A 56,824-nucleotide genomic window follows, 5' to 3' on the forward strand; every position below is an offset into this window, starting at 1 on the left:
GGCTGTGGTCAGTAGCGCCTTGCCTGCGTACACCACTTTGGTGCCGGGCATCTCTTTGCGGTAGCGCCTTGCGCGGTAGCGGAAGTCGGCTTCATCCAGCACATGCGCCGGAGTGCCTACCTCGTCGGCGATCGCTGGCAGGGCCACGCCGCTGACGGTCAGGCGCCCGGCTGCGTCGACGCCGGTGCTGCGCGGCCACAGAGTGGGGTCGATCCGCAGCTTCACGGCGTGACGCAGCGACAGGAGGATGTCGCGAAGTGTCATGGTCCTACGGTGCGCCCGCTGGCTGGCAACGGGCACAGGCGTTTACGAGGTTCTGACAGCTTCCTGCGGCAGCTATCCGACGGTCTGTTGGCCGTCGCGTCCGTCGCTGCCGGATTGGGAGCCGCCCTTGCCGCCGGTGCCGGGGGTGCCCTCGGAACCGGTGTTGCCGCCATTTCCGCCGTTGCCGTTGCGTCCGGCGCTGCCGCCGTCGCCGCCGGTGTCGTCGCCGAAGCCGCCGTCGCCACCGTTGCCGGATTTGCCGCCGCCGTTGCCGCCGAGCCCGCCGGAGCCGGAGTAGCCGATGCCTTGACCACCCTTGCCGCCGTTACCGGTTCCGATGGTGCCTGCGTCGCCGCCGTCTCCTCCGTCGCCGATGCCGTAATCGCCGTCGCCGATGCCGGTTCCGCCGTCGCCGCCGTTGCCGGCGCGGTTGCCGCCCTTGCCGCCGTCACCACCGATGCCGCCGTAGGTGCCTTCACCTCGGCCGCCGTTGCCGCCGTTGCCGAATTGGCCGGCATCTCCGCCGTCGCCGCCGACGGCCACCCCGTCGTCGGGGTCGGTGGCAATGGCGTCGCCGCCGTCACCGCCGTTGCCGAGCCCGAAGGCATCACCGCCCCAGCCGGCGACGACAGTGGAGGCGCCTTCGGCGTTGCCGCCGCGGCCGCCGTTGCCGATCAGGGCTCCGCCGTTGCCGCCGTCTCCGCCGTAGCCACTGTCGGCGGTCTCGGAGCCGCCGAAGCCTCCATTGCCGCCGTTGCCGATGGAGATGGCATGTCCGCCGTCGCCGCCTTGGCCGTTGTCGCCGGTGGCGTTGCCACCATGACCGCCGTTGCCCATCATCTGGCCGCCCAGCCGCCATTGCCGCCGGAGCCGTTGTCGGCGTTGGAGTTTCCACCGCGTCCGCCGTTGCCGATCCAGCCGGCATCACCGCCGTTGCCGGCGTCGGCGAAGGCCTCGTTGGCGTCGCCGCCTGCGCCGCCGTTGCCGAACAGGGTTCCGCCCTTGCCGCCGTTGCCCGCTGCGCTGGTGGCGGTGGCAGCTGCTCCTGCTCCGCCATTGCCAAACAGTCCTGCGGCGCCGCCGGTTCCGCCATTGGCGCCGGCGCCGCCGTTGCCCCAGATCAGGCCGCCCCGGCCACCGTTGCACGCCGAGCCGGTGCAATCGGCTGCAGCGTCGACACCGTTGCCGAAGAGGCCGAGCAGCGGCCCGTTGCCGAACACACTCTCGAAACTCGGAAGGCCGGCGCGTAATGCGGCGGTGCTCGTCGAGCCGCAGCTGGTGTGGGGGAAGTCGTAACAGACCCGGGTGTTGTTGAGGTGCCAGGCGAAGATCCGATGGTCGAAGCCGACCATCGTGACGGTGTTTGAGTTGCCGTCGAGATTCAGTCGAAGGCCGACGGAGTCCACGGCGACGGAGTTGTTGTCACCGCTGATGCGGATGTCGTTGGCGTTTCCGTTGATGGACAGCTGGTTATAGGCGCCGGACACCGTGGCCCTGGCTGCGGTTCCAGTGGCGCGGATGTTGCTGCCGTATCCGTCGACCTCTATGGCGGCTCGGTCGCCGGTGGCCACCGCCTTCGTCATGTCGGATATCGCGACGGCTCGGGCATCGGCGCCCACAGCAATGGAAGAGGAGTCGTTTTGGGTAGATGTGGCGAACGCCGACCCGCTTTGGTATTTCATCTCACCATTGATCGAAATCGCGAGATGCCCACCGGTCGGTGCCGACGGCGTGGCCGCACTGGCCACCAGCGGCGATGCGAGGCCGACGCCTACCGCGGCCGCCAGAATTCCGACCCTACCCACACCCGTACGCGCCATTACTGCCTTCCGATTGTCAGCCAGAGAAGCTGAAAGATTTGCTCAAGCCTGACCTAGGTCGTCACAAGCCCAGGCGAACGGTTGGTTGACCGAATCTGCATACTCAGTGAACCAGCATGTCAAGGGTATTTCTGAAAACCTGGATCAAAATAGCAGGCAAGTCAATTGTGCACATGGGAAATGAATCGGAATGTGCTCTGCAACGTCAGGCCGCTCCACTGACGAGGCCGTCGACTCCGCGCCTAGAATGGGTGCATCATGACCGCACCGGGGCACCCTTCTGTCCAGACCCCGATCGCGGGTCTCGTTGATCTGGCGCTCACCGCGCCCACCTTCGCCGACCTGATCGACCGCGCTGCGCAGCGCCCCGAGGAACTGAAGCTTGTCGGCCCCAGCAGCGCCCAATTGTTCGTCGCCGCTGCTCTGGCGCAGCAAGGCCCGCTGTTGGTGGTCACCGCCACCGGCCGGGAGGCCGACGACTTGACCGCCGAACTGCGCGGCGCATTCGGCGACGCTGTGGCGATGTTCCCGTCCTGGGAGACGCTGCCGCACGAACGCCTGTCACCAGGGGTGGACACCGTCGGCGCGCGGCTGATGCTGCTGCGCCGTCTCGCCCACCCGGACGACGGGCAACTGGGACCGCCGCTGCGGGTGGTGGTGACAACGGCTCGCTCACTGCTGCAGCCGATGACGCCGGGGTTGTCCGACGTCGAGCCTGTGACCCTGGCCGTCGGCGCGGAACTGGACTTCGACCAGACCATCCACCGGCTGGTGGAACTGGCCTACACCCGTGTCGACATGGTGGGCAAGCGCGGCGAGTTCGCAGTGCGGGGCGGCATTCTCGACGTGTTCGCACCGACGGCCGAGCATCCGGTGCGGGTGGAGTTCTGGGGCGACGAGATCACCGAGATGCGGCTGTTCTCCATCGCAGACCAGCGTTCTATCACCGAGATCCCCACCGACCACGTGGTGGCGGTGCCGTGCCGGGAACTGCTGCTCACCGAGGGTGTCAAGGAGCGCGCCGCCATGCTGGCCGGCAGTATGCCCGCCACCGACAACACCGTCGCGGGCAGCGTGGGCGACATGCTCGCCAAGCTCTCCGAAGGAATCCCGGTGGACGGCATGGAGGCGCTGTTGCCGGTGCTGGTTCCCGACGAGCCGGCGCTGCTCACCGACCAGCTGGCCCCGGGAACACCGGTGCTGGTGTGCGATCCGGAGAAGGTGCGTACCCGCGCCGCGGATCTGATCAACACCGGCCGCGAATTCCTCGAGGCGTCATGGTCGGTGGCCGCCATCGGCGGTGACGCGCCCATCGACGTCGAACAGCTCGGCGGCTCGGGGTTCCGGGAGCTGGGCGAGGTGCGTGCGCAGGCCCGCAAGGCCGGCCACCCCTGGTGGACGCTGAGTCAGTTGCCCGACGAATCCGCGATCGAGCTCGAGGTCAGATCAGCCCCGTCGGCGCGCGGCAGCCAGGCCAATGCCGAAGAGATCTTCGCGATGCTGCGGGCGCACTGCGCCACCGGCGGGTTGGCCGCCGTCGTCACTCCCGGCACCGGCACCGCCAACCGAGTGTGTGAACAGCTGGCCGACGCCGACACCCCGGCATCGCTTCTCGAATCCGGTGACCAGCCCAAGCCCGGCGTCGTGGGGGTGCTCAAGGGCCCGCTGCACACCGGTGTCATCCTGCCCGGCGCCAATCTCGTGGTGATCACCGAGACCGACCTGACCGGCAACCGGGTTGCCGCCTCGGAGGGCAAACGCCTTGCCGCCAAACGCCGTAACACCGTCGACCCGCTGGCGCTGACCGCGGGGGACCTGGTGGTGCACGACCAGCACGGCATCGGCAAGTTCGTCGAGATGACCGAGCGGGTGGTCGGCGGCGCCCGCCGCGAATACCTGGTGCTCGAATACGCCAGCGCCAAGCGCGGCGGCGGATCTGACCGGCTCTACGTGCCGATGGATTCACTCGACCAGCTGTCCCGCTACGTCGGTGGCCAGGCTCCGACGCTCAGCAAGCTCGGCGGCAGCGACTGGGCCAACACGAAAACCAAGGCGCGCAAGGCAGTTCGTGAGATCGCCACGGAGCTGGTGGCGCTCTACGCCAAACGCCAAGCGGCGCCGGGATTTGCCTTCCCGCCTGACACCCCGTGGCAGAACGAGATGGAAGACGCCTTCGGATTCACCGAGACGGTGGATCAGATGACGGCCATCACCGAGGTCAAGGCCGATATGGAGCGTCCGGTTCCGATGGACCGCGTGATCTGCGGTGACGTGGGCTACGGCAAGACCGAGATCGCGGTGCGGGCGGCGTTCAAAGCGGTGCAGGCCGGCAAGCAGGTCGCGGTACTGGTACCCACGACGCTGCTGGCCGATCAGCATCTGCAGACGTTCACCAACCGGATGGCCGGATTCCCGGTGACGGTGAAGGGGCTGTCGCGGTTCACTGATCCCGCGGAATCCCGCCAGGTGGTCGACGGAATGGCCGATGGGTCGGTCGATATCGTGATCGGTACCCACCGACTGTTGCAGACCGGGGTGCGCTGGAAAGACCTCGGACTGGTGATCGTCGATGAGGAACAGCGCTTCGGTGTTGAGCACAAGGAGCACATCAAGAGCCTGCGCACCCACGTCGACGTGTTGACCATGAGCGCCACCCCGATTCCGCGCACGCTGGAGATGAGCCTGGCGGGCATCCGCGAGATGTCGACCATTCTGACTCCGCCCGAGGAGCGGTACCCGGTTCTGACTTATGTGGGACCGCACGACGACAAGCAGGTGGGTGCGGCGCTGCGACGGGAACTGCTTCGTGACGGGCAGGCCTTCTACATCCACAACCGGGTCAGCTCCATCGATTCCGCTGCGGCCAAGGTTCGCGCATTGGTGCCCGAGGCCAGAGTTGTTGTGGCCCATGGTCAGATGCCCGAAGAGCAACTGGAGAGGACTGTCGAGGGTTTCTGGAACCGTGAATACGACATCCTGGTGTGCACCACCATTGTCGAGACCGGTCTGGATATCAGCAACGCCAACACCCTCATCGTGGAACGTGCTGACACTTTTGGCCTTTCCCAGCTGCACCAGTTGCGTGGCCGAGTTGGACGCAGTCGCGAACGTGGTTATGCCTACTTCCTGTACTCACCGGACAAGCCGTTGACCGAGACGGCCTATGACCGGTTGGCCACCATCGCCCAGAACAACGAACTCGGTGCGGGTATGGCCGTGGCGATGAAAGACCTCGAGATCCGCGGCGCCGGCAACGTGTTGGGTGCCGAGCAGTCAGGGCATGTCGCAGGTGTGGGTTTCGACCTGTACGTCCGTCTGGTGGGTGAGGCCGTCGAGGCATACCGGGCTGCTGCCGACGGTGAAACAGTCTCCGGCACAGAGGAAGCCAAGGAAGTCCGGATCGATCTGCCGATCGACGCCAACCTGCCGCCGGAGTACATCGGCAGTGACCGCCTGCGGCTGGAGGGTTATCGCCGGCTGGCGGCGGCCACCAGCGACGCCGACGTGGCGGCAGTTGTCGAGGAACTCACCGACCGGTACGGCCCGCTGCCCGACGAGGCGGCGCGGCTGGTGGCGGTGGCGCGGCTGCGGCTGCTGTGCCGCAGCTACGGCATCACCGAGGTGTCGGCCACCGGTGCGGCGGGTCAGCCCTCGACGCTGCGGATTTCGCCGTTGACGCTTCTGGACTCAGGTCAGCTGCGGCTCAAGCGCATGTATCCGGGCGGAACCTACCGCGCCACCACCTCGACCATCCAGGTGCCGATTCCGCGGGCGGGCAGTGGGATTGCCGCACCACGCATCCGTGATCTCGAGCTGGCGCAGATGGTGGCCGATCTGGTGTTGGCATTGGACGGAAAGCCGAAGGGCGAAGTCGATATAACCAAGCTCGAGGGGGTGGCACCGTGACAGTGATACTCGTGGATCCCAGGCGTCCCACGTTGATCCCCGTCGAGGCCATCGAACTACTGGCGGGCGACGTGCAGTACACCGAGGAGATGCCGGTCAAAGTGCTGTGGTCGCTGCGGAATGCGCGACCGGTGTACGCCGGGGACGCTGCCGAGGTGCTGTTGTCGTCGGACTCCCACCACCCGGCGGTGCGAGACCGTATCAGGGCTGGTGAACGGGTGATCACCGCGCCGTCGCCGCAGCCCGGCGAGCGACTGCTCGACGCGGTGGCGGTGATGGACAAGCTGCGCACCAACGGGCCGTGGGAAAGTGAGCAGACCCACGACTCACTGCGCCGCTACCTGCTCGAAGAGACCTACGAGCTGTTCGATGCCGTGCACAGTGGTGACACCGACGAGCTGCGTAACGAGCTCGGAGATGTCTTGCTGCAGGTCCTTTTTCACGCCCGCATCGCTGAGGACGCCGCCGACGGCGCCTTTTCGATCGACGACGTCGCCGACGCTTTGGTGCGCAAACTCCATCACCGGGCCCCGCCGTGCTCGCAGGCGAAAAGGTCACGTTGGAAGAACAGCTGGCGCAGTGGGAGGAGCGCAAGGCATTCGAGAAGAGGTCGGCGAAGTCGGCGTCCGTGGTCGCCGACATGCCCACCGCGCAGCCCGCTCTGTCCCTGGCACAGAAGGTGATCTCGCGTGCACATCAGGCCGGTGTGCCGAGCGAACTCATTCCGTCGGCAATGCTGGCGGTGACGCTGGCGCCTGACGTCGACGCCGAGAATGCCTTGCGCACAGTGGTTCTGGAGTTCTTGGACGACGTACGCTGCGCCGAGAAAGCTGTGGCCGTGGCGCGGGGAGTGTCGTCGGTGGATCCGCAGCTGGGTGTGGTCAGTGAGGACGAGTGGCGCGCCGCCTGGCCCGCTGAAGTGGCCGACGAACTGTCCGAGGACGAACTGGTTGCCGTCGAGTCCGACTCCGAGTAGCAGTCAGATTCACCAGGGTGGTCGATGGATCGCTGACCGTCAAATGCCAAGATGATCGGCATGCGTGACCACACCGGAAAGGACCAGCCGCTGGGCCTGCTGCTGTACCAGGTCACCACCAGCCTGAGACCCCAGGTCATGGCTGAACTCAAGCCGCTGGGCATCGGCATGCCCGAATACGTGTGCATGAGTCAGCTCGCGGGACGGCCGGCCGAGTCCAACGCCGAACTGGCGCGGCGCACCGGTGTGTCGCCCCAGGCGATGAACAACGTGGTGAAGAGTCTCCAGGAACTCGGCGCACTGACGCGTCCCGATTCCGTCTCCACTGGCAGAAGTCTTCCCGTCCGGTTGACGCCGAAGGGACGTCGGTTGTTGGTCCGCGCAGAGGCTGTGGTGCGCAAGGCCAGCGAGCAGATCCTGACCCCGCTCAGCGCCGAAGAGCGGGTGACGCTCGAACGACTCCTGCGCTCACTCGACCTCAATGCCGTGGACGGCGCCCCGTAAGGCCACTACCCGCCCAGCGCCGTTTCGATCAGCCGATGCAGTTCGCCGGCAACGGTTTCCAGCGGCTCGGGGGAACCGTCGGCGCGGGCCAGGATGATCGCCCCCTCGATGGCGGACAGTACGGTGAGCGCCAACGGCCTGCTGCGCGTCGAGGCGACGCCGGCCATCACGAACGCGTCGGCGAGCAGGTCCAGCCACAGGGTGAACCCGTCGTTGGCCGCAGCCCGCAGTTTGGGCGCCGAGCGTGAGTCCATCGCCGCCGCCGCGACCGCGCAACCGCGGTGGAAATCACCGTTGCGCATGATGTCGATCCACAGTCCGACGAACGCGTCCAGTGCCGCGTGTACATCTGTGGCGCCGGCCAGGATCACCCGCACATCGGCAGCCATGGCCTCGGCGGCATAGGCGGTCGCCTCGGCGGCCAACTGCACGCGTCCATCGGGGAAATGGTGGTAGATCGAACCGCGGGGCGCGCCGCTGTGTGTGATGATCTCGGCGAATCCCACTCCGTTGACGCCAGCCGATCGTTGCAGTTCAGCCGCGCTACGAACCATCCGGGCACGCGCGTTCTCGGTCTCCATGATGATAATCATAGTGACGCTTGACGGGAATTGAAGCATAGGCCACTATGACGAATTGCATAATCCATTGACGAAGGAGGGCATCATGCCCATGTATGAATGCATCACCGTTGCGGGAACACTGGATGCGGACCAGCGGACGCGCATCGCCGACGCCATCACCACCGCTCACGTCGAGATCACCGGAGCGCCGTTCGAACTGGTACACGTGGTCTTTCCCGAACTGCCCGCCGGGCACGCCTTCACCGGGGGAGCGCCGTCCACACCGGCGATGATCCGCGGGTCCATCCGGGCAGGACGCAGCGAGGAGATCCGGCACACTCTGATGCACCGCATCTACGACAGCTACACCGAGGTCACCGGCGTGGACCCGATGCGTCTACTGGTCGCGGTGGTGGACTTCCCGCCGAGCTGGGCGATGGAGGGCGGCCACATCCTGCCCGAGACCACGCCGGAGGCTGAAGCGGCGTGGGTGGCGAAAGTCAGCGCCTGATCAGACGAACAGCGTCGAACCCCAGAACGCCGTGGGATCGCCCTCGGGCACCCCCGGCGGGCAGGCGAAGATCGCGGTCCCGGTGTGGGTGATGTACTCGTTCATGGCGTCACGCCGGGCCATCTCCGCTTGCATGGGGATGAACTGGGTGACCGGGTCTCGGACGAAGGCGATGAAGAACAAGCCGGCGTCCATGTGGCCGAAACCGTCGGTGCCGTCGGTGAAGTTGTAACCACGGCGCAGGATCTCGATGCCACCCAGGTTCTGCGGCGACACCAAGCGGACGTGGGCGTCGACGTCGATCAGCGGGGTGTTCTTGTCATCGGTGAGGTCGAGGTTGAGTTCCTCGAACTCCTGGGTCAACCCATTGGGGGCGCCAGTGCCCTTCTGGCGCCCGATCACCCGCTCCTGCTCCAGAAGCGTGTTCCGGTCCCAGTTCTCGATCCGCATCCTGATCCGGCGGGTCACCAGATAGCTGCCACCGGTCAACCATGACGGACCGTCGCCGTCGGCGACCCAGACGAAGTCGTTGATCTTCTGGGTCTCGTCGGCCTTGATGTTGGCAGTTCCGTCTTTGAAGCCGAACAGGTTCCGGGGAGTCTCCTGCTCACGGGTGGTGGACGAGGTGCGTCCGAAGCCCAGTTGTGCGTAGCGCATGGCGACGGTGCCGAACCCGACGCGGGCCAAGTTGCGGATGGCGTGGAACGCCACCTGGGGGTCGTTGGCGCAGGCCTGCACGCAGATGTCGCCGTAGGAACGCGCCGGGTCCAGCGTCTCGTTGGGGAACTTCGGCAGATTCGCCAACTGTTCGGGTTTCTTGTCGGCGATGCCGAAGCGGTCCACCCCGTCCTTCGAGAACAGCGACGGCCCGAATCCGATGGTCAACGTCAGCTGTGAGGCGGGCAGACCCAACGCCTCACCTGTATCCGCCGGCGGTGCATACGGATTGAGCCCGACCGCGCCGTCGGCCACGGTTTCCTCACCGGCCGTCATCCGGGCGGCCATGACCGTCCACTCCTGCAGCATCGATACCAGGTCATCCCGCGAATCGGTGGTGACGTCGAAGACCCCGAACGTCATCCGATCCTGCTGAGCAGTCACCACACCGGCCTGGTGCTCTCCGTAGAAGGGCACTGCCACCTGCAGGTGATCGGTGGACGCCGCATCTGCGGGCGAAACGGTGGACCGCCCAGCCAGGGCGCCGGCGCCGGCAGCGCCCACCACGGCGGCCCCGACGCCGGCCGCTCCGATCAGCCGACGTCGGGAAAAGCCTTTGGACTCAGGGCTACTGGGGGGCTTACTGGGGGGCAATGACACCTTGTACCTGGCTGACTTCCTTGCTGAGCGCGTCGATGGCGCGCGAGAGTTCCTGACGCTGGGGCTCGGTCACTGTTTCGTAGGAGACGAAGCCGTCACCGTCGCGGTACTGCAGCAGCAGGGCCTCGGTCTCCTGGAACCGCTGGTCCACCCGCTTACCCAGATCGGGGTTGCGCTCATCGAGAATGGGGCGCACCGAAGCTACCGCGGTCTGCGAGCCCTGCAGGTTGGCGTTGAAGTCCCACAGGTCGGTGTGGCTGAAGATGTCCTCCTCGCCAGTGATCTTGCTGATCGCGATCTCATCGAGCAATCCCTGTGCGCCACCGGCGATCTGGGTGGAGTCGATGTTGTAGTCGGGCGCCTTCACGCCGTCGGCCAGCTCTTTGACATCGGCCACCAGCTGGTCGGCCAGTGCGTTGGCGTCGGGCTGCAGACCGGTTACCCACAGCTGCTTCTCCAGGGCGTGGAACCCCGTCCACTTCTGGCCTTCCTCGAGGTCAGCCTCCCGCAGGTCGATGCGTGGGTCGAGGTCGTCGGGGAAGGACTCGGCCACGGGCTCGATCCGCTCGTAATACACCCGGGTGGGCCCGAACTGAGCCTTGGCGCCTTCCACATCCCCGGCCTTGATGGCGTTGGTGAACGCCTCGACGGCGGGCACCAGAGCTTCGGTCTGCGACACCACGTAGCGCTTGTAGTTCTCGGACGCTTCCTTGAACTTGCCCTCGGTGTCGACCTGCACCTCTTCGCCGGAGACGGTGTAATCACCTCGGATGCCGTCGCCGATCATGCCCGGCTTGCAGGCCGTCTGGTAGGTGCCGGGCTGGGTCAGCTGCACGATCAGCTTGCGCTGCAGGCCGGGGGAGACGTTTTCCACCTCACCCATCACGCGGTCACCCTCGCCGTAGACGTAGAACTCGGTGACCTTGGAGCCGTTGTTGGTGATGACGAATGTGTTGGCGCCTGTGGCGTTCTCTGTGCTGGACAGCGTGCACGCGGTGTCGGTGGCTTCGACGGTGATCTCCGAGGGCGCCGAGGAGGACGACGCGGTTCCCGATGTCGAGTCGTCAGCGGCGGGCGTTGACTCCTTGGCGGTGCAGCTGGTCAGGGAGATACCCGCCAGTACTGCCGCCGTGACAGCGACAAAAGGAAAACGGTTCACTTGGATGACCTCTCGGATTCTGATGTGGGTTCGCTGTCCGGATCTGGATCAGCAGTGGGGGGTTCGGACGCTGTGGAATCGTTCGAGCGGCGCGCGGGCTTACCGGGTGACGGGCGCAAGAACAACGCCAGCACGATCACCAGGTAGGCCAGCCAGCCCACCAATTGCAGCACCGTCGGCGTCGGCGTCACGTTGAAGACGCCCTGGATCACCTCGCCGTACCAGGCCGACCAATCGAACCAGGAGCTGATGTCGAATGCCCGGCTGGACAACCCGGGCAGCCAGCCCACGGTCTGCAGGGCGCCGATGCCATACGACAGGATGCCCGCGGCGACGACGATCAGGAGCGCGCCGGTGTACTTGAAGAACTTGGCCAGGTTGATCCGGACGGCGCCGGCGTACATGCCGTAGGCGATGGCCGCGGCGATCACCACGCCGATGATCAACCCGGTCAGTGGCCACAGCGTCTCGGCTTCGGCGTAGCCCACCATGAACAGCGCCGTTTCCACCCCTTCGCGGCCGACGGCAAGGAAGGCCAAGGTCGCGACGGCCCATCCGCCGGTCTCCAGGGCGCGCGACATCTCACTGCGCAGCTCGCCGGACAAACTGGCGGCGGCTTTCTTCATCCACAGCACCATGGTGGTGACGATCGCGACCGCGATCAGGGAGGCGACGCCGGCGATGGCTTCGGCCGCCAACCCGGTGATGGTGTTCTCACCGAACTGGATTCCGACGAACACGCCAACGGTCAGCAAGATTGCTGAACCCACACCCAGCCACACCCACTTGAGGGCGTCGCGGCGCTCGCTCTTCACCAGGAAGGCAAGCAGGATGCTGACGACGATGGCGGCTTCCAAACCCTCCCGCAAACCTATGAGTAAGCTGCCAAGTAGCTGTGAAGATATGCTCGGAGCTGCAGCGAGTACCGAGATCGGCATTTCGGCCAGCGCAGTCATTCCACGTTCCTTGCAAGCGTGCAACACACCCCCGACAAGGGGCTTCCTTTGTCAGGTGTGGCTCACCTAAGTGCGAGCCGAAACGGACGTTACACCTTTGCGGGCACCCCAACGCAAGGTCCTTTTACTTCCGGCGCATGGGACCATGGTCACAACCAGAGTGGGTTGAGGGAGTCGTGTGTCGATGCGCTGGCTACAGGCTGCCGCGGCAGTGGGCGCGGCCGCGTTGCTTCTGGCCTCCAGCTGTTCGTGGCAGATCGGCACGCCGATCCCCGAAGGCGTGCCCCCGCCCGCGGGTGATCCGGTGCCCGCCGTCGACACTTATGCCGATGGGCGCGGTGCCGACCAACTGCACGAATGGGCGGCCGAGCGGGCTGAGGCGCTCAACATCCCGGTGACGGCGTTGGAGGCCTACGCCTACGCCGCGCGGGTGGCCGAGGTGGAGAATCCCGACTGTCATCTGTCCTGGACCACGCTGGCCGGCATCGGCATGGTCGAAAGCCACCATGGCACCTACCGTGACGCGCAAATGGCTGCCGACGGGGACATCAGCCCACCCATCCGCGGTGTCCGACTCGATGGCACCGCGGGCAACATGCACATTCCGGACACCGATGGCGGTGAACTCGATGGTGACCCGCACCTGGACCGGGCGATGGGTCCCATGCAGTTCATTCCGGAGACCTGGAAGCTCTACGGCGTCGACGCCAACAACGACGGCGTCATCAGCCCGGACAACATGGACGACGCCGCGCTGTCCGCGGCGGGTTACCTGTGCTGGCGCGGCGGTGACCTGGCCACACCGCGCGGGTGGATGGCCGCGTTGAAGGCGTACAACAACTCGGAGCAGTACGCGAGGACCGTGCGGGACTGGGCCACCGCGTACGCGAGTGGCCGCGCGTTGTAGGCGAGGACCCGTTGCGTGGTCGCGGACCAGGTGGGCCTACGCGAGTGGCCGCGCGTTGTAGGCGAGGACCCGTTGCGTGGTCGCGGACCAGGTGGGCGTACGCGAGTGGCCGCGCGTTGTAGGCGAGGACCCGTTGCGTGGTCGCGGACCAGGTGGGCCTACGCGAGTGGCCGCGCGTTGTAGCCATCTGGGCGATCGCAACCCCCAACCTCTAGGCTGAGTGCGCATCGCTTCGTCAGAACGACACAAGGAGACGTCCCGTGCCCATCATCGAGCAGGTCGGCGCCCGAGAGATCCTCGATTCGCGCGGCAACCCCACTGTCGAGGTCGAGATCGCACTGACCGACGGCACCTTCGCCCGTGCCGCCGTGCCGTCGGGCGCGTCCACCGGTGAGCACGAGGCCGTCGAACTGCGTGACGGCGGGGATCGTTACCTGGGCAAGGGCGTCCAGAAGGCCGTCGAAGGTGTCCTCGACGAGATCGCCCCGGCCGTCATCGGACTCTCTGCCGACGACCAGCGCCTGGTCGACCAGGCACTGCTGGATCTCGACGGCACCCCGGACAAGTCGCGTCTGGGCGCCAACGCCATCCTCGGCGTCTCGCTGGCCGTGGCCAAGGCCGCAGCCGACAGCGCCGGGCTGCCCCTGTTCCGCTACATCGGCGGACCCAACGCCCACGTTCTGCCTGTGCCGATGATGAACATCATCAACGGCGGCGCGCACGCCGACACCGGCGTCGACGTCCAGGAGTTCATGATCGCCCCGATCGGTGCGCCCAGCTTCAAGGAGGCACTGCGCTGGGGTGCTGAGGTGTACCACTCGCTGAAGTCCGTGCTCAAGAAGCAGGGTCTGGCAACGGGACTGGGTGACGAGGGTGGTTTCGCTCCCGATCTGCCCGGCACCAAGGCCGCACTGGACCTGATCGGCACTGCCATCGAGGGAGCCGGCCTCAAGTTGGGCAGCGACGTGGCTCTGGCGCTCGATGTGGCTGCCACCGAGTTCTACACCGACGGAACGGGTTACGCGTTCGAGAAGGAGACCCGCACCGCTGAGCAGATGGCTGCGTTCTATGCCGGTCTGCTCGACGGCTACCCGCTGGTGTCCATCGAAGATCCGCTGTCGGAGGACGACTGGGACGGGTGGGTGGCGCTGACCGCGGCCATCGGTGACCGGGTGCAGCTGGTGGGCGACGACCTGTTCGTCACCAACCCCGAGCGCCTTGAAGACGGCATCGAAAAGGGTGCGGCCAACGCGCTGCTGGTGAAGGTCAACCAGATCGGCACCCTGACCGAGACCCTGGACGCCGTGTCACTGGCCCACAACAGCGGCTACCGCACGATGATGAGCCACCGTTCCGGCGAGACCGAGGACACCACCATCGCCGATCTGGCGGTGGCGGTGGGCAGTGGCCAGATCAAGACCGGTGCCCCGGCCCGCAGCGAGCGTGTTGCCAAGTACAACCAGCTGCTGCGCATCGAGGAGGCCCTCGGTGACGCCGCCCGCTACGCCGGTGACCTGGCTTTCCCGCGACTGTCGCTGGACGGCAAATAACCGGGCTGCCCGTGCGGGCTCGGTAGGCTCTAATCACCATGGCCGAAGCGAAGCGCCCCGACGGGAAACGGAGGTCCCCGACCTCTGGTCCTGGGCGATCCGGCGAGGCCAAGGCAGGTCGGCCCAGGAGGCCGGTCGCCAAGCCGTCCTCGGTGGCTCGGCGGGAACAGCCGCGTCCCGCCGAGGCCGGGGCTGACGAAGGCGCCGAGGATTCGACGGTCGCCGAACCCATCCGTCAGTCCATGATCATCTCGGCTGAGCGGCAGTCCGAGCAGCGGATGGGGTTCACGGCGCGGCGTGCGGCCATTCTGGCTGCGGTGGTGTGTGTGCTGACACTGACCATCGCGGGTCCGGTTCGGACGTATTTCGCGCAGCGCACCGAGATGAACCAGTTGAAGGCGTCGGAGGCGGCGTTGCGTGAGCAGATCGCCGAATTGGAGCAGCAGAAGGTGAAGCTGGCAGATCCGGCCTACATTGCCGCCCAGGCCAGAGAAAGGCTGGGGTTCGTGATGCCCGGCGACATTCCCTACCAGGTGCAGTTGCCACCCGGGGCTGTCGAACCCGAAGCGCCCGAAGCGCTTCCGGGCTCCTCGGCGCCCTCGGGCGCGCCCTGGTACAGCGCGCTGTGGAAGACCATTGCCGATGATCCACACGGCCCGCCCGTCGCGCCCGCCCCGGCCCCGTTGCCGGTGCCGCCGCCTGCACCTCCGGTGCCCGCCGGTGGTTGATGCTGCCGACCTGGCCGCCGTGGCAGCCCAGCTGGGCCGTGAGCCGCGGGGAGTCTTGGAGATCGCTTACCGTTGCCCCAACGGGGAACCGGCTGTGGTGAAGACTGCACCGAAACTTCCTGACGGAACACCGTTTCCGACGTTGTACTACCTGACGCATCCGGTGCTGACGGCGGCCGCCAGCCGGCTGGAGTCCTCCGGTCTGATGAAGGACATGACAGACCGGCTGGCATCGGATGCCGAGCTTGCCGCTGCGTACCGTCGCGCGCACCAGCAGTTCCTGGCCGAGCGGGACGCCATCGAGCCGCTGGGCACCACCTTCTCCGGTGGCGGCATGCCGGACCGGGTGAAGTGCCTGCATGTGGTGATCGCCCATTCGTTGGCAAAAGGCAAGGGCGTCAACCCTTTCGGTGACGAGGCTTTGGCCATCCTGGCCGTCGAGCCCGCCATGGCGGGAATCCTGGACAAGGAGTACTGGCTTTGAGAGTGGCGGCAGTCGATTGCGGCACCAATTCCATTCGGCTGTTGATCACCGACGGGCAGCACGACATCCATCGCGAGATGCGGATCGTCCGGCTGGGTCAAGGTGTGGACGCGACGGGTGAATTCGCCCCGGAAGCTTTGGCGCGCACCAAGGCGGCGTTGGCCGATTACGCCGAGTTGATGCGTATGCACGACGTGTCCAAGGTGCGGATGGTGGCGACGTCGGCTGCCCGTGACGTGAGCAACCGCGACGAGTTCTTCGCGATGACGGCCGAGATCCTGGGCTCTGTGACGCCGGGGGCGCAAGCCGAGGTGATCACCGGTGACGAGGAGGCCCGGCTGTCGTTCAACGGTGCGGTGGCCGAATTGGATTCGGCGGGTTCACCTTTTGTGGTGGTCGATCTTGGCGGTGGGTCCACCGAGGTGGTGCTGGGTGACGGCGATGGTGTGCGGGCGGGGTACTCGACGGACATCGGATGCGTGCGGTTGACCGAACGCTGCCTGCCGTCGGACCCGCCGACGGCCGCCGAAGTGGCTGCGGCGCGGGCCGTGGTGCGGGACAAGCTTGCCGAGGCCTTGCAGGTGGTGCCGGTGGAGCAAGCCCGCACCTGGGTGGGCGTCGCCGGCACGTTCACCACCATCGCGGCCTTGGCGCACAACCTGACCACCTACGATTCCGAGGCCATTCACCTGTCGACGGTGACCTATGACCGCCTGCTGCAGGTGTGCGACGAGCTGATCACGATGACACGCAAGCAGCGAGCTGCCCTGGGTCCCATGCACGAGGGCCGGGTCGACGTGATCGGCGGCGGCGCCATCGTGGTGCAGGAATTGGCCGCGGTGTTGAGTGCGCGCGCCGGAATCGACTCGTTGACGGTCAGCGAGCACGACATCCTCGACGGCATCGCCCAGTCCGTCCTCACCTAGCGCGAGCGTGCGTGTCCCGGCCCGAAATGCCATGAAAAGCCGGGTTCTGCGCACGCTCGCCGGGCTGCTGATCCTCGTCATGGTCCTGGCCGCAGCCGGGTACCCCGTCTACGTCCGCCCGCAGATCGACCAGCCGCGCCCCGCCGACGCCATTCTGGTACTGGGCGGAACCGCGTCGGCGCAGCGGTATCTCACCGGACTCGAGTTGGCTGAACAAGGACTGGCGCCGACGGTCGTGCTGTCGAACCCGTACCGCCCGTCGGATCCGGTGCTCGATGGCCTCTGCACGCAGACGCAGTCACGATTTGCGGTCGAATGTTTTGCCCCCGAGCCGCGGACGACATTGGGGGAGGGCCGGGAGCTGCGCCGGATGGCTGCTGAAAACGGCTGGCGCACTGTCATCGTCGTCACGTCCACGCCACATGTCTCGCGCGCCAGTTACATCATCGGCAAGTGCTTTCACGGTGAGTTGGTGATGGTCGCCACCCCGCCGAGGCTGAGTCTGCCAGGGTGGGCGTGGTTGTACATGTATCACAGCGCCGGCTATGTGAAGTCGTGGCTGCAGGGAGACTGCTGACGGGCTTCGGCCGGTCGTCGGCATCGCCGTCTCACGCCGACAGAACGACCCGGTTCCGTCCTCCGTGTTTGGCCCTGCGCAGGGCGTCGTCGGCGCGTTTGAGGAAATGGTCGGGGTCCGGATGGCCGTCGTAGAGGGCCACGCCGACTGAGATGGTCACGGGGACTTCTGTGTTGCCCACCGAGAACCGCTGCCCTTCGATGGCCTGCCGAACCTGTTCGGCAGCGTCGATGCCTTGGTCTGGCGCTATTTCGACGAACAGAACCAGAAACTCCTCGCCGCCGTACCGGAAGAGGAAGTCGGTGGAACGCAGGGTTTCGGCCACCGTGTCTGCGACCTGGCGTAGCACCGAATCTCCGGCTTGGTGACCGTGGCTGTCGTTGATCTGCTTGAAATGGTCGATGTCGAAGATCATCACGGCGAGGCCGGTCGAGTTCTTCACCGCAAAGTTGATCTCCCGGGCCAGGATCGAGGGAAGAAAACGCCGATTCATGGTTCGTGTCAACGTATCTCGGCCGCTTTCCATGTCTGTCAGACCTTGGAAGAGCCCGCTGAGCGCGGCGCCCATCTGTTCGACCGTTTGGCGCATTGTGCGCAGAGCCTCGTCGCGGACGCCGGGCGCGTCGCTTTCCAAAAGGGGCAGTAGTTGGGTATCGACGCGGACGATCGCCAGGCCCAGGGCCGCCAACTGTGCTGAGTCGCCGAACAGTACGCCGGCACGATGTCGCACCCATACCCCGAAGGAAGTGCCGGACAGCGGTTTCAGAACGCTACCGTTGTCTGACTGCAGGATCCCGAACAGTATCGATTGTGACCATTCCATCAGGCTGGCGCGTTGGCGTTCTCGTTCCAGGTTGAGATCCTGATCCAGCGAGAAAAGTCGGTAGGCCTCTTCCAGGCGGGCGTGATCCTCCACCCCGTGGACATAGGAGCGGGCCATGATGGAGATGGCTCGATCTATGCGCTGATACACCGAACACATTGCGTCATAGCGCGATTCCCATGTCCGGTCGCAGTCGCGAATCAGCGCGGAGATCCGGCTCTGAAGTGTGGAAGCTCCCTCATTGACCAGATGAAGGGGCACATTGATCCGGGCGTGCACCTGTCCGATGAACTCTTGCCGGGCCTCGAACTCGGCTTCATCGGCGTCTGCTGTGGGTGCGCAGACCTCGGACAGCCAGGTGATGAGCGCCGGTTTCAGCTGTTCTTCGACAGCGGTGTTGTCCAGAAAGGTGCGGGCCTCCCGGTCGCCCAACAGCACGTGATAGAAGTGGTCCACCAGGCTGGCTGCGTTCTCATTGATCAGTGATGCGTAGAAGGGATCCAAAGCGGTGGTGTGCGCACTCGAGTGCGGGCTCAAGGCAGACTGATCCGGTAGGTCACAGCGGTCAGAGAACTCCGATGCCGCCGCCCCAGGGCCACATGCCCCACTGCGTCTCACCCAGCTCTCCGGGCGAAGTGGTGAGCTGGGCGTTGCCGGGGCTCTGGCACACCGTCGATGTGCCGGACACGATGTTGCCCGCATTGGTGCAGGAGGGTTGATCTGGTTCGGCCGAGGCGGCCGGAGCGGTCATGATGAGCCCCACTGCACCGGACGCGACGACCAGTGCAGTGACGGGTGAACGCAACTTCATCTCGTTGTCCTTAGTTCTGCTGGGCGGTCGCTCAGCGGGCTGCGGGAGCTAGGGCAAGATCTTAGCAAACCCAGTGCCAGGTCGCCCGGGTTGGCGACGGCAGAGGGTGACGCCCATGGTGCGTGACCTCGCCGTTTTGTTGGCTGTCCCGGCAGGGTCGGCCCTCTCGCTGTCAACCATGGCGGCACTACGTGTTTGCCTGTCGAGGGACGTTCTGCGGCTGAGCCGGGGCCGAATCTGTCGCCAACGCCGACTCTTGCACTGGCGCAGTCCCATTCGATTTGCGGTAGTGGCAGTATCAAAGGCTTCCTGGCTACCGAGATTGCGCGTCAGCTCTCTGTTGGCCGATGCTGCCGAGTTCACAGGCACGTGCGTGCGGTTTGCCGAGAGAATGTTCGCGTGGCGATCCGACACGGTGTTCCAGGCCCCTGGCAGTCCGTGAAGATCGACTACGTGACGGCATGATCGCTATGTCCGTGATCCGATCGGCAAAGTCCCGTACGGTGCAGCCTGTGGAAACTGACGGTCACGTTGTGCGAAACACCTCGGATCGTGTGGCGGGCGTTCCGGCGGCGGAACCGGACATCGAGCGCGTCCGTCTCGGGGAATGGGCGGGTGGTATTGCCGACCAACCGGCGAGCATCCCGTCGGTGCGCCTCGGTCGCCGCTGGGTCAGCACGTTGTGGTTGATTCCGCTGGCCGTCGCGGGCTTGCTCATCGGGGTGGCGGTCGCTCAGCATCTTCGCCAGTTCGACTGGATGCAGGAATTCCTCCAGCGCTACCCCGGCACAGCAGCAGCTCGTGGTCCCATCGAACCGGGCATTCCGGCCTGGCTGCGATGGAGTCACCTGTTCAACATCGTGTTCATGATGTTCATCATCAGGGCCGGTCTGCAGATTCTGGCCGATCATCCCCGGCTGTATCTCAATGCCGGTAGCACGCCGGGCACCGCGTGGTTGAGGTTGCGCGGGCCGGTGCCGGCGGATCGGCTGAATCCCGACAACCCACGGCAGGTGTGGACTGCCAAAGATGACTCGGTCTCGCTACCAGGCTGGCTGGGCATTCCCGGTGTCCGGCACACGATCGGGCTGGCGCGGTGGTGGCACTTCACCTTTGATGCGCTGTGGTTGCTCAACGGGATCGTGTTCTATGTGTTGTTGTTCGCCACCGGACAGTGGAGGCGGATCGTTCCGCAGTCATGGGACGTCATTCCCAACGCGTTATCCACTCTGGTGCAGTATCTTTCGTTGGACTTTCCCGCCAATGACGGGTTCGTGGCCTACAACGGTTTGCAGTTGATCGCCTACTTCTTGACGGTATTCGTCTTCGCCCCTTTGGCTTTCATCACCGGTCTGCTGCAGGCGCCGGCGATCGCGGCTCGATTCGGACTGGGTAAGGGCCCGGCCAACCGGCAGATCGCTCGCTCGGTCCACTTCCTGGTTCTGGCCTGGATGGTGTTCTTCATCCTGGTGCATACGGTGATGGTGTTCTCCACCGGTCTGGTGGGCAATCTGAACCACATCGTCTTCGGCACCAACACCGAATCCTATTGGGCGTTGGTGATCTACCTGCTGGTGATGGCGATCATCGCGATGCTGTGGTACCTGGCCACACCTGTCACGTTGAATCACCCGCGGTTGGTGCAGAAAGTCGGACAGCGTGCGATCGGCTGGATCAAAGGTCTCATGGAGTGGATGCACCCTCGTGCCGACTACACCGAGAAGGACATCTCGCCGTACTTCTGGTCCAACGGCACCCTGCCGGACTCGGATGAGTACCGGCAGCTCCAGGCCGACGGCTGGGCGGACTACCGCTTGCGGGTCGACGGCCTGGTGAACCATCCCACCAGCTTCAGCTATGCGGACCTGATGAACATGGACAAGCACGAGCAGATCACCCAGCATTACTGCATTCAGGGCTGGTCGGGCATCGCCAAGTGGGGCGGGGTCCGGATGGCAGACATCATGCGCGTCGTCGAACCCCAACCGTCAGCGAAATGGGTGGTGTTCCGCTCCCTGGCAGACGGCTCCGAACCCGGTCAGGGCCGCTACTACGACTGCCACAAGATCGAACACATGCAGCACCCCATGGCGATGCTGGCCTACGAGATGAACGGCGCACCGCTCACTGAAAGCCACGGCGCCCCACTGCGATTGCGCAACGAGGTCGAGCTGGGCTTCAAACAGATCAAGTGGATCGAGTCGATCGAGTTCGTCGAGAGCTTCGATTCCATCGGCAAGGGGCAGGGCGGCTACAACGAAGACCACGAGTACTTCGGATACCGCATGCCGATCTGAGCCGGTCCGGGAAGCTGGAGAAGAACGAGTGAAGGGGTGTTGTCGAAGTGGGAGGCGAAGGTGTGGCCGTCACCGATGATGTCGCCACGCCCAAGGACGCCAATTGAGGTCGAGCCAGTTTCTCAGTTGGCCATGTAACGACGGGATCTGCTGAGCCGGTTCACTCGGGTATCAGCACTTCGCCGCCCGCCCCGGTCGGGACGCGCGTACCTGCCAGCGTCAGCGCCATGATCACCATGGTGGCGCCCAGACCGAGGTTCAGCCAGTTGTCGGCGGTGTCGACGGGAAGCACGTTGGCGGGCCCGCTCAAGTCGATCGTCAACCCGTGGACCCAGAAACCGAGGAACAGCAACCCACCGGCCAGCAAGTACGCACGTGAGCGCGCGTACGTCGTCGCCAGCACCAGCCCGGCCACACCCACGGCGACGTGAATCAGGTTGTGCAGGATCGACGTCTGGAAGATCCCGAACAGTTGGGTTGCGGATTCCGGTCCGGCCAGCCGCAGGCCATCGACATGGCTGCTGATCCCGGGGACGAATCCGAGGACGCCGACAATCAGGAGCAGCGCGCCCACCAGAATGGACGCGCACTGCACTGCCAGCAGCCCAACCTGAGGTCGACGTCGAACTCGCGTGCTCATCGCCGTCCTCCTCCGACAATTGACGTTCTCGCAGGCTCACCGATTACCCGGGATCTGCAGAACTAACCGGTTATTGCTGGAAGCGGTATCCCATGCCGGGTTCGGTGAGTAGGTGTTGGGGGTGTGAGGGGTGGGGTTCGAGTTTGCGGCGTAGTTGGGCGAGGTAGACGCGTAGGTAGTGGGTTTCGGTGGCGTAGGCGGGGCCCCAGACTTCTTTGAGGAGTTCTTCGCGGCTGACGAGCTTGCCGCGGTGGCGTACCAGCATTTCGAGGATGCCCCATTCGGTGGGGGTCAGGTGGACTTCGGTGCCGTTGCGGGTGACTTTTTTGGCGGCCAGGTCGACGGTGAAGGAGGAGGTTTCGATGATTGGTTGGTCGGTCTCCGGGGTTGTGGTGGCCCGTCGCACGGCGGCCCGTAACCGGGCCAGGAATTCGTCCATGCCGAAGGGTTTGGTGACGTAGTCGTCGGCTCCGGCGTCGAGTGCTTGTACTTTGTCTGAGGAGTCGGTGCGTGCCGAGAGCACGATCACCGGTGCCGTGAGCCACCCGCGCAGTCCGGCCAGGACGTCGATGCCGGAGATGTCGGGCAGCCCGAGATCGAGGATCACCACGTCAGGTGGGTGCGCGGCGGCGGTGTGTAGGGCTTGGGCTCCGGTGGCGGCGGTGTGGACGTCGTAGCCGCGCACGGACAGGTTGATCCGCAGTGCCCGCAGGATCTGTGGTTCGTCGTCGATCACCAGTACCCGTGTGCGGGTCATTGCGCACCTGCGGCGGCTAGATCGACGATCACGGTCAGCCCGCCGCCGGGGGTGTCGGTCACCGACAAGACACCGCCCATGGCTTCGGTGAATCCACGCGCCACCGATAACCCGAGACCCACGCCGGTGCTGTTGTCGGTGTCGCCGAGGCGTTGAAATGGTGCGAACATCTGCTCCTCGGTGCCGTGGGCCACGCCGGGGCCTTCATCAACGACGTTGATCAAGACCCGGTGGCCCACCTGCCCGGCGTTGATGCGGACCACACCGCCCCTGGAGTAGCGCAGGGCGTTGTCGACGAGGTTGACCAGTACGCGTTCCAGTAGACCGGAATCGGCCAGCACCACGGTGTCAGCGACGTCGACGTTGACCCGTTCCAGTCCGGCGCTGTGGGTGCCGCGGCGGATCCCCAGCAGCGCACGGTGAGTCACTTCCTCGACATAGACCGGGCCGAGGTTCGGTTTCACCACCCCGGCGGCCAGTCGGGAGGAGTCCAGCAGATTGCCCACCAGTGCGCTTAGCCCGTCGATCGATTCCTCCACAGTGGCCAACAGTTCGGCGGTGTCGCCCGGGGAGAAGTCGACCTCCTCGCTGCGCAGGCTGGACACGGCGGCCTTGGCGGCAGCCAGTGGTGTGCGCAGGTCATGGCTGACCGCGGACAGCAGCGAGCGGCGCAACTCATCGGCCTTGGCGATGGCTTCGGCGCGACTGGCTTCCTCGGTCAGTTCGCGTTGGCGCACCAGGCCGGCTGCCTGTGTCGCGACGGCACCCAGCACACGCCGATCCCGGGCCGCCAGCTTACGGCCGGACATCAGCAGCCAGAATTCGTCGTCGCCGACCTCGACGGCGGTGTCAGCGGATTCGACATCCACACAGGGTGTTTCGCCGACACACGCGACGAGAGCAGGCTCACCGACCAGGGTGTCGCGCAACAGCGAGACCGACTGCTGCAGGTAGGTTTCGCGGACCCGCTCCAACAACGCCGTCAGATCCGCTCCGCGCAGCACCGATCCGGCGAACAATGCCAACAACTCAGCTTCGCGGGAGGCTTGGCGGGCTTCCCGGGCCCGGTTGGCGGCACCATCGACCAGCACGGCCACGGCGACCGCCACGGCCAGCAACACCACCACGGTGACGGCGCTGTCGGGCGCGGCGATGGTGAGCGTGTAGCGGGGTTCGACCAGGAAGTAGTTGAGTAGAAAGCCAGACAGCACCGCCGATAGTGCCGCCGGTGCCACCCCACCGAGCAGCGCCACCACCAGCACCCCGACAAAAAACAGTGCGCTCTCCCCGCCCACGCCCAGCAGGGGGTCAAGGAGCAGGACGATGAGCGCGCACAGGGTCGACGGCACCACCAGCGCCGCCAGCCACGACGTCAAGTACCGGGTGCGCGGCGACAGATCATCCAGTGTCCACTCGCGTCGGGCTTCGTCGTGGGTGACCATGTGGACGTCGATGGTGCCGGAGTGCTGCACGGTTCGGGCACCGATGCCCTCGTCGAGGATGCGGGCCCACCGCGAGCGCCGCGACGTGCCGAGCACCAATTGAGTGGCATTGCGCTCCCGGGCGAAATCCAACAATGCTGTCGGCACATCGTCACCGACCACGGTGTGCAGGGTGGCACTCAGGCTGGAGGCCAGTTCGCGGACCCTGCCCATCTGCGGCGCGGACACCCCGCTGAGCCCGTCCCCGCGGACCACGTGCACCACCATCAACTCCGCACTGGACTTCGAGGCGATCCGCGAGGCCCGTCGTACCAGCGTCTCAGACTCCGGGCCGCCGGTGACGGCCACCACCACCCGCTCACGCGCCTCCCAGGTGTCGCTGATCTGATGCTCGGCACGGTATTTCGCCAGAGCAGCGTCCACCTGATCGGCCAGCCACAACAACGCCAGCTCACGCAGCGCAGTCAGATTGCCTGGACGAAAATAGTTGCTCAGCGCCGCGTCGATGCGATCCGGTGCATAGACATTGCCGTGAGACAGCCGGCGCCGCAACGCCTCCGGGGTGATGTCGACCAGCTCGATCTGATCAGCGCTGCGCACCACCGCATCGGGCACGGTTTCCTTCTGCTCGATGCCGGTGATCTGGGCCACCACATCGTTGAGGCTCTCCAAGTGCTGGACATTCACCGTGGACACCACGGTGATCCCCGCAGCCAGCAGTTCCTCGATGTCCTGCCACCGTTTCGGGTTCACACTGCCCGGGGTGTTGGTATGGGCCAACTCATCCACCAGCACCACCTGCGGGGCGCGAGCAACAACGGCAGGCACATCCAATTCAGCGAACCTGCCACCGCGGTAGTCGATATAGCGCGGCGGCACAATCTCGATACCATCAAGCAGATCAGCGGTCCTGCGCCGCCCATGAGTCTCCACCACCGCCGCCACCACATCAGTGCCACGCTCCAGCCGCCGATGCGCTTCACCGAGCATCGCGAACGTCTTACCCACACCAGGAGCCGCACCCAAATAAATGCGCAACTCACCGCGCTTCTTCACGCTCACCTGACCATCATCCACCCGCCGGGCGGTTGCTTTGGGCAACAAGGCCCGACAGGGTGAACTGGGAGTTCGCCCGCCCCATCACCGGCTGGACCTTCGATCTTCGGCAAGCCCTTATTCAGAGGCCAGGGCTGAGGATGTCGGCGATCGCGCTGCGCGGTACGGATACCTGCGTGGCGCCGAATGCCGGCGCGATGTCGCCGCGGCCGAAGAAGAAGATCACGGCGTCGTCGGTGACGGCGAAGTTCTGGAAGTAACCGGGGTCCGTGGCGGTGGCTGAGTCGAGGGTGATCGGTTGGCCGGCGGTACTGCTCAGTTGCTGCTCGACGATGGGAACGATCACCGACAGCGGCGCGGTGCCGGGCCGGAACAAGGTGTCGAAGGTGATCGGCGACCTGGTGGCGTGGTTGTAGCTGAACGCCTGGAACCATGCCGCTGGGTGCGCTGCATGCCGCAGCATCTGGTCGAGTGCGACGACGACGGTCTGGGTGCCGGTCGCAGGAGTTCCTGAGGCGTAGTCGGTGCTGGTGACGGTGATTGTGGAGGGAAGTTCGGAATCGCCAAGGGATTCCATGTCGGTGGCGTCGGCGTTGAAGTTGTCGACAGCTCTGGTCACGTAGTCGATGATTGCTTGTTCCTGCGGGTCGTCGGCTGGGATCGTGACATCGATGCTGCGCGCCGGTCCGGCGGCTCCGTAGAGGCAGTTGCCCTGCTGGTTGTGGGAGTTGCAGAACCCATACGGGTCGTGCAGAGGCGCAGCCGTAGCTGCGCCGGCTCCCCCCAGAATGACGACCGAGCTGAGCATGGTGGCCACACAAGCGGCGCGGACGAGGTGCTTCATCGTGGTGTTTCCTTCCCTTCCGGGGATGGTGGTCGATGACAACAGCCTGCGTCCAACAGCTAAAGGGATTCTTGGCGGATTCTTGGCTCGAGCGGCGCTCTGACACTGGCGGCACGGATCCGCTTCTGGCGCTATTCCGACTTGTGGTCTCCGTTGAGTGCATCGATGACCGCCCGAAGCTTCTCGGCGGCCTCAGCGGACACGGCGCGGAGGCCGGGAGCATCTGAAACCTGCACCATCACTTGCGGATCCATCGCGTCGATGATCACGGTGCCGGCGTTGTCGGGGTCGGCGCGCACAGCGACATTACAGGGCAGTAGCAGGCCGATTTGGCGGTCAGCGGTGACGGCGCGGAACGCCAGCGGAGGGTTGCAGGCGCCGAGAATCAGGTAATCCTCAACGTCCTCGCCCAGCTTGGCTTTCAGCGTTGCTTTCATGTCGATCTCGGTCAATACGCCGAAACCCTGTTCTGACAATGCTTTGCGAGTGCGTTCCACTGCGTCGTCGAATGTGGTGTGCAGTGTCGTCGACAGTGCATAACCCATGATGGTCCTCTTTCGGTTGTCTGAGAAATCAGGCCAAGGCCAGGAACAGCTTTTCCAGTTCCGCCTCGGTCATCGGTTGCTGACCGTCGGCGCTCTCGCCGGTCAGGCATTCACGCAGTCCGGTTGCGACGATCTTGAAACCGGCCTTGTCCAGTGCCCGGGATACAGCGGCCAGCTGTGTCACCACGTCCTTGCAGTCTCGACCTTGTTCGATCATCGAGATCACTCCTGCGAGTTGGCCTTGGGCCCTGCGCAGTCTGTTCAGTACTGCGGCAATGGCATCTTCGTCACCGACCATTGAGTGTGTCTCCTCTCATGTACTGCTATACAGCCATGGTACCCGTGGGGGTATTCCTGAGACGTCACGCCGGAGCGGTTCCTCTGCCCGCGGCGGCGCTGATCCGACGCAAAGGGCAATGGGCGTACCTGGTGCACACGAAGGTCAGTGCGGCAGCGATCGCGGTGAGTATCGCCGCGGCGATTCCGACGGCGGGGTGGATCTCCTGAGCCAGGATGATCGACGACATCGCCAGTACGAACCATCCGAACGTTTTGCGTAGGGCTTCGGGATTGACCAGTGCGGTGAGGCGAGCGCCGGCCAGCGCCCCGACCACGGCGGCGGCGGTCACCGCGAACGCCAGCGTCCAGTTGATGTGGACGCTGGACAGGTATCCGCCCAGCCCGGCGAACGACTTCATCGCGATCACGATCAGGGAGGTGCCCACCGCGACCGGCATGGGTAGTCCGCCGAGAAGCGCAAGAGCGGGCACGACCAGAAAGCCGCCGCCGGCGCCCACCAGCCCGGTGACCAGCCCAACCACCAGGCCCTCCGCCAGGATCTTCGGCACTGGAAGCCGGTGACCCGCAGGTGTGTCGAGGTTCCGGCGCCCGCGGAGCATGGCGACAGCGGTGGCGATCATCATGACCGCGAACCCGATCAGCAGGATGGTGCCGGGTATGAAGCGGGCCAGCAGCCCACCGCCGTAGGCGCCGGCCATGCCCGCTGCTCCGAAGGTCAATCCGGTACGCCACTGCACGCGTCCAGCCCGAGCGTGGGAGATCGCGCCGACGGCGCTGGTGACGCCGACGACCAGCAGTGATGTCGCGATGGCTTGCTTGGCGTCCATGCCGGCCACGTAGGCCAGTAATGGGACGGTCAGGATGGATCCGCCGCCTCCCAACAGTCCGAGTGCGACGCCGACCAGTACGGCAAGAGCGATTGTGAGTGTGACCATGATCTGCTGCTCACCTACCGGCCCGGCCGGCGTGAACCGACGAGCTGTGCCACAACATCTTCAACGTCACAGGCCGCCCCGCGGTTGTACGGCAGCTTGGCCAGCGCCATGCCCATGGCGCAGGTATTGGTCAGTGCCGCGAAGGTCAGCCCGCCGCCGAGCGCCGCGGCCACCCACTTGAGTCCGGGAACCGCGGTACTGGCCACCACGCTGGACAACACAATCGAACCGGCGACCAGACGGACCTGACGCTCGAGGTCCCATCGTTGGAGGCTGCGTTTCACGGCGAAACCGCCGGCCTCCCAGGCGACCATCCCGCCGTCGAGGATGTGCACGTTGGGCAACCCGGCATCACGAAGGGTCTCTTCGGCTTGCGCCGCGCGCTGCCCGGAGCGGCAGACCAGCACCACGTCCTCGTCGAGGTGCTCGATGATCTCCTTGCGGTGTTCCCGGAGTAGGTCCAGTGGCACGTTGTACGAGCCGGCGATGTGAGCGGCCTCGAACTCTCCGGCAGTGCGGACGTCGAGGACGCGGGGTGGCGTGGCTGATTCGAGCAGGTCGTTGAGATTCTGCGAAGCGATGATGACGGGTGCGCCCATGGGAGTCCTTTCGTGGCGGGGTGAAGCCTGCTCTTGATACCTCTGGGGGTATGCGACACCGTCATGGTAGACATACCCCAGGGGGTACATGCAAGCGGGAATCGAATACCCCCTAGGGTACTTGACATACCCATAGGGGTATCTGCAGACTGAGGGTCAGCAGACCGACCCGCCCCGGATGAAAGGACAGAACCACCGTGGAGTTCACTCAGTACTACTTGGACTGCCTGTCGCACGCGTCGTATTTGATTGCTGACGAAAACACAAGGCGCGCAGTTGTTGTTGATCCTCAACGTGACGTGGCCGAGTACCTGGCGGACGCCGCTGAGCGCGGTTACACCATCGAACTCGTGATCGAAACCCACTTCCATGCCGACTTCTTGTCCGGCCACCTCGAACTCGCCAAGGCCACCGGAGCCAAGATCGTGTACTCCTCGGTTGCGGAAACCGAATTCGAGTCGATGGGCGTCGCCGATGGCGAGCGCTACTCGCTGGGTGAGGTGACACTGGAGTTCTTGCATACGCCAGGGCATACGCCGGAGTCGCTGAGCATCGTCGTTTACGAACACCCCGGCGACACGGTTCCCTACGGAGTCCTGACCGGAGACGCATTGTTCATCGGTGACGTGGGCCGGCCGGACCTGCTTGCTTCCATCGGTTTCACCCGTGAGGAACTGGCTGACAAGCTCTACGACTCTTTGCACAACAAGCTCATGACACTGCCCGACGCCACCCGGGTGTACCCGGCGCACGGTGCCGGCTCGGCGTGCGGCAAGAATCTGTCCACCGACCTGTGGTCGAACATCGGGGAGCAGAAGCAGACCAATTACGCGCTCCGCGCTCCGGACAAGGCCACGTTCATGGCCCTGGTCACCGAAGGCCAACCGCCGGCGCCCAGCTACTTCGTCTACGACGCGATCCTCAACCGCAAAGAGCGAAAACTGTTGGACGAGGGCAAGATGCCCACCGCCATGAGCTATGACCAAGTGCGCGAAGCCGTCGCAGCGGGAGCTGTTCTGATCGACGGCCGTGGCCCGGAGGATTTCGCACTGGGACATCTTCGCGGCGCGATCAACATCGGATTGGAAGGGCGCTACGCGGAGTTCGCCGGATCGGTGGTGCCACACGACGTCGACATCGTGTTGTTCACCGAACCAGGACAAGAACTGGAAGGCAAAACCCGCCTGGCCCGCATCGGCTTCGACCGGGTGATCGGCTACCTGGACCGGCCGTTCGAAGCGATGTTCGACCACCAAGAGGATGTCCGGGTGGCATCCCGGCTGACGGCGAAGGCATTCGACCAGCGCGCGGCCGCGCTGCCCGATCTGCAGGTGGTTGACGTTCGTAATCCCGGTGAGGTTGCCGCCGGAACCATTCCCGGCGCAGTGTCCATCCCGGTGGGGCAACTGCCCGGCCGTTACGCCGAGTTGGACCCGGCCAAGCCGACTGTCGTGTACTGCGCCGGTGGCTACCGGTCATCGGTTGCCGCGAGCGTGCTGCGCAAGAACGGATTCGCCGATGTCAGTGACATTCTGGGCGGGTTCGGCGCCTGGGACGACGTCCACCGGGCCATCTGAGCGGTAAGGGCCTTTGTCACGCCAGCGCAGGTACGGCAACGAGTCTATTGAGCGGTGCTCTCGGTCCAGGAGTTGAGGAATTTCAGAGCCTGATGGGTGGGACTGTGTGGGGGCGCGGTCAGGGTCATGAGGCGTTGGTCGTGGTCGGTGTCGCTGAGGAAGGTGTTCCACTCCAGGGTCAGTTTGCCGGCGATGGGGTGGCGCAGGACGGTGGTTCCGCTGCTGGAGTCGACGACTTCGTGGGCGGGCCACCAGGTGCGGAAGACCGTGTCCCGGGTGCGGAGTTCGTCGACCAGTGCGAGTAGGCGTGCGTCGTCGGGGGTGCGGGCGGCGGATCTGCGCAGGCTGGCTACACAATCCCGGGCGACGGTGTCCCAGTCGGCGTAGAGCGCACGGACGTCGGGGTGGGTGAACACCAGGTGCACGTAGTTGCGCTGCTCGGGCGGTATGCGGCTGAAGTCGACGTAGATGGCGGCGGCCAGCGGGTTCCACGCGAGGATGTCGAATCGATGGTCGAAGACGAAGGCGGGAATCTCGGTCATCGCGTCCAGTAGCCGCTGAAGTTGGGGCCGCACCCGGTGCTGTTCTGACGTCTGTCGGCGAGGGACCGGTTTGCCGGCAAGTTCGTAGAGGTAGGCGCGTTGTTCAGCGTCGAGGCGCAACACGTCGCTCAGGGTCTTCAGGACCGCGAGTGAGGGAGCGATGCGACCTTGTTCGAGTCGGGCGTAGTAGTCGTGGCTGATGGCGGCGAGGTGGGCGACCTCTTCGCGCCGCAGCCCGGGAACTCGCCGCCGGGCCCCGAGCAGGGACAGCCCCACCTCGGTGGGGTCCAGTCCGTCGCGCCGAGCCCGCAGGAAGTCCCCGAGGGAACCGCCGGGGTCCGGGCGACTGGTCATCGATCCATTGTTCCAGCAGGTCGACGATCGGAGGGAGGGACTGATTCATCCCAGGTTGCGCTGAACCGGGGACGAAAGTGACCGTTCCGCGCCGCAGGTCGGTGCGGCACCGTGGACGTCATGACCACATCGGATGCGACCCACCAGACCACCACGACCGCCGACCCCAGTGCCGTGGTGCGGCAATTCCTCGAGCGCTGGAGCGGCTCGAAGGCCACCGTGTTGGCGTCCTTCGAGGAGTTCTTCACCCCGGAGACGGTGTGGGAGAACGTCGGAATGGTGACGACCGTGGGCATCGACGAGGCCCGAGGCCTGGCGGAGAGCTTCCCGCCGGGCTTCGAGACGATGACCGTGGACTTCAAGTTCATCGAGTCGCGGGGCCGCTTCGTGTTCACCGAGCGCGTCGATGACTTCTACAGTGCCACCGGTGAATTGATCGTGTCCACGCGCGTTGCGGGCGTCGCCGAGGTCGTCGACGGGCGCATCGTGGAAATGCGCGAATACTTCATCCTCACCGAGGGTCCCGCGGCGCCGAGCCCTGCGGCGACCTGAGACGAGACGGAGGTCGTCAGCGTGAGAGGTTCCGAGCCTCGACCGACGTCGACGGCAATCTATCAAGCAGAACGCCGGTAGCACCGATGGACACTGCCAAAATCGTTCTGGGCGACAGTGAGGCCCTGCGGGGTTGCTTACTCGCTCGGTGGAGCAGGCTCGGCTCAAGAAGCTTGATCGTGCACACTGACGGCTGCGCGGGAGCTGTCCAATGCCGTTCATCCGCACCGTGTTTGGTGACGATTAGCTGATGCGGCGACTCCTACGTTTTGCCTTTTCTGCGGGAATGTCGTGCGGCGGGACTGCAGCCGGTCATGCTCGAGACGGTACGGCCAGCGGTGTGAATCGCCTTCTGGGCGAGGTCGTCGGCAAGGTACGCGATGCTGGCGTCCAATTCGTAGACGGCTTCCTTGCGTGCTTCGGCGATCATCTCTCCCACGTCCTCAGACTGCGGCAGATATCCGTTCTGGCGGCCGAACCGGTCGATCACGACGTCGATGGCGTCGTCGAACTGCGTGACCAACCGTTGAGCATCAAAATCGGCCCATTCCTCGACATACTCTTCGCGCTCCTCTGGAGTCCAGAATTGCGGGAAGGGTAGATGTGTTCGGTAGAGGTCGCGGATCGCGGCATCGAGCTGGCCGGAGAAGCTGATCTCGGGCCAATCGCTGACCGCGGCCGTGGCCAAGTTCTCCAGGTCGTCGTTCAGGCTCATGACAGCTGCTCCCTCCATGCTGTCCTGATACTGCCTGCAGGCACCGACAAGTCGAATCTGCGACAGCAGCGTGCCGTTATGCGGAGAAGTCGCCGCGGTGCTCGTCAGTGAGGAAGGTCGCTGGGCGCTCAGGGCCGGGCACTGCTGAAGGGCCGGGCCGTAGCAGCGAGGGTCGCGAGGCATGGTGGGCGCATCGCGGACTTTGGTCGCGTGCCGCCGTGCGTCGACGAGATTCCGTTGTCTGATGGGCCTCCGACTCTCGCAAGTGGCGGTCGCTACCTCGCAAGTTGACCATCGCTGTGCGTTCATCAAGGTCGGGACGTATGGCGCCGACTTCGATGCCGTTGACGATGATGCAGCGGCGAAATGTGATCAGTGTGAGGTCGGCATCGGTCTGCAGCGCGCGTTTGAGATTTGTTCAGGGACGACTACTGGGGAAGCGGTAGTCGCTCGAAACCAGGAGACAGAGGCACGCGGCGCCGGCGTCTTGGTCGCGCAGACAGTCCTGTGGCATGCGACGGCGCCCATGACGCTCGACCGCGCCGGCACTCGGCAAGGCCATCAGTAACACTGCGCGCTATCCGGGACGTCAGGAGAAGGCTCGACCGGCCTGAATTATGCTCTGAGCTGCATCGCCCCCATAGCCCAATTGGCAGAGGCAGCGGACTTAAAATCCTCTGAACTGGGCGTTTGTTGTGTTGGCTGTTGGTGATAGCTGTTAGCTGGGCCGTTTCTAGCTGCGGATTTCGTGTTGGTGGTGTTGGCCGGCGCCAAGGCTGAATGAAAGCACTGCGGTATCTACTGCGGTATCGCTTGGTCGGTTGCTAGTGGGGACCGTGAGCGACCCATGGCTGGTCGCAGGCTCGTATTGGGCGACATCTTCCTCCCCGACCTGCGGCACCTGGGGTCTTGGCGATGTTGGATTGTTGGCGGCCCCAGGTTCATGCGCGTCAGAGTGTCGATGACGCTTGTTGCTGTTGGTCAGTGGTACACCTACTTCGGACCAGCTGCGGACCGGCGCCCAGGATGGATCCGCCGGTAGATGCAGCCGGGACCAGGGGAGTATTCGAGGAATGACCCAGTACGGGTATCGCGTGTTCGCGGTCGAACTGCATGATGGAGGCAAACGCGAGCCTCAACCTTTCGGTGAGGCGAAGCGGCCCGTTGTCGATGACGACGGCAAGCCCACAGGGGCCGTTCATCAATTCGACTACCGCGACGTGGTGATCTCGGACGTCCTCAAGCACGCGATGACTGTGTTCCCGTTCGGCAAGACCACCGAGGAAGAGGCGGACGAAACAGGCCCAGCTCAGGCCAAAGGGATGGCAGTCCGATTCCTCGGCGCGGTGAACGCAGGCGATACGATACGCATCGCGTTCGAGCACGGGGTCATGAACTCTGACGGCACCCTGATCGTCGATGGCGAGGATGTGTCGATGAAGGACAGGCCGACGCTGCATCCCTACCGGGCTACTCTGCTGGCTGAGACTCGAGGCACCATCGCACTTCTCGCGGTCGAAGTTCGCGGGCGTTCGTGCCCGTCTGACGGAATCATCAGGGGTTTGAAAGAATGCAGCGACGTACCCTGGCGCTTGCAGGTCCTGGGCAACTTGGCTGGCGAGTACGCAATGATGGCGTTTATCCAGGCCGCGACCGTCAAGCGCGTCGTTTTCGACCGCTGGACCTTCGATGATGATGGCCAACGAAACCGCAACGATGTGTCAATGTCGGTCGCACCCGACGGCGTTGATGTCAAATCGCGGGTCGCCGAATGGGCCGAAAACTTCTTCGAAGGGTTCCCCGGCGTTGGTCGTGCCGCGCGTATCGAGGTACCAGATCGCGACGCTGAAGGGAAGAGGCTCTCTAGGAAGCAGATGACGGCGGCCCGCAAGCAGGCGCGTGCTGAGCAGAAGGCAGCGGAGGCGCAAGCCAAGGCCGAACGGCGAAGTACCGCAGCGACGCGGACGCAAGAGGCGACGGACTCTCTGCGCCAGGACATTTTCGTCAATCGCGACGAAAGAGTCGAGGTCGATTTCAACGATGTCGCGGTCGAGCTTGATGATGGAACTCACCAGCGCAAGATCACGCCGACGACCGATTTCAGCCGATTCACTTATGTCGTGGGTAACAGTTACGTTGGTGACGACAAGTTCTACGATCAAGCTGAGGGGACTCTTCGGGAACTGCTCCCATCGATCAGGAACCTGCCGCTAGATCCATAAGAGGCGTCGATGGGAAGGGAGGCCGCGGTGCGTAGTCCAATACCGGACCGTTTCAGTCTATGGCCGGCACTCCGCGACTATCTGCAGCTTGTTCGGAAGTTCAAGACCAACAAGCGCGACTGGTGGGCGTTGACAGTTTTGTTCGGGCTGCCTCTTCTGGTGGTCATCGCAACCATCAGACTAAAGTTTGTTTTTCCGGCGCCTGTCGCCATGCTTCCGGCTGTCGCACTGCTGGCTGGTGTTTTGCTGGCTGCCGCCGGGCAGGTCGTTACTCTTCGCGCACGGATCGCTGATAGCTTGACCCTCTCGTTGGATGACCGAGTACGTGCTCACGTGCGCGAAACGATGAGCGGCGTGGTACTCGCTGCTGCGGCCGCGTTCATCGACGCTCTATTGCTCGGCGCGCTTGCCGCGTCCACCCAGCAAGTTGGATACGAATTGCGCTGGTGGCACGTCGCGCTGTCCGCAGCGACGCTTGGGGTGACGGCGTATCTCTCGCTGATGTTCATAGCCACCGCGAGGCGTCTGTATGCGACGTATCTCGAGGTGTTCGAGAAGGGCGCACCCGTTCGTCCGCCTTCCAAGGCCGAAAAGCAGCCAGTTAGCTCGCCGAACGGAAGCTAGCGGCATCCAACCTCCTGGCTGCAAAGCTGGGAAGGGCGCAGGGCAACGCTGCGGGCGTTGCCAGATGTCAATGCCGGGATCGTAACCGCAGTGGCCGGGAGAGCGTGGACGTCGCTGCGGCATCCGTATGCAGTTCCCTCTACCTCCAAAAATCGGTCGGTGCCGCCAACCTTGAAATCTGATCGTTGATTTTCAAGGTTCAGGGATTAAGCTTGAAATTACAGTTACGGAATTCAAGGTAGGCGAGTCAGGGCGGAAACGGGTGGATGTCGAGGCGCTTCGCGACAGCCCGATCGGACAGTTGGTGCCGATACGGGGCCATGATCCGCGCCTGGGTGAAGAGTACGAATATGTCGCTTACGTGCCGGACCCACTTCCACCGAACCTCGAACTAGAAGCCGAGACCTACGCAGCCGTCATCGACGCCGCTGCCGCGATGGCGCGCGCCGATCAGGCGTCTTCATTGCTGCCGAATCCGGGCCTGCTCGCCCGACCAGCAACTCGACGGGAAGCGGTGAGTACCTCCGCGTTGGAGGGTACTTATGCGTTCTTGGCGGACGTCTTCGAAGCGGACTTTCTCGAAGCCGAGGAGCTCACCAGTTCGGTCAGTGAGGTCAGGAACTACGTCACCGCAGCTGAGCGGGCATACGACTTGGTGGCTGAAGGTCGTCCGATCTCAGTGCGGATGCTCGAGGACCTCCAGCGCGAACTCCTGCGCGGAACTGCCAGCGATGGCTCACACGCCGGCAGCATACGCACCACCCAGGTCTTCATCGGGCTGGGTAATCGACGTGTGATGTCCGCCCGCTTCGTACCGCCACCGGCCGACCACCGGCTGCTCGACGGCCTCCGCCAGTGGCAGGACTGGATTCGGGACACCTCTGCGATACCGACAATCATCCGAGTCGCGGTCTCGCACTATCAGTTCGAGACGCTCCACCCGTTTCACGACGGAAACGGCCGACTGGGGCGTCTCGTGATGGCGCTGCAATTGATGAGTGCCGGGGAACTGCGCTTTCCGGTCCTGAACATCTCGCCGTGGCTGGAGCAACACCGCACGGAGTATCAGGACGGTTTGCTGCGCGTCTCGCAGACGGGTAGATGGGACGACTGGGTGTGCTTCATATCCGCGGCCATCCACGCCGAGGCCCTGGAGGTCATCGAACGAGTGGACAAGCTTCTCGCGCTCCGTGAGGAGTTTCAGACGATTCTGCGAGGTGCCAAAGGGGTTTCGCTCCGAATTGCTGACGACCTGATCGGCTACCCCATGATCACGGCATCGGCTGCGGCTGGCCTGCATGGCGTGTCCTACCAGGCTGCGAACACGGCCATCACCAAGCTCGTGGACAAAGGGATACTCCGGCAGAGGACATCGGGTAGATACGACCGTATCTTTCAGTGTGATCGTGTCCTGGCTGCTCTGGAGTATTGATCGGCCTGTCGAGCTACCGCTGTAGAGGTGCGGCGGTGGCGCGATCGGGTCCAACGCTTCGGTGCTGACTCGGTAGGACGCCCATTTGCCACGTAGATCCCGGTCGACGAGGCCACTGTCGACCAGCAGTTTCATATGATGTGACACCGTTGGGTCGGCTCGGTCCGAGCGACTCGGTGCCATGGCTCTATCCCGCATTCTTGTCGATGTCGCGTTGATTCTCTGGCTGACTGGCAACCACTCCTCGAACACCGCCGTCACTCATGCGGCCGGGGTGGCTCGTCTTCGTCTTTGCCGCCGTAGTCGTGAAATTACACGTCGCAGCATTATCGGAAGAACCGGCGCCACCGCTCTGCCTCTTGGACGACCACTCATCGTCTGACGCAAGGCCCGTCAAACTGGACGCGTGAGCTATCAAGACAACCCGGTCGAATACGAGCGCCGCTTGAGAGAAAAGCTGCAACCGGACGTCATCCGCAGCACCTTGGCGTTCGCCGGCCTGTACCAAGTCACTCACGAGATGATCCAGCACGCGGTGCTGGACAAAGTGCGAGAGTTCTACTGTCTCGGACTGGGATCAGGCGTGACGATGACGACTCAAGAACAGCAGCGATATGAGCAGCAGGTGCTGTCGCTGGCGCCGAAGAAAAAGTTCCGGGCGTCACTGCTGTGGCTTGTTCAGGGCGGCGCCATCACACAAGATCAGGCCGATCGGCTGGACCTCATCTACGCGCACCGCCACTCGCTCACCCACGAGCTCATCAAATACCTCATAGACCCAGATCTCGACCCGGACGTCGACTTGTTTGTCGACGCAATCGCGACACTGAAGGCCCTCCATCGCTTCTGGATCGACGTACAACTCAGCACGGGAGGTTTTTTCCTCGCCGACGGGTCGCACGTCGACGATGTCGATGTCGATGTTGATGTCGTCATGCCCGCATCGTTGATGATCTTGCAGCAGTGCTTAGACGCATACCTCGATGGGGTTTCCTCAGCAGATTCAACCGAAACCACAACCCAAGATCACACCAGCGGATAACCCTCGCGATCCTCGCGTGTCTCTTCATCCCTGGTCGTCGCGCCTTGATCTGGTCAGCAGCTGCGACGAACACTCCTTTGGCGGCTACGGCGAGGGTTCGAACCCTCGAACTGACGAACGAGGTCAGCCGGAGCGTTATCAAAGTGGCCTGTTGCGGAGCACATTTCACGGCTCTTATGCCTTTTCGTCCGTCGAAAAGTGACGATGGATGCTGGCGGAGGGGGTCGTATCAAGAAGGGATGAATACCTCGATCGTCCGCGGAGGTTTCAGTCCTCAAGTGCGTTGGCGCCGACCAGTTGACCCACGTCGACGATCCGGGCCGACGAGACAGCGAAGTGCCAGGCATCGTGGCACGCATTGACGTGAGCGGACAAACTCAGCTGGAGGCAATCTCGATGTCGGATGGATGCGCTGGATTTTCCTCGGCAGCAGGCAGGCCCTGTCCACGGCGGCGGCGGTTCGGGAAGCCCTTCCACATCTCGGAGAACTCGCTTTGATAGCGCCTCGTGAAGCGAAGTACCTCGTTAGGGTCACCAAAGCTTGCGGCGCGTAAAAGATACTGCGGTTCAGTGAGTTCGGGGAGTCCCATCCAGTCTAGGGTGGTCGGTCTAGCGAAGAAATGCTCGTTGCTCCGTGGACCTATGAACTCGTGAGAGCTCTGACCCCATTGATCCGTACTGACCCTCGAAGGAATGAACAGCATCCGGCAGAAGCCAAGGTTCTCCATCTTAGTAACGGCTTGGCGTGTCGCCTCCAGCGCACGTTCGATACGCGAGATATCGGGCGCGGTCCGGCGGTAGTGCAGGTGCTCGTTCCGCACGCGGTTCACTTCTGCCGCTTCCATGATCTCAGTAATTTCCTTGAGGCCATGGATAATTCGATCTTGGCTTGGTGAGGACAGATTCAGGAAGGGCAACGTCGAACGGAGAAGATAGGCCTTCAGGTCGGTCTTGCCGTCGTACCGGGGAAACGCGTTCTCTGGGCGCTGATATGTCTCCGGGGTAGCGCGGCATCGTTCGAGATATGCTGCGAGTGAACGGAAGCCGTCCATGAGTGCTCGAAGTTCGACGTGTTCGCCGGTGTAGTCCATTGGTTTCGGCAAGTCACTGCGCGGCGGCAAGGCTGCCTGTAAGGCACTTAGACCCTGCCTCCGGTCATCGTGATCGTCATAGGCGAATGGGGTTTCATTGCCGGTGTGGTCGATCAGAAGGCCCCACGCTGTAAAGGCAAGCGCATCTAGGAGAAGCCCCTCAAGGTCAGTGAAGTAGGGCGTAGCCGCCTCCCGGAACCGCTCCGACCGGCCGATGTCGGAGGATTGCGTGAGTGCCCACAGTCGTTCATGGTGCCGCCAAAAGTCGGCGTGCGGATCCTCGCTAGTACCAACCGGAAAACCCAGTTTCCACAGTAGGGTGTTGATTAGATCCTGATCGGACAGATCGTGACCGTGCTCGATCCCCACCTCGAAGCAAGCGGTGATCATGTTCGTTTTCCGGGCCAGAACGAGGCGTTCCAGCGCATCTGCTGGCGTCCTAGTGTGAAAGAAGTGTTCTAGTCTTTCGTCTAGGTCGTCGATGTCAATGCCGCGAAGCTGCCAGTCCAGCTCTTCTACATCGGTTTCTGGCTCACGGACATAGAGGCGCTTGAGCAAGCGGCGTTCCCGTAGCAAGGCAAGGCCCAGGTCCTCGGATAGGAACCGAACTCCGTAGTGTCCGAGCTCAGCACGCAGTCGGAATGCGCCTGATCGGCTGTTCCGATTGATGACTGGTTTGCGGATGTCGCCTAGCTCCACCGTCACGCAGCCGGTGCGCACTAATTTGTCAAGAGAACTCGACAACGTATCTTCGCGTGCCATGAGAGTGATCTGCAGGAGCTCGGCGCGGTTCATAGCTTCAACAGCTGGACCAGATTTCTTGATGTCGAGGAAACCGGAGATCGACCCCCGAACTTCGCCTTTCGTGTTGTCCAGCAGATCTATGACTACGCTTTGCAGCTCGGTTGTCGATAAGGTGTCGCCGATCAAGGGGAGGAGTACGCCCGCGCGGCGATCGCCGTAAAAGGAGTCGGACACCCCACTTATTTCCGATGCGAAAGCCCACCATTCGCTAGCTTCTTGCTTCGTGGCCTCTAAGAGATTATCAAGCTTGTCACGATCTTGATGAATGGTTGCGTTGCGTCCGGTCTGCAGTAAAACGGGATGGAGTTGTTGGCAAGTTGTCCGCGAGCAGTGGTAAGCGGGAATTCGGCGGCTGGCCGCGATCGTTCGACTACTGCTACTGCGGTGTAGGCCGTAAGGGCCGACAGTGAAGGCGCCGTACTGAAAAACTCCTTGTGGGAGCTGATCGAGAAGGCGGAGAGTTTCCTCGTTGTTGAGATACTCTCTCTCATCCTCGAAAAGGCTTGCGTACGCGTCATAGAGATCGCGCCCCCAAACGAAGGGGAAGCGAATCAGGTTTTTGGTTAAACTCGCGTCTATGGCCTGAACAAGACTTTCAATATCGATATTATCAATATCGACAAATAGCTCGGCATGTCCAATCGTGAGGGCGCACATTAACCGCGCATCTTTAGTTTTAACTTTATCTTTCGATGTTAGCTTAAGTACAAGACTTGTGCCGACGTCAGTCAACTTGATGGCGGTATTTAGCTCATCGGAGACGGTGTAACTGTCAGCGATCGTGCAGTCCGCAAGCAGCTCCATCAAGTCGCAGAAGTCGACGAACTTCTTTCGCCACGCTGGACTGGAATAGGTGACCTTCAGCTGTTCTACTGTTTGTCCGTTCATGGCACCTTTCTTGGTGTCGGGGAGTCCAGGTCTTAGCCCCGCGCTGAAGACTAGTGGCCCGGCAGTTTGCCTGCGGCGTTCCGCGTAATTTGGGCGACTCCGCGGTCACTGCCTAAATGGCAGCGGGCTACTACCCCAAGGACTTCACGGCAATGCGTCGCGTTCGGCGATGTAATCGGTTCAGTCTCGCACAACGCTGGCGTTCTCCTAGCTTGAAGCTCGACAGTGTGCCGGCCGGGGTGTATTGACGCGTCGCCGACCCGACAGTCGAGATATGACGAATAAGCGATCCTCGCGGCACGGGTCCGGGTATACAGCGCTCCGTCGAGCGAGGCAGTTCTGGAGGTCTTGGGCAGGATGGCCGCACATTGGAAGCGCGGTCGCTCAGAACGAATACACGCTTTCGATACTGACGAAAATACCGCGGCCGCTGGCCGCATTCGTGAAGCGTGTTCCGTCCGCACTCGCCTCAATGTTCCAACCGTTGAAATGATTCACTGTCCCATAAGCGAGCATGACATCTTGATTCGAGTCCGTGCCGCCGATGTTTCCTTCAGTCCAAACGAATGCGCCGTTAGAACTCACGGTTGCGAGATTCCAGCGCGCCGTTCCGGCATTGCTGGCAGGCGCCTGCGGAAAGCCCTCAGCTGAGTTGCGTTCGCACACAACGGATTCTTGGGCGATCGCACATCGAACTTGCCTTGACTGGGTGGTCACGTACTGCGTTTGCGACTGGTCGACGGGAACCGGCGCCACCTGCTGATCGCGCTGCCAAAGCTCAACGGCCGGCTCGTGGAAGCTTTGTTCCGCCGTGATGATGGTTAGTCCATCGCCACGCACTTGATACTGCGTTCCGTCCGCGGTGTTTACGGCATCGAAGCCCCCAGGGACTTCGGTGACCGCGGTCAGGGTGATCGAGGCTCCGTCGTTGAGACGACTTCCACGGTAGTAATAATTCGGGCCCTGAAGGCAAACGACAACGGCGGAGTACGGTGTCGTCTGCGCGAGCTGAAGCTCATCTGCTGGTTCACAGCGGGCACCTGGGTGGTCGCGAAAGCCGTTCAGGTCCATGCCTGTCAATGGCGGCGGAATTTCACGAGCCGCGGTTGGTTCGACGGTCTGGGGTGCGGGCTGCCGAATTGTAGATTCAGGCGTCTCGCGAGCGGTGGTACTCCAGCCGCACTTTTGCCCCCGAACTGGAAAGATATTTGGCATTGAATCAGCCCGTCCTGCCACCATCTGGACGATCTGAATATCTGCTTTGAATTCGCCCTCGCCGAGGATCGTCGGTTGGTCGCTGAGGTCGAGACGTAAAGTGAGAATGCGGCCCTCGGTCGCGACGGAGGTCAAGACGTCGGGATTCGCGGAGTCGAACTCAGACACATCCGCGTACCAGCCTTGTCCGATGCTTGGCTGGGGACTCGAGATCGCCACTACACCGTGCGCGTGGTGGGGCTGTATCAGGTAATCGGTCAAGATGCTGCCAGGGGCATCCGTCGCCCCAAACTCGTTCCGAGCCACGCCCGGTTCCGGCGGGATCCGAAAGTTGAACTCGACGTCTAGCTGGATCTGGTTCGCGCCAACATGGGACAGCGTGATCTTGCGGACAAGTGCCGATCCGGGCGGATCAGCAGCTCGATCTGCTGGGTCTAATACGCATGCCATCGTGTGTGGAAGCGCGTTCCATCGCACCGAATCTTGGTCGGCTCCGATCCCGCATCCAGCTGTCGCCAGGCTTACTGCGAGGGTCCCAAAAGTAACTCGAAGCCTCTTCACCCTGACAACCCCCGGTACTCACCTAAATCCTCGAAATAACCGCGGGGCAAGGCCCGTGGCGGACGCACCGACGAGCGTAACAACGAGGACCTGGAAGCAGCGCTTATCGCGCTTGAATGAGACCGAAGATGGGTCTCTGCCGAACAACCTCCCCGGCGTGTACCGGACGTTGTTGGGGAATGTCATAGCCTCCCGGGGAGCGATCGTAATTGCCGGAATGTCGTCGTTACCTTGGGCGCAGACAATGGCCAAGTCAGAATTTTGTCCGTCGATAACCGGCGGATCAGCGCCCATAGTGCAAGAGGTGTGTGAATCTCGCGCAATATCAGGGCTTTTGGAGATGCGGTGGTCCGGGAGCTGGTTTGAACGATGTAGTTGTCGCCGCGAGGCCGGCTGCGGATCGGCAGATTGTGTCCGTCACATCAGCAGTGAACCCGCACTGCTGATGTGAGGATCCTGATTGTTGCCATTGCCATTGCCATTGCCATTGCCATTGCCATTGCCATTGCCGTTGTGGTGGTGAGTCTCGGTGGCGCGCCGGTGGCGAGTGTGCCTAGCCGGTCACAGAGCGCCACTCTGAGGCGGCGGCCCTACATCGAAAGCTTCTATCGGCAGCTGGAGGCGCCGGGATTCGGCGATTTCGACGACGTTGATGGCAACAATCTTGTTTCAACACAGTTGCGCGGAACGCGTGCGGGATGTTCGAGTCGACCTCGCGATACGCCGCCGAAGCCGTTATCAGGAACTGCGGGTACTCGCCTGATGTATCGGAGACAATCATGCCGGCCGCGTTAGATAACGGGAGGTGCTGATCGTGGAGAGCGAGAGGTCGGTTGCTCGGCTGACCGACGAGCATCTGCGGCGGTTGGCGGAGATCGCCACGGCGGACCGCGTAGGCATGTTCAGGCGCAACCCACGCCTATCGGTGTACGGCGAGCGACTCCTAACTCACCGCCCTATGCCAAGGTGCAGCGCTCCACTATTTAGATGGCGTCAACGGGGTTAAAGATCTCGACGTCTACTCCTTCTATGCCGAGGATGCCGGCGTCGGTTATCCGTATCGCCGCCGCGGCGTCCAAGACTTCGGAGATTCAGAGCTCGGCAAGCATCCCGACGATCACGGGTTCGAAGGACGAAGGGTAGACCTGCTCGGCCGCACACTCAAAGTCGATCCCTCTGCCGATCCCGTCACCTCGATACGCCAATACCTCCGTGCAGGCACCACCGCGACGGCCAAGGAACTCGCCCTGAAGGCGGTAGTGGTGATCGATCCGGGGCCGTGGTTCGGCCAGGTCGCTTGGCCCGTCTCGTAACGTCAGAGGCGAGTATGAGATCCGACCTCTGCCGAGCACTGAGTCTCAACAAGTCCACCCCTCGCGCTGGTTTACTATCCGGCGGTGGGCATTGTGAGGAACTCATCGACTCGGGTCCTGGCGCCCTACGAGAACACCTACCCAGCTGTCCTGAACGCGTTCCACATAATTGGGATAGACGTGCCTGTCGTCGGCAACCCAATCGTGGGCGACACGAAGCGCTCCTTACGAAAGAATCGGTGGGCTGCTGCGGTGAGGGCCGCGATTCGCCCGGAGGCGCCCACAACAGTCGTCGACTGGTCCATTGCCATGCTCGGTGACAAGCATGGCGAGGTGCTGGCGGAGATCCTCGAAGCCCTTACAGAGCCGATCGACGATCTTGGCGTCGCGGACGCGCTCGACCGGTTGGGCAGGATGGGCCGGTTCTTCGGCCGCCGAGAGGCGCTCGCCCTGACCGATTACGTGCGCCTCGATGAACGCGTCATCGAACTAGCGCAAGGGGTCTACGACAAGCATCAAGGGATGCTGGTACTCACCACAAGGCGCTTGTTCTTCTTTGACAACACCCTTCTGAGCGCCAAGGTCGCAGAGTTTACTTTCAGTGCGATTGGATCGCTGGGGTTCTCGAAAAAGCTGGGTGGCGAGTCGATCGACATCGCGATCTCCGAGCGCTCCGCCACAATTAGTCAGGTTGCGCACGGACGTGCCGAAACTCATCGCAGCGTTCCGCCGGGTGAGTTCCGGGCCAGCGGCGGCGCCAGTGCAGCGAATAGAAGTTTCCGCGCCGGATTTGACCGACCAGATTCGCAAACTAAGCGAGCTGCGGGACGCCGGAATCATCACCGACGGGGAGTTCAACTCGAAGAAGGCGGACCCCCTTTCCCGAATGTGATGCGTTGTAACACTTCAAGGTCATGCCGATCACGTGAGATAGGTCGGCAGTACAGATCGACGTACCGGAGTCCTTAGCGTCAAACCGCCGCTCCAGCCCCGTGCCTGCCTCTAGAGCCAGGAGTGTCGCCCCCGGAGCTTCCGCCAGGCGGATGTACTGCGAATACGGCTGTAGTGGTGGACCTAATAAGTGTCTGCTTCCTACGCTGGCGGGCATGGGCGCGAACGAGAAGCTGCGGGCGCGATACCGGGTTGTCGAACTGCAGCGAAAGAAGAACGAGGCGCGGGCTCGGCGTGATCGCGCGAACGCGGCTGGTGCCGAGGAGATTCGGGCAATTCTGCACCGCGTTGGTGCGGTCGACACTTGGGAGCGCAAGCGTTTCGAGCACGCCGCCGAGAGCATCCGCGCTGATGCGGTGACGAGGCGGTCTGGTCACTTCCGTGGATTGCAGACCGTCATCGAGCAGATGCGGGCTCGTGGCCAAACCTTGGCGCAGATTGCTGAGCTCACCGGCGTGGATGGTCGCGAGCTTCAGGCCGTGCTGCGACGGGCTCGGTCCGGCGATGCGGGAAGACAAGGTTCATCAGCTTCGTCGGAAGCGAGTAGACGACCCGACGTCGACGTCGATCCGCGGTCAGAGGATGCGATCGAGGGATCATCCAGTGATGGCGCTTACGACCCGACGCGCTGCATTCGCTGCGATGCCGCGATGCTCGATGAGGATGCAGCACCTCGACGCGGCCGTCGCCGGCTGTATTGCTCGGATACCTGCCGTCGGGATGCATCAGCGGCACGCAATGCCGCACAGCGATACGGGGCGCCGATTCGCGTGATTGAAGTACCGAGAGTCGCTGCTTCGCAGAATCAATCGGCGGAAACGCCCGAGCCGCACCAGTCCGTCGCGCCGATGGATGCTGTCAACAGCGTCCTGGACGACGGCGAGGCTTTACGCGGGCTGCTTACTCGTGTGGCAGAGCAGGCTCGGCTCAAGAAGCTTGACCGCGCAACACTGACGGCCGCGCGTGATCTGTCCAATGCCGTTCATCGGCACCGTGATTGGTGATGATCACCTGATTCGTCGACGCCCGCGTCCTCGCTTTCTTCGCGAACGTCGTGCGGCGGGACTGCACCCGGTCATGCTCGAGACGGTACGGCCGGCGGTGTGGATTGCCTTCTGGGCGAGGTCTTCAGCAAGGTAGGCGACGCAGCACTCCAAATCGTAGACGGCTGCCTTGCGTGCTTTGTCGATCATCTCTGCTGCGTCCTCCTGGTGAGGCATATATCCGTTCTGCCGACAGAACCTGTCGATCACGACGTCGATGACGTCGTCGAACTGGGTGGCCAACTGTTGGACATCGGTATCGGCCCATTCCTCGATGTACTCTTCCCGCTCTTGTGGGGTCCAGAATTGTGGAAACGACAGATGTGTTCGGTAGAGGTCGCGGATTGCCGCAACGAGTTGGCCGGAGTGGCGGATCTCGGGCCAATCGCTGATCGCGGCGGTGGCCAGGTTCTCCAGATCGTCGTCCAAGCTCATCGCAGCTGCTCCCTCCAGGCTTGTCCTGATACTGCCTGCAGGCACCGACAGGTCGTCGAATCTGAGACCCTTGGGTCCTGTTACGCGGAGAGGTCGTCGCGGCCTTCGTCAATGTGCGAGGGCGAGGGGTGCTCAGGGCCCGGCCGTAGCAGCGAGGGTCGCGAGGATTGCGAGGCTTGATGGGCAGCTACATCTTTGGGCGGCGGGTAGATGGTCCACAGCAGGACGTTTCGGTGGTTACGTGCCCCGTCGTCCTCGATCGCCCATCCCAGCTTGCGCAACGCGGGTGCGTGCCTGCGGAGCAGACTGGTGACGTCGCGGCCGTTCCTCGGCCATCCCTTCGGCCGTCGCCAGTCACCGCCCGCCGGGGTGATCAGCACGAGTAGGTCGCCACCGGACTGCCCTCGCAACGGTTCGCGGGTGTGGTGGCGCAGGCGTTCGATGAATGGGTCAGCGGACAGGCTGTCTTCCGACAGCTGATCCGAACGTGACATGTAGCGGCGCAAGCCATCAGAGGGCAGAACCTCGTCGACGCACGCCAGCACGCGACCGAAGTCCGCCATGCGTGGTGCGTCGTCGACCTCTATGGTGTCCAGGCGGTGATGCACGGTCGCAGCCAGGCTGAGCAGTCCACTCATAATGCTCGGAGGAGCCTGGTGCCACTGTTTTCGCAGGCTGGCCTCCGGCTGTCGCATGTGGCGGTCGATGCGTCGCAGATCGATCATCGCCATGCGTTCGGCGAGGTCGGGGCGTACCGCGCCGACGTCGATGCCGTTGATGATGATGCAGCGGCGAAACTTGACCACGGCAAGATCGCCGTCGGTGTAGAGCGCACGTTTGACGTTGCCGTCCCCGGTGGCGGCGCGGCACAGCGAGTCCGACAGCCAAGGTGAGATCGCCGACAGATTGTCCAGAGCGACAACCCAGGAGCCAGACGCGGCACTCACCCAGGAGTCGGCGTCGCGTGGCGCCTGGCGCAGCGGAACGGGGGAGGGGTCGATGAGGTCGACCAGCATGCGCGTCGTCGTGGTCTTGGCACTGCCCTGCTCGGCGAACAGTGCCAACACCGGGTGCGGCACATCGCATTGGACCAGTGCCGCCGTGAGCGCCGCGAGGAGTACAGGACGGTCTGCGGTGGCGACGTTGATGAAATCCCACAACCGGTAGAGGTCTCCGGTCTGGGGTGGTAGTGGCATCGCAGCGGTCAGCTTGGTGCGCAGGAATCGCACTGGGGCGGTGTCGATCACCGACCAGGTGCCTGCACGAATGCGAATGACCTTCCCGTCGGTTCGTCCGGTGTCGATATAGCTGGATCCTTGATGCTCTGCGACACGAAGATGCAGCTTTTCGGGTGACTGATTGGCGGCCAAACCTTCGAGGACCAGGGTGGCGTCGGTGAGGGCCTGGCCGCCGGCGACCGTGCCGGTCTCGGCGAAGTAGCGGGAGGCGAGTTCGGCTCGCAGGCCGGCTTTTCCCGCACGTAGCAGAATCGCCAAATGTGGGCGGGCACGATCAGCGCCGAAAGGCTCACCGTCCTCGGAGACGCCGAGCAGATACCGCTCCTGAGCCATGGCTACCAAGCGCGCGGCGACGGACTTCTTGTCGCTTTCGTCGTTGGCGCTCATGGGGTTTCCTGCCTGTGGCACTTCTGCAGGCGGGCATTACGGGCTATTCTCATGGGGAACTTCCGGTTGAGCGATCGGCTGGTTCGAACGAAAGGCCTCGGCTAGACCCCGAGGTCTTTCTCATGCGTGGGCATCACGCGGTGTCGCCGCCTCCGCGCCGGGTTGCGCTCTCCCGCTCGGAGATCCACCGCAGAACCTCATCGCGTCGGTATACGACCCGGCGGCCCAAAGTGAAGCTCGCCGGCCCGATATCCGAATGACGCCAGTATCTCAGCGTCCCAACGGGGACACCCGTTATGTCCGAGACTTCCTTGGCTCCTAGCAATTCCATCAGATTCCTCCTGAATCCCAGTTGTCTTGGCTGAGCCAACAGTGACCGGGAGGACTCGACGTGTCCACCACCGCAGCCATATTCACTGAAAAGTCGTTCGGATCATGTTGGTGCGACCGCAGACAAAATACCGACCGGGGCGTGCAAAGCGGATCACCACCACGGATTATTGCGGTATGGTCGATTTGTGATCACCCGGAACGAACGGGCGGGTATCGATGACCGCTGGCACAAGCGGGTCAAGGAATCCGACGGCACCATGCGTACGGAGCGGTCTGCGGTATACGGCAAGGTCTCGCGCTGGCGTGTCAGATGGGTCGACAGCACGGGCGCTGAACGCACCAAGAGTTTCCAGCGCAAGCCGGATGCGCAGGCATACCTCAACGGCCTGACCGCCGACCTTCAACGCGGTGAGTATGTCGATCCTAGGAAGAGTGCGGAGACGTTCGGGTCGGTGGCCGAGCAGTGGTTCGCCACCAAACAGCACCGAAAGCCGAAGACGGTTGCCGGCTACCGTTCGTTGCTCGACACTGTCGTCTTGCCGAAGTGGGAAGGTGTTCCGCTGAAAAGGCTTGACTACGAGTCCTATTCGACGTGGCTGGGGTCGCTGACGGTCGATGGTGGGCAACGCGGAGCCGGTTTATCGGCAAGTCGAATCACCCAAGCGCATCAGCTGGTAGGTGCTGTCCTCAAGTACGCCCAACGGACAGGCAAGGTGGCGAAGAACGTCGCGTTGGAGATCAAGCGGGACGAGGATCTTCCCGAGCAAGCCGAGCGTGAGCGGCGCTACCTGAGTCATGCCGAGTTGTTGATGCTGGCCAAGGCTGCAGATCGGTTCGAGACGTTGACGTTGGTCCTGGGGTACTGCGGGCTGAGATTCGGCGAAGCCGTTGCGTTGAGACGCCGGCATGTGGGGGATCGGGTGCTGACGGTGCGCTCGTCCGCAACGGCGGTCACCGGCAAGGGCATCGTGGAGTCGACGACCAAGACGAAGCGGGATCGCCACGTGCCAGTGCCTGAACCTGTCTGGAAGAAACTCAAGGCTGAGCTGCCCGCCGACCCGAATGCGCTGGTGTTTCCCAGTCGGAAGGGCGGGTTTCTGCCGCTCGGTGAGTACCGCTGGGCATTCGACAATGCGTGTGAAGACGTCGGCATCGAAGGGCTGGTACCTCACGGCCTGAGACATACCACGGCGTCACTGGCGATCAGTGCAGGCGCTAACGTCAAGGTCGTGCAGAGACTCCTGGGGCATGCAACGGCGGCCATGACGCTCGATCGCTACGGGCACCTGCTCAACGACGATTTGAGCGGTGTGGCTGATGCGCTGGGCAAGGCCATCGACAGCACTGCGGTATCACTGCGGTATTCAGGGCGTCGGAGGAAGGCTGAAACCGCCTGAAGTATGCTCTGAGCTGCAAGGCCCCCATAGCCCAATTGGCAGAGGCAGCGGACTTAAAATCCGCACAGTGTCGGTTCGAGTCCGACTGGGGGCACTGGATAACCGCCAATAGCAGGGCATTTTGGCTGATAGGCTGCCGTGCGCCGTGTGGGCGAGATGGTCCGTGACAGTGGCGCGGCAGCATCACGACACGTATGTGCTGGTCGCCGGTGGAGGTTTGCGGCGGATCAAGCAACCTGCTGTTCGGATCGCCTCGTTATGGGGGGCAGAAGCACAGTTCAGTTCAGGCTATCTCGAAGGGTGGTAAGTCGTAGCGGATCAGGATGTTCACGTGATCGGCTTCGTGTGGTGGGTCAACGAAGATCTGGATGCGCACCGGCCCAGTACGTTCGATCGACACCGAACCACCGCCATCTTCAGGATCATCGGCCAAGGGTTGGTAGATGCCCAGCTTTGGGGGATCGCTGAAGATCAGGTTGCGATCGAACACCAACGTGCCCAAATCGCTTTGATCGCTGCCGCTGAACACCCGCACTCGGACATCCTGATCGCGGGCGAGCGACTCTTCCACTGACATGGTGAACACATCCACCGTGTGGTCAGAGTACGACACGCCGTACTCGCGACCTGGCCCTTGCGTACCCTCCCGTCCACCGATGTCTGAGACTTCAATCTGGCCGTAGTCGGGAAAGACCTCGATATCGAGAAGTAGCTCGTTGGTCATTGACCATTGCTCTCTTCGTCGGGGGCCACCTGGGCGGCAGCGGCTTTGGATGTCATCGGCCGATCTTCTTCTTGCGTTTCTTTCTTGGCCTGGGTCTCGCGTTTCTTCTTTTTCTCGATCTTCTTTTTCGGCTGGTCCTTTTTACCGGACTTCCTGCCGCTGTCGTTGCTGCTGGTGTTACGGCTACCGGAGGAGTCGTTGGAGCTTGAGTTCAGGCCGCCGCTGTTACGGCGCTGTTGACTGCTGGTGGATTGGGCCTCAGGTTGGTTCCACGTCCGCCGACGCTATCTGCCCAGATAGGAGGCGAGGTGGTCCGTGGCACGGCGCGGTAGCGTGACGACGCGTATGTGCTGGTCGCCGGTGGAGGGTCGTGGCGGATTAAGCAACCTGCTGTTCGGATCGCCTCGTTATGGGCAGAAGCACAGGTCAGTTCAGTCCATCTCGAAGGGCGGTAGGTCGTAGCGGATCAGGATGTTCACGTGATCGGCTTCGTGTGGTGGGTCAACGAAGATCTGGATGCGCACCGGCCCAGTACGTTCGATCGACACCGAACCACCGCCATCTTCAGGATCATCGGCCAAGGGTTGGTAGATGCCCAGCTTTGGGGGATCGCTGAAGATCAGGTTGCGATCGAACACCAACGTGCCCAAACCATTTTGGTCGCTGCCACGGAACACCCGCACTCGGACATCCTGATCTCGCTCGAGCGACTCTTCGACTGACATCGTGAACACACCCACAGAGTGATCCGAGAGTAGAACTCCGTACTCTTGGCCACCTTCCTCAGGCGACTCTCGTCCGCCTACATCGGTGACTTCAACCAATCCGTAGTCCGGGAAGACCTCGACGTCGAGAAGCAGCTCATTGGTGGTCACAGTGCTGCGCCCCCTCGTAGGTGTTTTTGCCGTCGGCAAGGGATTTGGGTGTCACCGGCCGTCTTTCTTCTTGTGTTTCTTTTGGGCTTGGGTTTGGCGTTTCTTCTTCTTTTCCGTCTTATTTTTCTGTTGGTCCTTCTTGCCGGACTTGCTGCCGCTGTCGTTGTTACTACCCTGACGGGCAACGGAGTTCTCGTTGGAGCCTGAGTTCAGCCCGCCGCTACTGCCCGGCTGACTGTCCGATTCCTTGGGGTCACTCCAGGTGTCCCGGGCTCGCCTTAGTGCGGTCTCGGCAGCGGTGTTGCGGTCAGCAGCGGTCTGCGGTTCGCTGCTGGAGTCGACGACGGCCACGCGGACAGGTTTGTCGTCGGGGCAGTTCGGTTAGAGACCCAGGGTGATCGCATCTGAGAAGTTCGGTTCAGTGTTGGTGGCTGCGGCAGCGGTCGGTGTGCTCGTGGTGGCGGGGTGTTCGTCGGACACGAGTGAGCCCGCGGGCTCGTCAACCTCGTCGGCTCCGTCGTCATCGGAGACCACGTCGTCACCGGAGAGCACGTCGAGCTCCGCGGGTCCGTCGTCAGGTTCGTCGACCGAGGTCTCGGCCGGCCCGGGTCCCGACGCCGATCTGGCGACGACGACGTTCCCGGTTGCCCTCGACCGGGCCCTGGCGGTGGCCGACGAGACCGTTCCCGGTGGGACGATTACCAAGATCGAGCTGGAGTTCGAGCGCTCCACCAACGGGTGGGTGTGGAAAATCGACTCTCAACAGAACACCGAGCAGCGTGAGCTCAAGATCGACGCCCAGTCCGCACAGGTGATCTCCAACGATCGTGATCGGGAATCGGACAATCCGGTGGCCGTGGATCCGCGGACGTTGACGCCCATGGACGCTGCGGGGCGGGCGACCGCGCTGGTGCCGGGCTCGGTGGCCAAGTGGTCGCTGGAGTACGACGACGGCGTGCAGCGCTACTCCTTCGATATCCGGACACCGGGCGGCGGCACCGAGGACGTCGACGTGGACGTCGAAACAGGCACGGCCACCAGGGGTTAACGCGACAGATCAGCAGCGTGGATGTTGCTACTGAACACGACGTAAACGGGAAACCTCGTGCTGATCAACGTGTTTGGTCGGCAGCACCTGGTCGCCTGAGGTCCGGTTGGGAACCCAGGCGTTGGGAATGGGGCTCAGCGACGCGACGGCTTTCGCCGTTTCCACGAAGTCACGTGTGACAGGGGAGTCGACGTCAGTGCGCCAGGCGATCGTCAGGATCGTCGGCGGGATGTCGGTAACCGGAATGAAAGCCAGCCCCGGGCGGTCGTAAAAACGTTGAGTGGAGGCCTGCGAGAAGGCCATTCCGCGCTCGGCGAGGATGGCCTCGAAACATTCGTCGACGGTGGACACCTCGGCGCCGAGCTGAACGGGCGTCCCGTGTCGACTGTCGGCGGCGAGCCAGAAGGTGCGCCACGCGTCGGGCGATCTGCGCGCCACGAAAGGTTGGCCCAGTACCTGCTCGACGCTGATTTCGGGGAGGCCGGCCAACGGTGACGTCGCCGAAACGACAAGGACGCGTGGCTCGACGAACAGCGTCTCGATGCCCAGCCAATCCTGCACAAGCACGGGTGGGCGTAGAAATGCGACGTCCACTGAACCGTCGGCCAGTCCCACATAGGGATCGGTGAAGTCGTGGGAACGCATGTCGACTTCGATGTCGGGATGGAGGTCGTGAAACGCGTTGAGAATCCTCGGCGTGAGCTCTGCTGCGGCGTTGGCTTGGAAGCCGACCACCAGGGGCCGGCGCGATCCGTGCCGCCCCGCATCTTGGATCTGCCAGGCCAACCGTTCGGCTTCACCGAGCAGCCGCTTGCTGCCGTCGAGCAGTAGCTCTCCGACTGGTGTGAGCTCGACATGGCGGCTGGTGCGGACGAACAGCGGGGCGTTGAGGGAGTGCTCGAGCTTGCGGATCTGGATGCTCAGAGACGGCTGCGCGATGTGCAGCCGGGCGGCAGCACGGCCGAAGTGCAGCTCCTCCGCGACCGCGACGAAGTACGTCAGAAGTCGCAGGTCCATGGAGGGAAGCACAGCTCAACGGTAGTTCAGCACGCTGGCGACCACCATTAGTTCTTACCTATCGATCGGTTGTCGATAGGTATTGGACGCCACTTCCGGTGGCGAGTGTGATGGGGAACATGCAGGGCGATTCGCTCGAAAACGATGCGTTCCACCTCGGGCACGCCCGCATGACGAGCAGAAATCCTGTCTCGGTTTCACCCTCCCGCGAAGGAACCATCATGACTGTCACAACCTCGGCAAGCACTGCCGCCGAGTGGGCCGACGCGTTCACCCAGGCGAGCAACACCGACCCGGAGATTCAGGCGCACGGGAAGTACTTCACGTGTTCCTACCTACTCGACATGACCGACCGGACCTTCGTCGTCGAGGTCAGCCGTGGCCAGGTTGTCAACGTCGCCATCGATCCCGGCCCCCTCGACGTGGCCTATCACTTCGCGCTCCGCGCGAGTGCGGACACCTGGCAGAACTTCGGCGTCCCGGTGCCGGCGCCGATGTATCACGGCATTTGGTCGGCGAGCTTCCAACGCGACCTGAAACTCGAGGGCGACATCCTGGTGCTGATGCAGAACTTGCGGTGCTTCACCCGCCAATTCGAACTGCTTCGCACCGTCGGCGTTCCCGTCTGATCCAGCGCCTTTGACAACTTCGGCGACACCCACCACCAGCACAAGGACACCACAATGAGCAAGATTTCCCCCGTCACCGGGCACTACGTCGACGTCGACGTCGACGGGCTTCTGTACAAAGTCTTCTACCTCGAGAACGGAAGCGGACAACCGCTGGTCTGCCAGCACACCGCGGGGTGCCACAACCACCAGTGGCGCGGCCTTCTCGAAGACGACGAGATCACCAAGGACTACCGCGTGATCGCCTACGACCTACCGCGGCACGGCAAGTCGGACCCGCCGGAGAACACTCAGTGGTGGACCCAGGAATACCAACTCTCCGCCGATCACTACGCGAACTTCATCGTGGCGCTCGTCGATGCCCTGGAACTGGAGAACCCGATCTTCATGGGCTCCTCCTTCGGCGGCAATATCGCACTGCAACTGGCGCTGCGTCACCCCGAACGGTTCGCCGGCGTCATCCCGGTCGAAGGGGCTGACTACTCGCCAGGCTTCTACCTCGATTGGTGGCAGCACCCCCACGCCAATGCAGCCCAAGTCTGTGCCAGCGGCGTCTGGGACCTGATGGCCCCGCAGTCGCCCGAGGCTGATCGCTGGAAGACCTGGTTCTACTACAGCCAAGGCTCCGAAGCGTTCAAGGGCGACCTGTACTTCTACTCGGTAGACCACGATCTGCGCGACAAGCTTGGCGAGATCGACGGAGACCGCTGCCCGGTCGTCATGCTCACCGGCGACTACGACTACCTCACCACCCCGGAGGACAGCGCACGGACCGCGGGGCAGATCAAGGGCGGAGAGTTCATCGAGATGAAGGACATTGGGCACTTCCCGATGAGCGAGAACCACGCGGTGTTCCGCACCTACCTACTGCAGGCACTGGAAATTCTGCAGAAGAAGGCCGGTTCCGCCCTTACGGTATGAGCGCTTGGCCGCATCCCGCCGACCGCCACCTGCCCGCACGGAACACCGTGCGGGCAAGTGTCGCTCGGCGGACTTGACGGACAGCCGTCGCCTCAAGAACTGTCTCGTCTGATGGTTGCGGAAAGGAACGGGGTGCGATGACCGCTGCTGACTGGACACTGGTCCCCGGCAAAGGGCTGGGCAGGTTGGAGCTCGGTATGTCGCCGTCGCAGGTGGACGCACTCGCCGACGTCTACGGCCCGCTGGAGTCGCGAATGGGTGACGGGGTTACCGACGACCTCCTGCGCGAAACTCTGCAACTGTTCGGCGATGGATTGAGCGACCAGGAGAAGCAGGATCTCATCGCCGCGTACGCCGAGCACGGGCCTTCCTCGCAGAGCGTGACGGAAACGCGCAAGGATTCGGGCTTGATTCTGACCTACCTGGCGGATCGCCTGGCCGAGATCATGGTGTCGCCCAAGTGCCTTGTGATGCTGGACGGTGTTGACCTGCTGTCGCTGGGCCCAGCCGAGGCGCTGGCGCTGCTGGAGCGTCTGAACGGCGCCCCCGGGCGCTATGCCGACACAGAAGCCGCCTTCGATGCTCTCGCGCTGTCGGTGGACGGGTTCTGCGTCACCGACCGGGTTGCCGGTGTGCGCATCGTGGACGCGACGGACGAGCGGTTTGAGGCGCGGACGGTTGTGGCCCGTTCGACACCGTATCTGCCGGAGCATGAGAGAGGCCGGTTCCGGAGCTACTCGGTTCTCGAATAGCTCCGTCGCACGAGCTCGGACCAGCACCCGGTTACCCTCGCGGGCATGGCATCACCACGCGTCGCGGTCATCGGAGCGGGTCTGTCCGGCGTGGCCTGCGCGCAGGCGTTGCACGAGCGGGGTGTGGCGGTCGAGCTCTTCGAGCGTGGCCGCGCACCGGGTGGTCGCATGGCGTCACCGACCCTGCATGGCCGTCGTGTCGACATGGGTGCGGCGTACTTCACCGTCAAGGATCCGGACTTCTCCGCCGTCGTCGAGGGGTGGGTGGCCCGGGGACTCGCGCACCGGTGGACGGACACCTTCGACGTGATCTCCCCGGACGGCCGCGACGTCACCGCGGGGCCGGTGCGCTTCGCGACACCGGATGGGCTGCGCTCGCTGGTGCGCGATCTGGTTCCCGACGATGTCCGCCTGGAGTCGACGGTCGAAGCCCTGGACCGTCTCACCCACGACGCCATGGTGCTGGCCATGCCGGACCCACAGGCCGCCCGGCTGGCGCCGCAGGCCGCCGAGTGGGTGGAGTACGAGCCGGTGATCGCCGTCGCCGCCGGCTGGCCCGAGCGGCACTGGACGCTGACCCACGCCGCGTTCGTCAACGACGACCCGGACGTGTCCTTCGTCGCCGACGACGGGTCCCGGCGCGGTGATGGCGCACCGGTCCTCGTCGCGCACACCACCGCGACACGTGCGCGTGCGCACCTGGACTGTCCGGACGACGCAGTGGCGCCGGTGCTGGCCACACTTGGCCGACTGTGCGGCACCGTCGGAGAACCGTCCTGGGCGCACGCGCACCGCTGGACATTCGCCAAACCCGCGGGCACGCATGGCGACGCCGAATTCGGCCTGCTGAACAGCGGACGTCCGCTCGGCCTCTGCGGCGACGCCTGGTGCCCGTCCGGTGCTCCGCGCGTCGAGTCGGCCTGGCTGTCAGGGCGGCGGCTCGGAACTACGCTCGCGGCCACCCTGACCTAGCAAGGGCCGCAGCGGTTCACCGACCGACCATCGCTCCCGTCAGCCCGGCTGCTCCGCCGCCCGAACCGGCCGGGTCACGGCGCAGAATCAACGCCACGATGCCCAGCACCACCAGCGTCAGGACCAGCATCAGCGTCGACATCGCTGCGATCTCCGGCCGCAGTGCTGATTTGAGTGATGCGAAGATGTACACCGGCCAAGGCGTGGAGCCGGCCACTGACACAAACGACGACACCACGGTGTTGTCGAGGCTGAGAGTGAACGCCAGCAGCGCGCCCGAGATCACGGCGGGGCTGATCAACGGCAAGGTGATGTCGGTGAACCGCCGCAACGGTGTGGCGTAGAGGTCGGCGGCCGCCTCTTCGAGCGCCTCGTTCATACCCGCCATCCGGGCCCGCACGATGAAGGTGACGACCGCGCTGGCGAACAGTGAGTTGGCGATGATCAGACGGACCTGGCCGGTGTTGAAAAACGCCAAGCCCCAATCGGTTCCGAGGGTGACGAACCAGGGGAGCAGCGAGATGGCGCTGACGATCTCGGGAGTCACCATCACCAGCCCCAGAAGGACGAGCAGCCCAGGCGCCCACCACCCCGGTCGCCGGGTCAAGGCGATGCCGGCGAAGGTGCCGAGAACAGTGGACACCACCGCGGTGCCGGTGGCAGTGATCAGTGACACCGTGATCGCATTGGTGATCGCAGGATTGGCCAGGGCGTCGAAGTACGGCTGAATACTGAACCCCTCGAAGGCCTGCAGTGTGCGTCCGGAGTTGAACGAGAACACCACGATGACGACGATCGGGAAGAACAGGAAAGCCAGGCCCAGCAGCCCCCACACCGTGAGCGCGGCGTCGCCGAGGCCGATCCTGCGCCGGCGCAGTGAACCCATGACGCTCATGAGGGCTCCTTTGTGGTCAGCGCCAGGGATGTCACCGCCGAGGTGATGCGGCCCACCACCTTCAGCGCGGCACCCACC

The 56,824-nt window shown here is 63.6% G+C and carries 55 protein-coding genes, 1 tRNA gene and 1 pseudogene (2 of these 57 cut by a window edge); 27 read left to right on the forward strand and 30 right to left on the reverse strand.

Annotated features, from left to right (window positions below):
* The 3 genes from BVC93_RS17175 to BVC93_RS34555 form a co-directional block, all read right to left on the reverse strand.
* Positions 1-264, reverse strand: partial view of a diaminopimelate decarboxylase family protein gene (locus BVC93_RS17175; RefSeq protein WP_083738527.1) — the beginning only. The gene continues 930 nt to the left of window position 1, outside the view; the window shows 264 of its 1,194 coding nt (coding positions 1-264); its start codon is at positions 262-264; its stop codon lies off the left edge, out of view.
* A gap of 72 nt (positions 265-336) precedes the next feature.
* On the reverse strand, positions 337-1,104 hold the full coding sequence (locus tag BVC93_RS34550; protein ID WP_157516966.1) for a hypothetical protein: 768 nt from the start codon (positions 1,102-1,104) through the stop codon (positions 337-339).
* Entirely contained in the window at positions 1,101-1,847 is a 747-nt protein-coding gene (locus BVC93_RS34555; RefSeq protein WP_192860019.1) for a PGRS repeat-containing protein, read from the reverse strand. Before BVC93_RS34555 ends, BVC93_RS34550 begins: the two co-directional genes overlap by 4 nt.
* Before the next feature lie 495 nt (positions 1,848-2,342).
* Here BVC93_RS34555 and mfd point away from each other — a divergent pair, with 495 nt between their 5' ends.
* The 3 genes and pseudogenes from mfd to BVC93_RS17195 all read left to right on the forward strand — a co-directional run bounded on the left by mfd (position 2,343) and on the right by BVC93_RS17195 (position 7,470).
* On the forward strand, positions 2,343-5,990 hold the full coding sequence (gene mfd / locus BVC93_RS17185) for a transcription-repair coupling factor (protein ID WP_083738528.1): 3,648 nt from the start codon (positions 2,343-2,345) through the stop codon (positions 5,988-5,990).
* Positions 5,987-6,966: pseudogene (locus tag BVC93_RS17190) on the forward strand (nucleoside triphosphate pyrophosphohydrolase). Before mfd ends, BVC93_RS17190 begins: the two are co-directional and overlap by 4 nt.
* A 60-nt stretch (positions 6,967-7,026) precedes the next feature.
* Complete coding sequence (locus BVC93_RS17195) at positions 7,027-7,470, forward strand: MarR family winged helix-turn-helix transcriptional regulator (protein ID WP_335583095.1); 444 nt, start codon at positions 7,027-7,029, stop codon at positions 7,468-7,470.
* Positions 7,471-7,475: 5 nt separating this feature from the next.
* Here BVC93_RS17195 and BVC93_RS17200 read toward each other — a convergent pair whose 3' ends face one another.
* On the reverse strand, positions 7,476-8,051 hold the full coding sequence (locus BVC93_RS17200; RefSeq protein WP_192860020.1) for a TetR/AcrR family transcriptional regulator: 576 nt from the start codon (positions 8,049-8,051) through the stop codon (positions 7,476-7,478).
* A gap of 85 nt (positions 8,052-8,136) precedes the next feature.
* Between BVC93_RS17200 and BVC93_RS17205 the strand changes: the two genes are divergently transcribed.
* A complete protein-coding gene (locus BVC93_RS17205; protein ID WP_083741114.1) occupies positions 8,137-8,544 on the forward strand; it encodes a tautomerase family protein in 408 nt (135 codons plus the stop codon).
* Here BVC93_RS17205 and efeB read toward each other — a convergent pair whose 3' ends face one another.
* From efeB to efeU, 3 genes are read right to left on the reverse strand one after another with little or no spacing between them, the layout of a single operon-like run.
* Positions 8,545-9,861 carry an iron uptake transporter deferrochelatase/peroxidase subunit gene (gene efeB / locus BVC93_RS17210; RefSeq protein ID WP_083738531.1) on the reverse strand — a complete coding sequence of 439 codons (1,317 nt, stop codon included), beginning with the start codon at positions 9,859-9,861 and terminating at the stop codon, positions 8,545-8,547.
* Positions 9,842-11,020, reverse strand: coding sequence for an iron uptake system protein EfeO (efeO, locus tag BVC93_RS17215; protein WP_157516968.1), 1,179 nt, complete (start codon positions 11,018-11,020; stop codon positions 9,842-9,844). The genes efeB and efeO overlap by 20 nt, the downstream gene beginning before the upstream one ends.
* Positions 11,017-11,976, reverse strand: coding sequence for an iron uptake transporter permease EfeU (gene efeU, locus BVC93_RS17220; protein ID WP_083738533.1), 960 nt, complete (start codon positions 11,974-11,976; stop codon positions 11,017-11,019). Before efeU ends, efeO begins: the two co-directional genes overlap by 4 nt.
* A gap of 184 nt (positions 11,977-12,160) precedes the next feature.
* Between efeU and BVC93_RS17225 the strand changes: the two genes are divergently transcribed.
* The 6 genes from BVC93_RS17225 to BVC93_RS17250 all read left to right on the forward strand — a co-directional run bounded on the left by BVC93_RS17225 (position 12,161) and on the right by BVC93_RS17250 (position 17,148).
* Positions 12,161-12,883, forward strand: a complete 723-nt coding sequence (locus BVC93_RS17225) for a lytic transglycosylase domain-containing protein (protein WP_083738534.1) — start codon at positions 12,161-12,163, stop codon at positions 12,881-12,883.
* Between the two features lie 260 nt (positions 12,884-13,143).
* Entirely contained in the window at positions 13,144-14,433 is a 1,290-nt protein-coding gene (gene eno / locus BVC93_RS17230) for a phosphopyruvate hydratase (protein WP_083738535.1), read from the forward strand.
* Between the two features lie 38 nt (positions 14,434-14,471).
* The gene (locus tag BVC93_RS17235; protein ID WP_083738536.1) at positions 14,472-15,161 is read left to right on the forward strand and encodes an FtsB family cell division protein; all 690 of its coding nucleotides are present in this window, start codon (positions 14,472-14,474) and stop codon (positions 15,159-15,161) included.
* Positions 15,154-15,645 carry a DUF501 domain-containing protein gene (locus BVC93_RS17240; protein WP_083738537.1) on the forward strand — a complete coding sequence of 164 codons (492 nt, stop codon included), beginning with the start codon at positions 15,154-15,156 and terminating at the stop codon, positions 15,643-15,645. Before BVC93_RS17235 ends, BVC93_RS17240 begins: the two co-directional genes overlap by 8 nt.
* Positions 15,642-16,571 carry a Ppx/GppA phosphatase family protein gene (locus BVC93_RS17245; RefSeq protein WP_269466566.1) on the forward strand — a complete coding sequence of 310 codons (930 nt, stop codon included), beginning with the start codon at positions 15,642-15,644 and terminating at the stop codon, positions 16,569-16,571. Before BVC93_RS17240 ends, BVC93_RS17245 begins: the two co-directional genes overlap by 4 nt.
* 31 nt (positions 16,572-16,602) lie before the next feature.
* Positions 16,603-17,148, forward strand: a complete 546-nt coding sequence (locus tag BVC93_RS17250) for a YdcF family protein (protein ID WP_083738539.1) — start codon at positions 16,603-16,605, stop codon at positions 17,146-17,148.
* Between the two features lie 31 nt (positions 17,149-17,179).
* On the opposite strand, the gene BVC93_RS17255 is transcribed toward BVC93_RS17250, so the two are convergent.
* Positions 17,180-18,508 carry a GGDEF domain-containing protein gene (locus tag BVC93_RS17255; protein ID WP_192860021.1) on the reverse strand — a complete coding sequence of 443 codons (1,329 nt, stop codon included), beginning with the start codon at positions 18,506-18,508 and terminating at the stop codon, positions 17,180-17,182.
* A 28-nt stretch (positions 18,509-18,536) separates the two neighbouring features.
* Positions 18,537-18,782, reverse strand: coding sequence for a hypothetical protein (locus BVC93_RS17260; RefSeq protein ID WP_083738541.1), 246 nt, complete (start codon positions 18,780-18,782; stop codon positions 18,537-18,539).
* A 470-nt stretch (positions 18,783-19,252) separates the two neighbouring features.
* On the opposite strand from BVC93_RS17260, the gene BVC93_RS17265 reads away from it, so the two are divergent.
* Positions 19,253-21,079 carry a molybdopterin-dependent oxidoreductase gene (locus BVC93_RS17265; RefSeq protein ID WP_083741115.1) on the forward strand — a complete coding sequence of 609 codons (1,827 nt, stop codon included), beginning with the start codon at positions 19,253-19,255 and terminating at the stop codon, positions 21,077-21,079.
* A 160-nt stretch (positions 21,080-21,239) separates the two neighbouring features.
* On the opposite strand, the gene BVC93_RS17270 is transcribed toward BVC93_RS17265, so the two are convergent.
* The 8 genes from BVC93_RS17270 to BVC93_RS17305 all read right to left on the reverse strand — a co-directional run bounded on the left by BVC93_RS17270 (position 21,240) and on the right by BVC93_RS17305 (position 28,197).
* Complete coding sequence (locus BVC93_RS17270) at positions 21,240-21,719, reverse strand: DUF4383 domain-containing protein (protein WP_083738542.1); 480 nt, start codon at positions 21,717-21,719, stop codon at positions 21,240-21,242.
* A gap of 70 nt (positions 21,720-21,789) precedes the next feature.
* Complete coding sequence (locus BVC93_RS17275; protein WP_083738543.1) at positions 21,790-22,476, reverse strand: response regulator; 687 nt, start codon at positions 22,474-22,476, stop codon at positions 21,790-21,792.
* A complete protein-coding gene (locus BVC93_RS17280; RefSeq protein WP_083741116.1) occupies positions 22,473-24,980 on the reverse strand; it encodes a sensor histidine kinase in 2,508 nt (835 codons plus the stop codon). Before BVC93_RS17280 ends, BVC93_RS17275 begins: the two co-directional genes overlap by 4 nt.
* 115 nt (positions 24,981-25,095) lie before the next feature.
* Complete coding sequence (locus BVC93_RS17285) at positions 25,096-25,818, reverse strand: RsiV family protein (protein WP_083738544.1); 723 nt, start codon at positions 25,816-25,818, stop codon at positions 25,096-25,098.
* 131 nt (positions 25,819-25,949) lie between these two features.
* Entirely contained in the window at positions 25,950-26,363 is a 414-nt protein-coding gene (locus tag BVC93_RS17290) for a DUF302 domain-containing protein (protein WP_083738545.1), read from the reverse strand.
* 28 nt (positions 26,364-26,391) lie between these two features.
* Positions 26,392-26,661, reverse strand: coding sequence for a metal-sensitive transcriptional regulator (locus BVC93_RS17295; RefSeq protein ID WP_083738546.1), 270 nt, complete (start codon positions 26,659-26,661; stop codon positions 26,392-26,394).
* A 64-nt stretch (positions 26,662-26,725) separates the two neighbouring features.
* Complete coding sequence (locus BVC93_RS17300; RefSeq protein WP_083738547.1) at positions 26,726-27,598, reverse strand: sulfite exporter TauE/SafE family protein; 873 nt, start codon at positions 27,596-27,598, stop codon at positions 26,726-26,728.
* 14 nt (positions 27,599-27,612) lie between these two features.
* Positions 27,613-28,197: a rhodanese-like domain-containing protein gene (locus tag BVC93_RS17305; RefSeq protein WP_083738548.1), complete on the reverse strand. Its 585-nt coding sequence runs from the start codon at positions 28,195-28,197 to the stop codon at positions 27,613-27,615.
* Positions 28,198-28,394: 197 nt separating this feature from the next.
* On the opposite strand from BVC93_RS17305, the gene BVC93_RS17310 reads away from it, so the two are divergent.
* A complete protein-coding gene (locus BVC93_RS17310; protein WP_083738549.1) occupies positions 28,395-29,774 on the forward strand; it encodes an MBL fold metallo-hydrolase in 1,380 nt (459 codons plus the stop codon).
* A gap of 44 nt (positions 29,775-29,818) precedes the next feature.
* Here the strand turns inward: BVC93_RS17310 and BVC93_RS17315 are convergent, their stop codons facing one another.
* Entirely contained in the window at positions 29,819-30,670 is an 852-nt protein-coding gene (locus BVC93_RS17315; protein ID WP_083738550.1) for a helix-turn-helix domain-containing protein, read from the reverse strand.
* A gap of 120 nt (positions 30,671-30,790) precedes the next feature.
* On the opposite strand from BVC93_RS17315, the gene BVC93_RS17320 reads away from it, so the two are divergent.
* Positions 30,791-31,222, forward strand: coding sequence for a limonene-1,2-epoxide hydrolase family protein (locus BVC93_RS17320; protein WP_157516970.1), 432 nt, complete (start codon positions 30,791-30,793; stop codon positions 31,220-31,222).
* A 262-nt stretch (positions 31,223-31,484) separates the two neighbouring features.
* Here BVC93_RS17320 and BVC93_RS17325 read toward each other — a convergent pair whose 3' ends face one another.
* Complete coding sequence (locus BVC93_RS17325; protein ID WP_083741117.1) at positions 31,485-31,937, reverse strand: transposase; 453 nt, start codon at positions 31,935-31,937, stop codon at positions 31,485-31,487.
* 1,073 nt (positions 31,938-33,010) lie between these two features.
* Here BVC93_RS17325 and BVC93_RS17335 point away from each other — a divergent pair.
* The 4 genes from BVC93_RS17335 (at position 33,011) to BVC93_RS17355 (ending at position 37,257) form a co-directional block, all read left to right on the forward strand.
* Positions 33,011-34,159, forward strand: coding sequence for a hypothetical protein (locus BVC93_RS17335; protein WP_083738553.1), 1,149 nt, complete (start codon positions 33,011-33,013; stop codon positions 34,157-34,159).
* 9 nt (positions 34,160-34,168) lie between these two features.
* Positions 34,169-34,783 (forward strand): hypothetical protein, encoded by a 615-nt coding sequence (locus BVC93_RS17340; protein ID WP_083738554.1) that lies wholly within the window; start codon positions 34,169-34,171, stop codon positions 34,781-34,783.
* 262 nt (positions 34,784-35,045) lie between these two features.
* Positions 35,046-36,215, forward strand: a complete 1,170-nt coding sequence (locus tag BVC93_RS17345) for a Fic family protein (RefSeq protein WP_083738555.1) — start codon at positions 35,046-35,048, stop codon at positions 36,213-36,215.
* Between the two features lie 406 nt (positions 36,216-36,621).
* Positions 36,622-37,257 (forward strand): hypothetical protein, encoded by a 636-nt coding sequence (locus BVC93_RS17355; RefSeq protein ID WP_083738556.1) that lies wholly within the window; start codon positions 36,622-36,624, stop codon positions 37,255-37,257.
* 377 nt (positions 37,258-37,634) lie between these two features.
* On the opposite strand, the gene BVC93_RS17360 is transcribed toward BVC93_RS17355, so the two are convergent.
* On the reverse strand, positions 37,635-40,040 hold the full coding sequence (locus tag BVC93_RS17360) for a hypothetical protein (protein ID WP_083738557.1): 2,406 nt from the start codon (positions 40,038-40,040) through the stop codon (positions 37,635-37,637).
* Between the two features lie 384 nt (positions 40,041-40,424).
* A complete protein-coding gene (locus BVC93_RS17365; RefSeq protein WP_157516971.1) occupies positions 40,425-41,423 on the reverse strand; it encodes a hypothetical protein in 999 nt (332 codons plus the stop codon).
* An 840-nt stretch (positions 41,424-42,263) separates the two neighbouring features.
* Between BVC93_RS17365 and BVC93_RS33170 the strand changes: the two genes are divergently transcribed.
* The 3 genes from BVC93_RS33170 to BVC93_RS17380 all read left to right on the forward strand — a co-directional run bounded on the left by BVC93_RS33170 (position 42,264) and on the right by BVC93_RS17380 (position 45,084).
* Positions 42,264-42,611 carry a hypothetical protein gene (locus BVC93_RS33170; RefSeq protein WP_157516972.1) on the forward strand — a complete coding sequence of 116 codons (348 nt, stop codon included), beginning with the start codon at positions 42,264-42,266 and terminating at the stop codon, positions 42,609-42,611.
* Between the two features lie 698 nt (positions 42,612-43,309).
* Entirely contained in the window at positions 43,310-44,098 is a 789-nt protein-coding gene (locus BVC93_RS17375; RefSeq protein ID WP_157516973.1) for a PH domain-containing protein, read from the forward strand.
* A 137-nt stretch (positions 44,099-44,235) separates the two neighbouring features.
* On the forward strand, positions 44,236-45,084 hold the full coding sequence (locus BVC93_RS17380; RefSeq protein ID WP_083738561.1) for a hypothetical protein: 849 nt from the start codon (positions 44,236-44,238) through the stop codon (positions 45,082-45,084).
* 3 nt (positions 45,085-45,087) lie between these two features.
* Here BVC93_RS17380 and BVC93_RS17385 read toward each other — a convergent pair whose 3' ends face one another.
* The 3 genes from BVC93_RS17385 to BVC93_RS17395 form a co-directional block, all read right to left on the reverse strand.
* On the reverse strand, positions 45,088-45,558 hold the full coding sequence (locus BVC93_RS17385) for a transposase (protein ID WP_083738562.1): 471 nt from the start codon (positions 45,556-45,558) through the stop codon (positions 45,088-45,090).
* 80 nt (positions 45,559-45,638) lie between these two features.
* Complete coding sequence (locus BVC93_RS17390; protein ID WP_083738563.1) at positions 45,639-47,183, reverse strand: ATP-binding protein; 1,545 nt, start codon at positions 47,181-47,183, stop codon at positions 45,639-45,641.
* Between the two features lie 133 nt (positions 47,184-47,316).
* Complete coding sequence (locus BVC93_RS17395) at positions 47,317-47,514, reverse strand: helix-turn-helix transcriptional regulator (protein ID WP_083738564.1); 198 nt, start codon at positions 47,512-47,514, stop codon at positions 47,317-47,319.
* Between the two features lie 187 nt (positions 47,515-47,701).
* Here BVC93_RS17395 and BVC93_RS17400 point away from each other — a divergent pair, with 187 nt between their 5' ends.
* Positions 47,702-48,913 (forward strand): tyrosine-type recombinase/integrase, encoded by a 1,212-nt coding sequence (locus BVC93_RS17400; RefSeq protein ID WP_083738565.1) that lies wholly within the window; start codon positions 47,702-47,704, stop codon positions 48,911-48,913.
* A gap of 20 nt (positions 48,914-48,933) precedes the next feature.
* Positions 48,934-49,007 (forward strand) — tRNA-Leu (locus BVC93_RS17405).
* A gap of 189 nt (positions 49,008-49,196) precedes the next feature.
* Here BVC93_RS17405 and BVC93_RS17410 read toward each other — a convergent pair.
* The 3 genes from BVC93_RS17410 to BVC93_RS17420 form a co-directional block, all read right to left on the reverse strand.
* Entirely contained in the window at positions 49,197-49,637 is a 441-nt protein-coding gene (locus tag BVC93_RS17410; RefSeq protein ID WP_083738566.1) for a hypothetical protein, read from the reverse strand.
* A gap of 431 nt (positions 49,638-50,068) precedes the next feature.
* On the reverse strand, positions 50,069-50,512 hold the full coding sequence (locus BVC93_RS17415; RefSeq protein WP_083738567.1) for a hypothetical protein: 444 nt from the start codon (positions 50,510-50,512) through the stop codon (positions 50,069-50,071).
* A 51-nt stretch (positions 50,513-50,563) separates the two neighbouring features.
* A complete protein-coding gene (locus BVC93_RS17420) occupies positions 50,564-50,863 on the reverse strand; it encodes a hypothetical protein (RefSeq protein ID WP_083738568.1) in 300 nt (99 codons plus the stop codon).
* Between the two features lie 43 nt (positions 50,864-50,906).
* Here BVC93_RS17420 and BVC93_RS17425 point away from each other — a divergent pair, with 43 nt between their 5' ends.
* Positions 50,907-51,560, forward strand: a complete 654-nt coding sequence (locus BVC93_RS17425) for a PepSY domain-containing protein (protein ID WP_083738569.1) — start codon at positions 50,907-50,909, stop codon at positions 51,558-51,560.
* A 27-nt stretch (positions 51,561-51,587) separates the two neighbouring features.
* Here the strand turns inward: BVC93_RS17425 and BVC93_RS17430 are convergent, their stop codons facing one another.
* The gene (locus BVC93_RS17430; RefSeq protein ID WP_269466567.1) at positions 51,588-52,589 is read right to left on the reverse strand and encodes a LysR family transcriptional regulator; all 1,002 of its coding nucleotides are present in this window, start codon (positions 52,587-52,589) and stop codon (positions 51,588-51,590) included.
* A 209-nt stretch (positions 52,590-52,798) separates the two neighbouring features.
* Here BVC93_RS17430 and BVC93_RS17435 point away from each other — a divergent pair, with 209 nt between their 5' ends.
* The 4 genes from BVC93_RS17435 (at position 52,799) to BVC93_RS17450 (ending at position 55,851) form a co-directional block, all read left to right on the forward strand.
* Positions 52,799-53,206: a hypothetical protein gene (locus BVC93_RS17435; protein WP_083741118.1), complete on the forward strand. Its 408-nt coding sequence runs from the start codon at positions 52,799-52,801 to the stop codon at positions 53,204-53,206.
* A gap of 54 nt (positions 53,207-53,260) precedes the next feature.
* Entirely contained in the window at positions 53,261-54,127 is an 867-nt protein-coding gene (locus tag BVC93_RS17440; protein ID WP_083738571.1) for an alpha/beta fold hydrolase, read from the forward strand.
* Between the two features lie 137 nt (positions 54,128-54,264).
* A complete protein-coding gene (locus BVC93_RS17445) occupies positions 54,265-54,879 on the forward strand; it encodes a hypothetical protein (RefSeq protein WP_083738572.1) in 615 nt (204 codons plus the stop codon).
* A gap of 45 nt (positions 54,880-54,924) precedes the next feature.
* The gene (locus BVC93_RS17450) at positions 54,925-55,851 is read left to right on the forward strand and encodes an NAD(P)/FAD-dependent oxidoreductase (protein ID WP_083738573.1); all 927 of its coding nucleotides are present in this window, start codon (positions 54,925-54,927) and stop codon (positions 55,849-55,851) included.
* A 16-nt stretch (positions 55,852-55,867) separates the two neighbouring features.
* Here the strand turns inward: BVC93_RS17450 and BVC93_RS17455 are convergent, their stop codons facing one another.
* Both BVC93_RS17455 and BVC93_RS17460 read right to left on the reverse strand, forming a co-directional pair.
* Positions 55,868-56,746 (reverse strand): ABC transporter permease, encoded by an 879-nt coding sequence (locus BVC93_RS17455; RefSeq protein ID WP_083738574.1) that lies wholly within the window; start codon positions 56,744-56,746, stop codon positions 55,868-55,870.
* A protein-coding gene (locus tag BVC93_RS17460; protein ID WP_197687500.1) for an ABC transporter permease crosses the window boundary here: on the reverse strand, positions 56,743-56,824 show its end. 851 nt of this gene lie beyond the right edge of the window; the window shows 82 of its 933 coding nt (coding positions 852-933); the start codon falls outside the window, past its right edge; its stop codon occupies positions 56,743-56,745. The genes BVC93_RS17455 and BVC93_RS17460 overlap by 4 nt, the downstream gene beginning before the upstream one ends.

The sequence above is a fragment of the Mycobacterium sp. MS1601 genome (assembly GCF_001984215.1).
GTDB lineage: Bacteria > Actinomycetota > Actinomycetes > Mycobacteriales > Mycobacteriaceae > Mycobacterium.

What these genes read in the sequence shown, in the direction of transcription:
- BVC93_RS34550 (WP_157516966.1), bottom strand. Translation starts at nt 1,104, where the DNA reads ATGATGGGCAACGGCGGTCATGGTGGCAACGCCACCGGCGACAACGGC.
- BVC93_RS34555 (WP_192860019.1), bottom strand. Translation starts at nt 1,847, where the DNA reads ATGACGAAGGCGGTGGCCACCGGCGACCGAGCCGCCATAGAGGTCGAC.
- BVC93_RS17205 (WP_083741114.1), top strand. Translation starts at nt 8,137, where the DNA reads ATGCCCATGTATGAATGCATCACCGTTGCGGGAACACTGGATGCGGAC.
- BVC93_RS17250 (WP_083738539.1), top strand. Translation starts at nt 16,603, where the DNA reads ATGAAAAGCCGGGTTCTGCGCACGCTCGCCGGGCTGCTGATCCTCGTC.
- BVC93_RS17235 (WP_083738536.1), top strand. Translation starts at nt 14,472, where the DNA reads ATGGCCGAAGCGAAGCGCCCCGACGGGAAACGGAGGTCCCCGACCTCT.
- BVC93_RS17285 (WP_083738544.1), bottom strand. Translation starts at nt 25,818, where the DNA reads ATGAAGCACCTCGTCCGCGCCGCTTGTGTGGCCACCATGCTCAGCTCG.
- BVC93_RS17450 (WP_083738573.1), top strand. Translation starts at nt 54,925, where the DNA reads ATGGCATCACCACGCGTCGCGGTCATCGGAGCGGGTCTGTCCGGCGTG.
- BVC93_RS17455 (WP_083738574.1), bottom strand. Translation starts at nt 56,746, where the DNA reads ATGAGCGTCATGGGTTCACTGCGCCGGCGCAGGATCGGCCTCGGCGAC.
- BVC93_RS17380 (WP_083738561.1), top strand. Translation starts at nt 44,236, where the DNA reads ATGGGCGCGAACGAGAAGCTGCGGGCGCGATACCGGGTTGTCGAACTG.
- BVC93_RS17325 (WP_083741117.1), bottom strand. Translation starts at nt 31,937, where the DNA reads ATGAGCCTGAACGACGACCTGGAGAACTTGGCCACGGCCGCGGTCAGC.
- BVC93_RS17265 (WP_083741115.1), top strand. Translation starts at nt 19,253, where the DNA reads ATGTCCGTGATCCGATCGGCAAAGTCCCGTACGGTGCAGCCTGTGGAA.
- BVC93_RS17410 (WP_083738566.1), bottom strand. Translation starts at nt 49,637, where the DNA reads ATGACCAACGAGCTACTTCTCGATATCGAGGTCTTTCCCGACTACGGC.
- BVC93_RS17290 (WP_083738545.1), bottom strand. Translation starts at nt 26,363, where the DNA reads ATGGGTTATGCACTGTCGACGACACTGCACACCACATTCGACGACGCA.
- BVC93_RS17445 (WP_083738572.1), top strand. Translation starts at nt 54,265, where the DNA reads ATGACCGCTGCTGACTGGACACTGGTCCCCGGCAAAGGGCTGGGCAGG.
- BVC93_RS17315 (WP_083738550.1), bottom strand. Translation starts at nt 30,670, where the DNA reads ATGACCAGTCGCCCGGACCCCGGCGGTTCCCTCGGGGACTTCCTGCGG.
- BVC93_RS17270 (WP_083738542.1), bottom strand. Translation starts at nt 21,719, where the DNA reads ATGAGCACGCGAGTTCGACGTCGACCTCAGGTTGGGCTGCTGGCAGTG.
- BVC93_RS17390 (WP_083738563.1), bottom strand. Translation starts at nt 47,183, where the DNA reads ATGAGCGCCAACGACGAAAGCGACAAGAAGTCCGTCGCCGCGCGCTTG.
- BVC93_RS17195 (WP_335583095.1), top strand. Translation starts at nt 7,027, where the DNA reads ATGCGTGACCACACCGGAAAGGACCAGCCGCTGGGCCTGCTGCTGTAC.
- BVC93_RS17335 (WP_083738553.1), top strand. Translation starts at nt 33,011, where the DNA reads ATGACCCAGTACGGGTATCGCGTGTTCGCGGTCGAACTGCATGATGGA.
- BVC93_RS17385 (WP_083738562.1), bottom strand. Translation starts at nt 45,558, where the DNA reads ATGAGCTTGGACGACGATCTGGAGAACCTGGCCACCGCCGCGATCAGC.
- BVC93_RS17440 (WP_083738571.1), top strand. Translation starts at nt 53,261, where the DNA reads ATGAGCAAGATTTCCCCCGTCACCGGGCACTACGTCGACGTCGACGTC.
- BVC93_RS17275 (WP_083738543.1), bottom strand. Translation starts at nt 22,476, where the DNA reads ATGACCCGCACACGGGTACTGGTGATCGACGACGAACCACAGATCCTG.
- BVC93_RS17200 (WP_192860020.1), bottom strand. Translation starts at nt 8,051, where the DNA reads ATGGAGACCGAGAACGCGCGTGCCCGGATGGTTCGTAGCGCGGCTGAA.
- BVC93_RS17295 (WP_083738546.1), bottom strand. Translation starts at nt 26,661, where the DNA reads ATGGTCGGTGACGAAGATGCCATTGCCGCAGTACTGAACAGACTGCGC.
- BVC93_RS17340 (WP_083738554.1), top strand. Translation starts at nt 34,169, where the DNA reads ATGGGAAGGGAGGCCGCGGTGCGTAGTCCAATACCGGACCGTTTCAGT.
- BVC93_RS17395 (WP_083738564.1), bottom strand. Translation starts at nt 47,514, where the DNA reads ATGGAATTGCTAGGAGCCAAGGAAGTCTCGGACATAACGGGTGTCCCC.
- BVC93_RS17360 (WP_083738557.1), bottom strand. Translation starts at nt 40,040, where the DNA reads ATGAACGGACAAACAGTAGAACAGCTGAAGGTCACCTATTCCAGTCCA.
- BVC93_RS17320 (WP_157516970.1), top strand. Translation starts at nt 30,791, where the DNA reads ATGACCACATCGGATGCGACCCACCAGACCACCACGACCGCCGACCCC.
- BVC93_RS17305 (WP_083738548.1), bottom strand. Translation starts at nt 28,197, where the DNA reads ATGGGCGCACCCGTCATCATCGCTTCGCAGAATCTCAACGACCTGCTC.
- BVC93_RS17260 (WP_083738541.1), bottom strand. Translation starts at nt 18,782, where the DNA reads ATGAAGTTGCGTTCACCCGTCACTGCACTGGTCGTCGCGTCCGGTGCA.
- efeU (WP_083738533.1), bottom strand. Translation starts at nt 11,976, where the DNA reads ATGACTGCGCTGGCCGAAATGCCGATCTCGGTACTCGCTGCAGCTCCG.
- BVC93_RS17225 (WP_083738534.1), top strand. Translation starts at nt 12,161, where the DNA reads ATGCGCTGGCTACAGGCTGCCGCGGCAGTGGGCGCGGCCGCGTTGCTT.
- mfd (WP_083738528.1), top strand. Translation starts at nt 2,343, where the DNA reads ATGACCGCACCGGGGCACCCTTCTGTCCAGACCCCGATCGCGGGTCTC.
- BVC93_RS17435 (WP_083741118.1), top strand. Translation starts at nt 52,799, where the DNA reads ATGACTGTCACAACCTCGGCAAGCACTGCCGCCGAGTGGGCCGACGCG.
- BVC93_RS17300 (WP_083738547.1), bottom strand. Translation starts at nt 27,598, where the DNA reads ATGGTCACACTCACAATCGCTCTTGCCGTACTGGTCGGCGTCGCACTC.